Source organism: Bacillus sp. 007/AIA-02/001, from assembly GCF_004634455.1.
GTDB lineage: Bacteria > Bacillota > Bacilli > Bacillales > Bacillaceae_G > Bacillus_A > Bacillus_A cereus.
The window spans coordinates 115,343-173,013 of sequence record NZ_SEIY01000010.1 but is presented as its reverse complement, the minus strand read 5'-3'; the positions used below and the strand labels follow the sequence as shown (position 1 = coordinate 173,013).

Below are 57,671 nucleotides of genomic sequence, written 5' to 3'. Positions count from 1 at the left end.
ATTCCAACACCTGCATTATCTAAATTAGAAGCGATCCCGATTAAAAAAATTGAAAATAAGCCTACCGTACTCATAAATAGTCACCCCTTTTTCTCACTTTTCAATGCATATTATGAAAATGTTGAGCAACTGTGCCTGTCTGTTTCATATACTTGTAATAAATGCTCAATATTTTTTCAACACTAAAAAAGGAGTGCCTACACTATGGCTAATGAAAACCCGAATGATCGGCTTGGCAAATTAATAAAAAAACTTTTAAAAGAACGCGCCTTATCTATGCGCCAACTAGGAATACTTACAAATATTGATCCTGCAACAGTCTCAAGAATTATTAATGGTAAACAACCACCAAAACAAAAACATCTACAAAAATTTGCAGAATGTCTTCAAGTTCCACCCCAATTGTTATTTGATGAAATGTACCCTGATTCTCCTCACATTAATAAAGAAAAAACAGATATGTACACATCTCTTGATACCATTCAGCAAACGCTGCAATCCTCTAACTTATTCGATTTCGATTACACTACAACTCGCGTAAAACAAGAACTCGAAAATTACGAACGCTATGCCCAGACAACAGAAGGCGAAAAACGTATTCATGACAGTTTCGCAAGCAAATTAGAGCAAATTGATAGTGCTGGTCCTTTTATTGAACAATTAACAGATATGTATCAACAATTTTGCAATGAAACCATTTCAAAAGAAGAACGTGCAGTTCTTGGAAGCGCATTACTGTATTTCATTTTATCGACAGATATTATTCCCGACTATCTCTTTCCAATTGGCTATTTAGATGATGCGATCGCCGTTGAATTAGCAAAAGAGAAATTACTTGAAATAAAACGAAAGACATAGCAAAATAAAGAACTATTTCAGTTGTTTATTTTCACCTCTGAAATAGTTCACTAAAAAATCGTACAAGTATACATACTCGTACGATTTTACTATACAAATCTATTTTTTCGTGTGGCACCATTCATATATAAATGCTGTTATTACTTTTGTAAATTCAATTAACTGTTCAATTTCAACTTTCTCATTTACAGAATGTGCTTCTTCTAATGTACCTGGTCCATATATAATCGCTGGATTATGAAACTCACTAAACCAACCGCCATCAGTTACCGTTGCAGACATATCTAAAATTGCATTTTTTGATAAAATAGACTCGTGTACTGAGCTAAGTTTTTTTACAGCTGCATGTTCCCTATCTACTTCTAATGAAGGGAAAATTTCACCACGATCTACAATCATTGATTCTCCGCCCCACTTAAATTGTGGCGGATTTTCACTTAACCATGGATCGGCAGCTGCTACCTTTCCAATATATTCTTCAATTTCTTTTATTATTTGTTCATGTGTTTCGTTCGGATAGAAGTGCACTGTTATCCATAACTGGCACTCATCCGCAATAAACGCCGCATGCCTTCCCCCCTCAATAACAGCTGGATTAATTGTTGTTGTTCCAGATGGATAGCCTTCATATGTTTTCATGACTGCCCAGTGACGCTCTAATTCTTGTAAGCTCTGCACAATTTTCATCATTTTTTCAATCGCACTCGCTCCAAATAAACGTCCTCCAGCATGGATCATTTGTCTGCGCGTTGCATCATGAAACGTTTGCGGACTTTTCACTGTAATCCATCCAGTAATGACACCACCTTGCCCTTGCATATGCAAATCACTCGTATCCACTACGACTGCAAAATCAGCATCGTAACCTCGCCTGCAGCATTGAAGTGTTCCTGCCTCTCCAACTTCTTCCCCTATTACTGATTGAAAGATTAAATCTCCAGGTAATTCAATACCAGCTTCTTGTAAAAGTTGAATGGCAAATAGCGCTCCAGCCAGCCCACCTTTCATATCTGCTGCGCCACGTCCAACTAACCAGCCATCTTTTATAAATGGATCAAATGGATCTGTTTCCCACGCCTCATCTGCTGACACTTCAGCTACATCCATATGCCCATTAATAATAAGACTTTTATATGAGTCACTTTTTATTCCTTTTTTTACCCCAACAACGTTCGGATCATTCGGATATACATCCCATTTATTAATACTAAAATTTCGTTTTCTTAAAAACTCTGCAACAAATTCTTGCGCTTCATTTGTATTTCTCGCTGGCGGTGCTGGTGTTTCAAAACGAATTAATGTTTTTGTAAGTTCTAACAATTCCTCTTTCCTTGAATCTATTTGTTTTAACAACTGCGAAATTTCTCGATTCATCGCTAATTCCCCTTTGCATACATAGTATGTTTCCAGCTTTATTTTCACAAAAAAAGAGACTGTTTACAATTTTACAGTCTCCTAATTGATCACTATTATAAACTCTCTACTTCCGTTGTATTTGTCTTTTCAATATGCTCTACATTACTTCCCTTATTTCTTGTAGCACGATAAAACAGTAAACAAACAATCATAAATGGAATACCACAATACAATGCCATTCTTTGTTCTGGAATAAAGGCCATGCCAACGATTACTGTTACATTTAATACTAACGCAAGCAGTGGTACGAATGGATACAGCGGTGTTTTAAATTTCAGGTCTTTGACATCCCCGCCCTGCTTTATGTATGACCTTCTAGCTAATAAGTTAGATAGAGCAATAGATGCCCAAACTAGTATCGCTCCAAATCCAGCGATAGAAAGCAGCCATAAATAAACTGTATCTTCCGCATAAATACCTGATAATAATGAGAGACAACCTACAATTGTGCTTACAATCAATGCATAAATAGGAACACCGTTTTTAGATAACTTACCAAAAATCGGACTAATCATTCCTTGATTAGACATAGACCATAGCATACGAGAAGTTGCATATAATCCTGAATTCGCAACGGATAGAACTGCTGTAATAATAACGAAATTTATAATATCAGCTGCATAAGGAATACCAATTTTATCAAATACAACTACAAATGGACTTTCTATTACTCCTGCTTGCTGCCAAGGGAATAGTCCAGCAAGAATAAAAATAGATAGTACAAAGAAAACAAGTATACGCCAAACTGTATTGTTAATTGCCTTCGGGATCGTTTTCTCTGGATTTTCACTCTCACCTGCTGCAATACCAACTAGTTCTGTTCCTTGGAAAGAAAAATTAACTGCAATCATCGTAATTAAAATGGCTGATAATCCATTCGGAAACAGTCCCCCGTAATCAGTAAAGCTAGAGAACATCGGTGCTGGTTCATTTCCTTTCATATCTAGAAAACCAAACATTGCCGCCCCGCCTAAAATAATAAATGCAATAATTGTAATTACTTTAATACTTGCAAACCAAAATTCCACTTCCGCAAAACTTCTTGAAGATAACGCATTAATAGCAAAGAGCAGTACCGCGAACACTACACACCAAATCCATGACGGTACATCAGGAAACCAACGTTTCATCAAAATACTAACTGCAATTAATTCAATACCTATCGTAGCAGACCAGTTTAACCACGACATCCATCCCACTACATAACCTGCTGCAGGGGAAATATGCTTTGTCGCATACGTTTGATAAGACCCTGCGTCAGGCATCGCAACAGCTAATTCTCCAAGACAGAGCATCGTTAAATACATTACAAATCCACCGACAAGATACGCTACAATTGCTCCTCCAGGTCCAGCCTCATGAATCGTATAACCTGACCCTAAAAAAAGTCCTGTACCAATAACTCCACCGAGTGCAATCATAAATATGTGCCTACTTTTCAATTCTCTTTTTAATCCTTGGTTTTGATCCATCATATAAATCCCCCCTTTTCACTTTGCCAACCCATTTAATGTAAGCGTTTTTAAAAGTATTCAGTGTAAAAATAATGATTTAAAAGAGCAAAAATACACGTCACTTACATTAATCACTGCCTGTTACTAAAAGGTCATCCCTTACTGTTATTAATAATTTTTGATCAGCAATAGCTTGTCCTTCTACTACTTCTAATGATTCAATATAACCACTGATCCCTATCTTAATTTCTACTTTCTGTTTATCTATTGTTTCAATTAATGCTAATTTCTCCCACTCGTATACGTAAGAACTTTCCGTCACAAATAACTTCTCTACTTTTCCATAACAAGGACTATACACACCTTCTATAACTGTCTTCACTTTATAAATTCCTCCCTCTTATTAATTGACACCAAAACGTTGTATATCCTGTAAAAAGTCATATTCTCCCCTCTAGAGATTTCGAATATTATTTATGCAAAATACGTACCAAGTCTCTAATTCATGTATTAAATGAGAGTTTCATACAAAAAAATGTGCACAACCGCAAAATTTTTCGATCATTTAAAAAGTTTTAAACGAAAAATAGCAAAAATTTTTTGCGATTTTATAAGAATTTTAATAAAATTATAAAAAGTCAGTCTTCATAGGGTAAAATGAGGAGAAGATGTTACATGCATACAGAAGAAATTAATTTCAAACAAATTATTGAAATGAATATGCTATATGAAACTTTACTCAATGAACTCGATATCGGGATTCATATTATTAATGAGGAAAGTAAAACGATTGTCTATAACCGCAAAATGATGGAAATTGAATCAATGGATCGCTTAGATGTATTATATAAAAGTCCTTTAGAAATATTTGCATTTGAAGAAAATAAAAATAGTACTCTTATAGAGGCATTAAAATTTGGAAAAACAAAGAAAAATATAAAACAAACGTATTTTAACAATAAAGGACAAGAAATTACAACGATTAACGATACTTTCCCTATAATAGAAAATGGAAAAATTAAAGGCGCTATTGAAATATCAAAAGAAATTAGTAACTTAAAACAAACGATAAAAATAAGTCCTTCTCGAAAACAAAGCACTAAATTTACCTTTGATCACATAATTGGTGATTCTGAAGCCATTCAATCAATCATTACAGAAGGAAAAAGAGTAATTCGTACATCTTCCTCCATACTTCTCGTAGGGGAAACAGGCACTGGTAAAGAACTATTTGCACAAAGCATCCATAATGAAAGTCAGCGTTCAACCAAACCCTTTATTTCACAAAACTGTGCCGCTATACCTGATACCTTAATGGAAAGCCTACTATTTGGCACAAATCGAGGTGCCTTTACAGGAGCAATAGATAAATCAGGCTTATTCGAAGAAGCGAACGGAGGAACTTTGTTATTAGATGAAATCAACTCATTAAGTCCAGCACTTCAAGCGAAGTTACTGCGAGCTATACAAGAAAAAACAATACGAAGAATCGGAGGCACACACGAAAAAGAAATTGACGTTCGTATTATAGCAACTATCAATGAAGATCCTTTCGAAGCCATCGCACATAATCGATTAAGAGAAGACTTATATTATCGATTAAGCGTCGTTACTTTATGTCTTCCGCCTTTACGTGAAAGAAAAGAAGATATTCCAGATCTTGTTCAGCACTTTATTGAAAAATATAATACTCAATTTGGGCTCAATGTAACCGATGTAGATGTAAATGTAAGAGAATTTTTCTATGCATACGATTGGCCTGGAAACGTACGGGAGTTGGAACATATAATTGAAGGTTCCATGAACTTGATAGAAGATGAAACCATCATTACAGCGTTTCATATGCCTACTCGCTTTCGTGAACGAATAAAAACAGAATTCAATATGCAACATGCACTAACTAATCACAATACTGATGCACCTAAAACTTTAAAACACACAATAGAAAAAATGGAAAAGAACTACATTAACCAAATTCTTAAAGAACATCATGGCAACATCTCACAAGCTGCAAAATTTTTAGGATTAAGTAGGCAAAACTTACAATATCGAATTAAAAAACTGCATTTACACATATGAAATAAACATGTCTCCAAGTGCAAAAAATAACTTGGAAAAATATGTTATAACAAAAATATAACATGCTAGAAAGGGCTATATATATGAGTAATGATAAAAAATTAAAGTTATTACACTACTTATACCTTCTCCCTGCTGTTCTATGTATAATGTTATTCATTAATGGTGATATGAGTAGCTTTCCTTATGCAAAGCTATTAGGAACAATTAGCGGCTCCTTTGCAGCTATTATGCTTGCTGCTTTTTGGAATTTGAAGCTACGTATAAAAAACGAGAAATCTTCGTAATACTAAAAAAATCGAGCTACTTAGCCCGATTTTTTTATTTGCCATTAAAACTCAACATTCTCTAAATACAACCCACTTGCCTCAGCAAGACAATTAATTTGATTGCGCTGCTTTTCCTCTAAAATGTTTGGAATTGCTTCAGCGTCTAATTGTCCTAATCCAACTTCAATTAATGCCCCGACAATTTTTCTTACCATATTATGAAGGAAGCCGTTACCACTTACTCTAATTTGTACAAACCCTGCCTCTTCCATCACATCAAGTGTATATACTTCTCGAACCATAGATTTTTTCTTTGATTTCGCATTTGAAAAAGCAGTAAAGTCATGTGAACCAACTAAATGTTTCGCAGCTGCTTTCATGCTTTTCACATTTAATTTTTTATTCACATGCATGCTGTATTTACGCATAAATGGATTTGTATGCTCTTCATTCCAAATTTTATACAGATATGTTTTTGCTTTAGAATTGTAACGAGCATGGAAACGATCATGTACTTCTTCCACATTCGTAATGCTAATATCATTAGGTAAATATTGATTTAAATATTTTTTCACTTTATGTTCCACTAACTTCTCATCACTTTGAAAGTTAGCAACTTGATTCAAAGCATGTACACCAGCGTCTGTTCTACTACAACCGATAATTTCAATTTCTTTTCCGACCATTTCAGATATGACACTTTCGATTTTTCCTTGAATTGTATTATCGTTATTACCGAGACGTTGCCATCCTTTAAAACGTGCGCCATCGTACTGAATTGTTAATTTATAATTATGCATAATATTCTCCTTCATAGAAAATATTCCCTCATACCATGAGGGAATATTAATAAACTTTACTTTCTAACAAGCTTCACTACATTTTCTACGTGAGCTGTATGCGGGAACATATCAACTGGTTGCACATACTCCACTTCATAGCTCTTCATTAATGCTTGTACATCACGTGCTAATGAAGAAGGATTACAAGACACGTACACAACTTGTTTCGGCTTCACTTTTAAAATTGTTTCCAGTAATTTATCATCGCAACCTGTACGTGGTGGGTCGACAACAATTACATCTGGACGCCATCCTTCTTTTACCCATTTCGGTAACCATTGTTCAGCTTTACCTGCTTCATATTTCGTATTTGTAAATCCGTGACGCTTTGCATTTTTTCTTGCATCTGCAATCGCTTCTGGAATTACATCCATACCACGTACTTCCGCTGCATCATTTGCAAGCCAAAGACCGATTGTACCAACGCCACAATACGCATCTACAATTTTCTCATCGCCTGTTAACGCAGCGGCTTTTTTTGCTTCATTATATAAAACAACGGTTTGCTCTGGATTCAACTGGAAGAACGCACGTGCTGATAATTCAAATGATAAATCACCAAGTGTTTCTTGAATTACTTCTTTTCCAGCTAATTTAAATGTTTTGTCGCCAAAAATAACAGATGTTTTACGCCAGTTTACATTTTGCATAATTGATTTAACCGCTGGCATCTGTTTTTGTACTTCTGCAATAAATTGTTCTTTATTTGGTAATTCTTCTTTTGTTGTAATAAGTGTAACTTGTACTTCACCTGTTTGAACTGCAGTACGTGTTACAATTGTGCGTACTAAACCTTTTTGTTTTTTCTCATTGTAAATAGAAACATTTAATTTTTCTAAAATACGTCTTACAACTTTTGTCGCTTCATTCGTTGCTTTATGTTGAATCATACAGTGAGCGATATCAATTAACTGATGTGAGTTTTGTTTATATAGCCCTGTAATAACCTTTTCGTCTTTACGCCCCACTTGTAATTGACTCTTATTACGATAATGCCATGGATTTTCCATGCCAAGCGTTGGACGAATTTTCTCTTCCATACTATTTTTCATGTACTTCTCAAATGCTTGTACAACGATATCACGCTTTTGATTCAATTGTTCTTTATAATCTAAATGTTGCAGCTGACAACCGCCACACTCCTCATATACTGGACACGGTGCTTTCACACGATGCGGTGAAGCTTTACGAACTTTTTTCACTTTCGCTTCAGCGAAGCCACGCTGAATTTTCGTTGTTTCTGCAACAACTTCTTCTCCTGGTAATGCCCCTGGAATGAAAACAACTTGTCTCTTAAAATAACCAACGCCTTCTCCGTTAATCCCAAGACGTTTAATTGTCACAGGAAACGTTTGACCAACTTCCAACTTACTCTCATGTTGCTTTTGTATCATTATTACACCTCTACTCTATACTTTTCCATAAATATAACGCTGCATAACTGCAGTATGGTTCACACTCTTGTTTCAATTTTTCTAAAAATGCATCATCAGGTTTATCATCTAATTGAAATATACCTTGCACTGCACGCTGAATCCCAATGTCCGCTTTCGGGAACATATTTTTCCGTCCAAGCCCAAACATTAAAAAGTTTTGCACTGTCCATGCACCAATTCCCCTAATTGGCAACAATTGTGCTGAAATGTCTTCTTCCGTCCCATTTTCTATACTCGCTAAATTTAATGTACCACTGACAATACTTCGACCTAATCCTACTATATATTCAGCCTTTCGCTGACTAAACTTCTGCTCTCTCAATTCTTCTATTGAAATATTTGCTACTATTTCCGGAGTGGGGAAAAAGAATACACCGTTCTTCTCTGTTCCATACCGTTTCACAAATTGTTCTGTTAACACAGTAGCAAATTTCAAATTTATTTGTTGGTGAATGATACAGCGAAGCAGACAAGCAAAATAATCAAATTCTAAAATAATTGGAGTATGAGCATATGTTTCAAATAGTGGACGTAATGATGTGTTTAAAAAATGATTTTGTATATCTTGAAACGGTTCATTCCAATGAAAAATGGCTCTCATTCGTTTCATGACTTTCTCTGGATCTCCTGTCTGACTAGAAATCCAAAACTGTGGATTTTGAACAGTACCAATCCCTTGTAAGCGAACAACAACCTGTTCCTCGTCTATACAAAGCGGGATATAAATAACTTTCTCATCTAATTGAATGACGTTAAGAGGATCAAAAGATAAACGTTTTAATACTTCTTCAAAATGATACGGATACTCTAACGTAACATGCTCGCTCCACATACGTTTCCCCATCCTTTTTACACATCATTATAGCATGAGAAAACCGTAAGCATACATGCTTACGGTTGATTGCCTTTTACTAAGTCATCTAGACTTTTAAAATGATACCCTTTCTCGCGCAAATCATCAATGATTTTTGCAAGTGCTTCTGCATTATCTTTTGATATTGCATGAAGTAATAAAATAGATCCTGGATGAATCATCGTCATAACATTATTATGCGCATATTGCCATCCTCTTTGCTGATCCACTTTCCAATCCAAAAATGCAAGTGACCAAAATACATTATAATAGCCCATTTCTTTCGTAAGAGCTAACGTTCTTTCACTAAATACACCGCGCGGAGGACGTACATATTTCACTTCTTTTTGCCCAGTTACTTTTTTAATTTCTTCCGTTACACTCGTTAATTCTTCACGAAGTTTCTCATCATTTACCGCTGTAAAATCAGGATGACTCCAAGAATGGTTTCCAATAATGTGTCCCTCATCCTTCATTCTTAACAATAAATCTTTTTGTGTTTTAATGTAATGTCCCGTTACAAAGAAAGTTGCTGGTACTTTTTTCTCTTTTAATACATCTAATATTTTCCCTGTGTATCCATTCTCATATCCATTATCAAATGTTAAATAAATATCTTTTTTCTTCGTATCTCCTAAATAAAACCCGCCATTTTTTTGTAGTAAATCTGTATATAACTTTCCTGCATCTGGTACTGTTTCATTTTTAGGACGCGGGATTCCCCAGTTATGTGGAGTATTTGTATAAGCCAGTGCTGAAACTGGAACAAGTGCCATCATAATTGAAAAAATGAGACCGATATATAACCATTTATATTTCATAAATAGTCTCCTTTCCATATATAATCGTACTTGTAGTTTCTGTTGCAACGCATTCTTTCATGCTGAACATGTTTTTCTATATATACCAAAAAAATGCATCTCGAATCATTCGAGATGCATTTTTTATTTACTTAAATACTGGCTCTTTAAAGCTAGCTAATTTTTCAAGTGATGTTTTATCAACATCTGCATGTAAGCTATTACCATGAGAGTCCATCGTTACAACTGCTTTAAACCCGTCGATACGTAAATGCCACATTGCTTCTGGAATACCAAATTGTAAGAAATCAACATCTTTCACTTCTTTAATACATTCAGCATAATATTGCGCTGCACCACCGATTGCGTTTAAATATACACCGCCATGTTCTTCTAAAGCCGCTAATGTTTTCGCACCCATACCGCCTTTTCCAATGACAGCGCGAATACCGAATTTCTTCATAATATCGCCTTGGTACGGTTCTTCACGAATACTTGTCGTTGGACCTGCCGCTTTAATTTGCCAATTGTCATTGTCATCTTTCACAACAACTGGACCACAGTGGTAAATAATTTGTCCATTTAAATCTACTGGACAATCATTATCCATTAAATGCTTATGGATTGCGTCACGACCTGTATACATCATGCCATTAATTGTTACAACATCACCAACGCGAAGTTCACGAATTTGCTCTTCTGTAATTGGTGCTTCTAATACAATCTCACGTTGCTCTGTTTTTTCTTGTACTTCATGCTGAAGTGTATCTTCCCCTTCTTGATATAGCCAATCCATAATGTCTCCTGTTTCAGGATGAATTTTCACACCAAGGCGACGATATGCCCAGCAATTATACGCAACAGATACATAGAAACTAGCTGGCAAACGATTATAGACGCCAATTTTACAACCAAGTAAAGTTGTTTCTCCGCCAAATCCCATCGTACCAATGCCAAGCTTGTTCGCATTTTCTAATACGTACTCTTCAAGATGTTGTAACTCTGGTACTGGATTGACATCATCTAATGTACGGAATAATTGATTTTTTGCTAATTCATAACCTGATGTGCGGTCTCCCCCGATACCAACACCAATTACACCAGCGCTACATCCTTGCCCTTGTGCTTGATATACTGCATGAAGAAGGCATTTACGAATCCCTTCTAAATCACGGCCAGCTCGTCCAAGTCCTTCTAGTTCACACGGTAAGCTATATTGAATATTTTTATTCTCACAGCCACCACCTTTTAGGATTAAACGTGCATCAATATAATCTTTTTCCCATTGTTCAAACTTAATCACCGGCGTACCTGGTCCTAAATTATTTCCACTATTATCTCCAAAAAGAGAATCAACAGAATTGGGACGAAGTTTACCATCTTTTGTCGCCCGCTCAAGCGCATTATAGATAGCTTCCTTCAACTTTAATTGATTCACACCAACTGGTGTATAAATTTTAAACGTTGGCATCCCTGTATCTTGGCAAATCGGCGAGATGTTATCATCAGCCATTTTAATATTATTTGTAATTGTGCCAAGTGCCATCGCAGAACGAGTCCCTGCATTTTCTCGCTCTTTCGCTTGTTGAATCGCACGACGAACATCTTTCGGTAAGTTCGTTGACGTTTCAACAATTAGTTGATACATGCTTTCTTGAAGCTTTTCCATTGTTACTTCCCCCTCAATTGTGAACGCTACCAAAACGTTATGAGCTGAAAATTCAATTGTTATGCTCTTTAGCTATTTATTTCACGCTATTAGAGCATAAATGAAATTTTTCACAACTTGATTATACCTCTTTTTCTATCGTCCTTCTATTACCCGAACAGAAAAAGGCTACCAAATTGGAATTGGTAGCCTTTTTAATATATTATTCGTCTTTTTTAAATTGCTCACATTTTAATTCTAATTCATCTAACATTGCAAGAAGACGATCTACATCTTCTAATTCTACTTCTTCGGGTTCAATTGTATCAATTACTTCAATGAACATATTTAAACGTTCTTTTAAATATACTAATTGTGTATCTTTATCTTGAATTGCTTTTCCCATGAAGGCACTCTCCTTTTAATTCGAGTTGCTTTTATTATACCGCAAAAACGATTGCTATGGGCATGAAATTTCATCAATTTTGTCACAGTCATCCACTATAATGTAAGCCCTCTCTCTTTTCATGCTAAAAAGTTTCACTTTATAAAAAGCACATATTCTTCTATTATAGAGAATGGACAAATTGTTATTTCAATAGTCAAAGGAGTATTTCATATGACGATATCACAAAAAATGAAGCCGATTACTCCTTCTTACGATCCATGGGAAGCGTATATGGACCTTGAAGAGTACGGCAAACTACTATTAACAAATGTTGAATTTACAACGACGACGTTATGCAATATGCGCTGTGAGCATTGCGCTGTTGGTTACACGTTACAGCCGAAAGACCCAAATCCGCTTCCGATGGATCTTTTATTAAAACGATTAGATGAGATTCCTCATTTACGTTCTTTAAGTATTACTGGCGGAGAACCTATGCTTTCAAAAAAATCCGTCGACAACTATGTAACACCACTCTTAAAATATGCCCATGAACGAGGCGTTCGCACTCAAATCAACTCTAACTTAACTATAGATTTAGCACGTTACGAACAGATTATTCCTTATTTAGACGTATTGCATATCTCTCATAACTGGGGAACAATTGATGACTTCGTTGAAGGCGGATTTGCAATGATGGAGCGTAAGCCTACTTACGAACAACGTGCAAAATTATTCGAAAGAATGATTACAAATAGTAAGGCTCTATCAGATGCAGGTGTACTTGTATCTGCCGAAACAATGTTAAACAAAAGAACTCTACCACATATTGAACATATTCACCGCCAAATCGTCGAAGAGATGGGCTGTAAACGTCATGAAGTTCATCCAATGTATCCAAGTGACTTCGCGAGTAATCTAGAGATTTTAACAAAAGCTGAAATTCGTGATGCGATTGAGCATTTACTAGAAATTCGCGATGAAAATGTATGGATGTTATTTGGAACTTTACCTTTCTATGCTTGTAGCGATGACGAGCGAGACATTGCCACATTTAAAAAGTTACAAGAGAGCAAAAATGTAACTGTTCGTAACGATCCAGATGGTCGTTCACGCTTAAATGTAAATATTTTTGATGGCAATATTATCGTTACTGATTTTGGTGATGTTCCACTTCTAGGAAACATACAAACAAACACATTACAAGAAGCGTATGAAAAATGGAGCGCTTCAAAAACTGCAAAATCATTAAGCTGTCACTGTCCTGCAGTAAAATGTCTTGGACCAAATGTTCTTGTAAAAAACAGCTACTATCCGACAGAAGATTTCTTATCAAAAACAGCAAACATTACATTATAAAAAAACGTCAGCTTATAAGCTGACGTTTTTTCATGTTATTGCGAGTGGGAGGAAGAAATGAATTTAAAATACAAATGATCATGAATTGGAATAGCAGCTCCAATTCCTTGAGAAGTAATATTTTTCACAACAAGTCTTTTTTGATTTCCCTTTAATACAAGATACACTTCTCCAAATGTTACTTTTCCTTTTTCATTTACTGCTGGTGTATAAGCGTATAAATATCCGAGTTGACTCGGACTAATATTATACACACGCTCATGTCCAGTACCATAACCAATGGTCGTTTTAAACGAAAGGGGTAATTGTACTTTTTCAAGTGCTTTGAGAAGCATCATTTTTTTCACATCTGCAGCATCTTTCATATCTGCTGTTAAATCGCCTTCAACCGTCTTTTGTGTTTCTTGCTTATAGCGAAGTGGATATAAACGGTCTCCTCCGCGATTATCATACACATTTCGATTCACTTGTTTATATTCCCAATTAATCGATGTGTCTACTGATTCATAATGTAAAGCCCATTGACCCAAATAAATTTTTGCCCGATACCCTACTGCAAGCGGCGCATTTGAAATTGTCGTTTCATTAAACATCCGAATTAAGTCTGGATTTTCAATTTTAATATTAGCCGTTTTCAATAGCTCTTGAGCAAATTTACTTGGTTGTAAACGTGGCAAATCTTGCGCATCATTTGGAAATGTATTGTCTTTTGAAATATTTAAAACAGATGAAGGCATTTTTGTTCCTACTGTTGTCTTTGCAAAACTCATGTTAGGAAATAATAAAATAAACGAGACCATAGTTGAAAGACATATGCTGTATACTCGTTTCACCTGTCTGGCTCCTTCCTATGTAGGTATATATACTACTTCGTTTATTGTTTTCTCTGAGCGCAATTGTTATGCCTATTTTTCATAATAAATAAAAACCAATTCCCATAATGACATACGCCGCTAGTAAAGTGCCACCTTCAAACCAGTTTGTATCTCCATCATTGGAAATCGCAATCGTTAAGAAAACGGCTGTAATCATAGACACAAGTTCTGGTATGGTAAATACTAAAGGCATCCTTTGCGCGAAGAACATAGATAGCAATACTAATACAGGAGCAACAAACATGGCGATTTGTAATGTAGAGCCTATTGCAATTTCGACTGCAATATTTACTTTATTTTTATAAGCCATAATAATTGCAGACGCATGTTCCGCTGCATTCCCAACAATTGCAACGATAATAACCCCTATAAATAACTCTGACCAACCAAATGACTTTGCAACAGTTTCAAAAGTATGTACGAGTGCCTCTGACACATAAGCTACTGCCAGTGTTGCTATCGCTAAAATAAGGAGCGCCTTCCCTTTTGACCACTCTGGCTCTTCTTCATGCGCTACTTCGTCACTTTTATGTTGATATACACCACGGTGCGTAACTAACTTAAATAGTAATGCAGCAAGGTACATGATGATCATAATAATAGAAACACCTATACTTAATTGATACGTCTTGCCAGCGTCCATCTTCATTGAAAAGATCTCTGGAATAACAAAGGCCACAACAACAGCAAATATTAATAAAGCTGAATTATGCCTTGCATCATATACATTAAAACTTTGTCTTTTGTATTTAAGACCTCCAACAAAGAAAGATAACCCTCCTACCAATAATAAATTTCCAAGTACAGAACCGGTTAAAGAAGCTAACACCACTTCAATTAACCCTGCTTGAAGTGCAAAAATTGAAATGATAAGTTCAACAGCATTACCGAAAGTAGCATTTAATAATCCGCCTATTCTAGGACCAGAAACAATTGCTAGACTCTCTGTTGCTCTCCCCATAAAACCAGCTAATGCGATAATCGTAATACAATACACAGCGAACATAATTGTTTCTGGCCAATGAAGTGTTTTTCCAAGTACAGATAGTGGTACACCTATAAGCGCTACTATAAGAAATATTTTATTAAACATGCTTTTCATCCTTCCATCGTATGTATTTCTCCTCAATATTATTATTATTCTTCTCCTAACTTGTCCGATTTCATCACAATTACGTTTAAAAAATCGGATTGAAGAAAACAGTATGAAAGATATTTAAATTATCTTGTTTAAACAGACAGAATTATAAATTGTGAAAAGGGGTTAAAATTATGCACTTAAAAGAAAAAATCGCAACTATTATTCAAGGTCAACGTACTGGTGTATTATCTACAGTACGAAATGAGAAACCTCATAGCGCCTTTATGATGTTTTTCCATGAAGATTTTGTACTATATGTTGCAACAGATCGACAATCAAAAAAGATAACAGATATTGAACAAAATCCTAATGTCCATGTACTACTCGGACGAGAAGGAAAAAAATTAGATGAAGATTATATTGAAGTTGAAGGGTTAGCTTCAATCGAGGAAGACTCAACATTAAAAAACAAGTTTTGGAATAATAGCTTAAAACGTTGGTTACTCGGTCCTGAAGACCCTAATTACGTATTGATCAAAATCAATCCCGACACAATTTATTACATTGATGGTGCGGGTACGACGGAGCCTGAGTTTTTACGACTATAAAATAAAACAAGCCCCCCTTAGGTGGGCTTGTTTTGTCGAAAAGTTCTTTTAAAAAAAATAATAAAATAGGTGGAACTTTCCAAAGATTCTGTTATATAATAGCAGTAACTTAAATAAACTGTATTAAAACAGATTGAGAGGAGAAATAAAATTGATGAAGAGAGAAGAACGCAAAAATATGATTGAGTTTATTGAAAAGAAAAAAGGGATTGAGCGTGACGAATTATTGTTTATGACAGACGATGAAGTAGAACATATTTATAATGTAACGTACTTTTTATATGAGGAAATTGCAGAGTAGTATAATAATCCCCACCTTATTAAAAATATAAGGTGGGGATTATTTCGTTATTTAGCCCACTATTTACAGGCAGTAAAACTCCCACCTTAAAATTCAGGTGGAGCAAGAAGTTAAGTTGAAGTCGCGCTTTCTATAAAGCTCAATTGCTTCAACTTTATACATGAGAATCATTTTCATGTATAATACTGTAAGATTGGAGGAATTTTACTATGAGTTCGTGGCTCTTATTTGCACTATTATCAGCAATTGCTGCTGCCCTTGTATCTATTTTTGGAAAGTTTGGTTTAGACGGCATCGATGCAAACGTTGCAACAACAATTCGATCTATTATTATGGCATTATTTATGATAGGCGTTATTATCATACAAGGTAAATTTCAAAATATCGGCGACGTACTGCTAAATAAAAAAGCACTGCTATTTATCACATTAAGTGGGGTTGCAGGTGCTTCGTCATGGCTATTTTATTTTCTTGCCCTCAAAACAGGAAAGGTTTCACAAGTAGCTCCTGTCGATAAATTAAGCGTCGTATTTTCTATCATTCTCGCTATGATTATCCTCGGTGAAAAGTTAAACTTTATGACCGGTGTTGGTGTAGTCTTTATTACAGCTGGTGTATTATTTATTGCTTTCAGCTAAAAAAACCGCTATTAGCGGTTTTTCTTTTTCTTTATGTACAACCATACAACACATGTAACAACTGCTGAAATTAATAAAATCCATATTCCATAATGATGTAAACTATACTCAACGAAGCGCCACTTCTCGCCTAACTTCCAGCCAAGCCCAATAAAAACACTTATCCAAATGAGCGCACCACCGTAAGCGTACAAACAAAAACGCCAAAGTGTCAAATTTGATACCCCAGCAAAATATGCCGTTAAATGACGTACTCCCGGTATAAAATAACCAATCATTAAAAGAAATGGCCCATATTTTTCAAATAAAATATGTGTTTTTTCAATGTGATGTTCTTTAATTCTAATTTTCGGCCCATATTTCTTTAAAACAGGGAGCCCAAGTTTTAAACCTAATATGTAGCTTAACGTGATCCCTAACATCGCACCAGCCATCCCACTTAAAAAAGCAGCAGTTCCTGACATAACTCCTTTTGAAACATTATAACCAACAAAGGTCAATAAAAACTCGTCTGGTATCGGTAATCCGACAATACCACCAGCCAAAGCTATAACAATTCCAAAATAGCCATAATGCGCGATTAACTCGCCAATATGTTGTTCCATTCGGAAGACACATCCTATGCACGATCGTTATTCCACATTGTACCCTTTCTATCTTTAAGGCAAACATGGTATACATATTCACTATACATTGTTTTTATAATGAACTCTACTTCTATTCTTTCCTTTAACAGAGATAAAGTGAAACTTTAATCAGTGGGAGTTTTGTTCATCCTCTACTAATTATTAACCTATGCCAATCTTGCTTCTACAGACATCCCGACTCCCACATAACTTACTTACATTCAACAATTTTGAGATTAGATTCTTACTGCCCGCAAATAACCCGATAAAAAATAAAAATTCATATGCGTGTTTTTTTGTTACAATAAAGGAAAGTTACTTTTCGCAACGGTTTAACTCTCAAGAAAAATGATATATCTAGCAAAAACATAGTTTGGTCTATATAATGCAACTTCTACCTATTAAAAGAACATACACCCTTTTACATACGACATCATTTTTCTAAATTATACAGGGGGAACGAACATGACCATTGAAAATCAATTTATTCAAAAAGTTTACTATAAAACATTTTTAACAGAAGAAACTTCTACTCCTGCATCGGAAGTACTCGGTGAAGCATATATAAATGAATCTAAAAATGAATTCTCCAACATTTCTAATATTCGATTTGCTCAAGGTGAATTTTATTATCAAAATAAAGATTTTGAAGCAGCTATATTTAAATGGGAAAAAGTAAATAATGCTCTTGCACTTTGGGCGACAAAAAATATTGCAGATGCTTATTTTGAACTAGGATTCTTACAAAAGGCAGAAGAAATTTATCAATCTATTCAAACGGAAGATACAACTCTTACGATGGAGGTTTCCTTACAACTTCTTTCTCTTTATATCGAACAAGATCGTTTAGGACTCGCTTTTAAGACGATTAGTGAAGCTGTTGCATTCCAACCGGATTATCCAAATATTACTGCAATTGCACGTTCTTTCTATGAAAAACAAGAAGATTGGAACAACGCTATCGAACTAGCTGTTCAAGAAGGTATTCGAACACAATCTTTACACTGGTTTGATACGTTAATAAATTACATAAACAAAGGATTTACAAAAAATATTAAGCCTGAATATTTCTATGAGTCTTTAAAAGCTCTATATGCTGTTGATCAAGCTCAATTTAAAGAGCTTGTTATTGCTCTTTGGAATAGCTATCAACATGAATCCTTATACCTTCCTTGGATTCAAAGTATTAATCATTTATTCTTGCATATTGAAACAGACAATAATGACGATTGGAATGAAATTTCTACTCGCTATCAAGAAACATACTTTGCATTAATTACCGGAAATCATTTTATGCATGAATTAAACGGACTTGTACCAAATTTATTAACAAATTGGTTTAGTTTAACGAAAGCAAAAGATTCTCTAGTTGTCTCTGCAGCAGTGTTAGCATGGAATGAAGTCTCACCTACAACTTTAGAATCATTACTCGTAAAAAGTGCTGGATCCTTACTTTCTAATACATCAGCTGAAGCAGATGTAAATATGGAAACAGTTTCTCATTTATTCGAAACAATCGCTGTATGGGCTGAGAAAAATGATGTAGATTTAAGTCATCAATTTACGCTACTAGTCCATGAACTATGTGATTTAAATGTCACACCACTACTAATAGCTGGAACTAGTGACCATGATAAAACATCATTTGTTAATTCAATATTGGGAGAGAACATCTTAACTGAAACTTTAACAACTCCTATTCTATTTAAAGACGCTAGTCAAACTGAAATAACAGAATTTACCGAGTTAGATATACGAAATATCCCTAACCTTGATGAATTCCATCAAATAACGACTACATCTGCTCAGTCAGAACTTGAGAAAAAATGTATAGAAATTAAGCTACCAAGTAGGTTTTTAAGAAAAAATAAGTTTACATTTCTTCTTACACCATCCATTCAAGAGCAATTGGATAAAAACAATGCATACTTTGAATACTTACAAGCAGCAGATAGTCTTGTTTACGTATTAAATTCTTCTTCACCATTGCATAGTAAAGAAATTGATACATTAATTTATTTACGTGAACAAGTACCAAACTTACAAATTCACTTCGTATTACACACAAATAATACGACTACTAATGAAAAACTAATTAGTAAACTTAAAGTACATTTTCCAGATGCACAATTCTTCCCATACTCTCCTTCGCAAGAGAGTAGCCAGCAACTTGGAGATGTAACAGAATCTATTCTCTCTAATCTTGCAAAACGCGATATAGAAAAAGAACGTATAGAAAAGCTAATATGGTTTACACAAAAGACAATTGCTTATCTCATAAATGAACGTGTGGAATTAGAAAATACATTAGTAAAATCCGTACGCTGGAATAAACACATCTCAGTGAAACTTACTGGATTTATTAATAACCTTACTGCTCTTGAAAAAGATAAAATTCGCTCTATTACCGAATCCTATCTTTTAACGAAAGAAGAAATTACACGAGATATACATTCTCAAATTCCTGAATTATTACAGAGTTGCTCTGATCTTGTTCAAGAAGATAGTGATTTCAAACTAGTTCATGAAGAATTAAATGCTGCAATGAATGAACGTGTTCAAAAGCATGTACAACAGGTACTTCTTCCTAAATTTACTGGGTCTATTCAAGAATGGATTGAAACAGCACATAATGAATTTATTCAAGCTCAAGCTTATTTAGATGAAATGAGTGAAACGTTTAATAAATTATATAAAGAAGAACGTATGAAACTTCCTTGCGATTTCAAATTATTAGATGATTGGAATCGAGATGTTGCACGAATGACAAATCGAATTACAGTAACGAACATCAATATTTTATTACGCTTTACACCGACACAGTTTTTCTTAAAAAGTGCCGGAAAATTATTTGGTAATATGCAAAAAAACCAATCTATGCTCGCCAACAAATATAAACAATATATTGAAACAGAAGACTATACAGAAATTGCTCACACAATTTCCAAACAATTCTTCCTTCAATTTGAAGTATTTGAAGGTGCATTAGAACGTGATATCATGATGTTCTTCAAAGATCCACTTAATATATTGAAACAAAATGTAGATGCAGCTCAACTTGAGATACAGGAAGACGAGCAAACATTAGCGACGCTAAGAAGCAATCCAGAAACATATCATGATCCTTTGGCGTTATTTAAACTACAATTACTACAACATAAATTTGTTTTAAGTACTACAAAGAAACATGAAGATATCTTTGTATCAAACGAATCTCCTACTGTTTAACAAAAAAACCAAGCAAACTAAAATTTGCTTGGTTTTTTTACTTTATTATTTTCATATGTTCAAACGGATAATAAATGCCTGCTAACTTTCCTAACACATCTTCTCTATCAATAAAACCTAAACCATTTCTACTATCTTTACTTATTAAGCGATTATCTCCCATAACAAAAATCTTATTTTTAGGAACTGTAATCGGTCCAAAGTCCTCTGTTAAATTCATAAGTTTTTTTTCTGCTTGTTTTTTATTACTATCCAAATACTCTTCATCTTTCACTTCAGAATTTACATATAATTGATCATTTCTCATCTCAATTATATCTCCAGGCAATCCAATCACTCTTTTGACATAAAAATTATCTGTTTTCACAACAATAATATCTTCTCTCCCATAGCTTTCAAATTGTTTTGCTAACTTATTAACAATCACCTTATCTCCATCTTGCAACGTTGGCCTCATAGATGCTCCTTTTACAGTCGTCGGAAAAAACACAAAAAATTTCGCCAAAAACACCAATAAACATGCAATTGCAATAGTTCCAAAGAATTCACGCCAACGTTTTTTCTTTTGCATCATTTCACCAACTCATCATCTTTTTACTTTTATTATAAATAATACGACCGATGATTTTCTACAAAATTCTGAATTATAAAATTACAATATTAGAAATTTTAAAATAAAAATACTGATCAAATTAACAAGCAAAAAAGATACTCTCAAAATAGTCTATCCACTATTTTGAGAGTATCTTTTTATAATCCCACATATATAATACACATTTGAGCAGCTACATATGTAAACCAAATCCAAAGTGGCTCATACTTCAATTTACGCCCTCCGATATCTGTCACGCCAATAATGAAATCAGAAATTACAAACAGTAAGCCACCAAACGCTGGTATCCACCATATCCCTGTATTTTCATAATATAAGGCGAATGCAAAGCAAGCCATTCCTCCAACCCACAATCCGTAAATTAGAGCTCCTATCGTAAACAACTTATCCTGTTTATCATTTCGGATAAAGAAGAACCATCCTACAATTAGAAAGAGCCCATATACGAGTAAGCCAATCCAAAAACCATTCCATGAAATTCCTGTTTGCAAAAATGCTTTTACATAAAAACAATGAGCAACAGCGAAAGTAACCATCCCTCCAATTAATCGATGACCAATTGGAATCAGCCCAGCCATAAACAAATCTCCCACAGTTGATAAAGTCATACCAAGTGCAACCCACGTACTATACTCTACAGATGGATCTTGTAACCATATGCAAATTGCACTACCTGTTAAAGAAAAACTAAGAATAAGACGAATTGCTAAAGGTAACGGCATATTATCTTTCGTTCTTTTTGTCTGCCCCATTGCATAAATTGCACCAATAAAAAAAAGAAATATTTGCCCAATTAACACCACGTAAAGTAGATTCATAATATTTTCTCCTCAATAAATGCTTTTTGTATCTTTTTTCGTTACACTTAGTCTATTATCCTTTTTCTATAAAAAAAGAAGAACAGTACTGTTCTTCCATTGTAATCGCTTTTCTGCTCTCTATGCTACTTGTTTTTCTTGCTCCATTTTTTGCTTAGCTGGTGTCCTATTTACCACAATGATTCCCGCGGCTACACATGCTAAACCGAGTAGCACAAATGAATGAATTGCTTCACCTAAAATCATGCTCGATAATAACACACCAAATACGGGTATAAAGAACATATACATAGATACTTTTCCAACCTTGTTATACTTCATAATTGTATTCCAAATGCAAAAACCAGCTGCAGATAAGAAAGATAAATAAATTAGCATAAGTAGTGCATGTAGACTAAATGTAAATGGCATGACTCCAACTTGTAAAGCCCCTATACATAATAATCCTGTAGAACCAAAAATCATTTGGTATGCTGTCATATAACCAATATCTAATGTTTTACTACCTTCTTTTGCTAATATGTTTCCATATGAATACAGCATTGCTGCACTAAGAAGTAATAAGCTTCCGATCCCAAAATGAAATGATAAGCTACCATCACTCGGCACATTTACTAAAATGACGCCACAAAAACCAATAGATACCCCAATTAATTTTCGCATATTGAGAGCATCATCTTTATATAAAAAATGGGCGAGTAAAATTTGAAAGAATGATGATGTTCCTGAAATGATAGCTCCTTCAATTCCTGAACTATAACTCATTCCAATGTAAAAACAGATATATTGAAGAAACGTTTGGAATAAACCAATTTGTATTAACTGTTTCCCTGTTCCTTTTTTGAAGCTCATATCTTTTCCTAACACTTTAAAGAATAATAAGAGCATGACTCCAGATAAAAAGAAACGATAACCGGCAAATAATATTTGCTCTCCAACTTCTTGTGGTTGAATTCCAAGTTCAACATAACTTAATTTAATAAAAGGAAATGCGCTTCCCCATAAAAAAGTTGCTACTATTGCAGCAATAAATACGCCAATCGGATGGGTAAAAATTTTCTCTGTCTTCACTTGTTGTCTTCCTTTCCGATCTTTTTATGAACAATATTCATATATACCAGAGGAGTTGCGAAAACACAAGTTTTCCGTTTATACTTGAAACAAAACCGTACCATCTCATAAAAACATATGATATACTATAGAATAATTACAACATAAGAACTATTAAAAACAGATTCAACAGAAATGCTGCTATCCATTATGGATGGCAGCTTTCGTCGTTTTATAGGGGTTTCGATTTTGATTATTTTTCTCAATAAGAATGCGGAAGGAGCGGGTAGTAATGAACTCAGAAGTAAAAACGTTACAGTCAAAAGAAACAATTTCTCATCCCTCTTTATGGGACACATTAAAAAAACATTATGAACTTGTATTTGCAGTAGCATCTGGTATTTTTATTTTAGTTGGCTGGTTATTCACAAAGAACGATGTAATGAATGTAAGTATTACTTGCTATATCCTTGCTTATTTAGTTGGTGGATATGCAAAAGCGAAAGAAGGCATTGAAGATACGATTGAAGAAAAAGAGCTAAATGTTGAAATGCTAATGCTCTTTGCAGCTATTGGTGCTGCAATTATTGGCTACTGGGCAGAAGGGGCTATCTTAATCTTTATCTTTGCGCTCAGCGGTGCTATGGAATCTTATACATTAAGTAAGAGCCAAAAAGAAATTTCCGCTCTTCTTGACTTACAACCCGAAGAAGCATTACGCATTTCCAACGGAACGGAGGAACGTGTTCCTGTTGGAGAGTTACAAATTAACGACATTATTTTAATTAAACCAGGTGAACGTGTTCCCGCTGACGGTACGATTCATAACGGTGAAACAAATATTGATGAAGCAGCAATCACGGGAGAACCTATTCCAAATGAGAAAAGACATGGCGATGAAGTATTTGCAGGTACTGTAAATTTACGTGGTGCTATCGAAGTTAAAATTACGAAGCCAAGCGATCAAACATTATTCCAAAAAATTATCCGTCTCGTCCAAAGTGCACAAAGTGAAAAATCACCATCACAACTATTCATCGAAAAGTTTGAAGGAACATACGTAAAAGGTGTACTACTCGTTGTTGCGCTTATGATGTTCGTTCCTCATTTCTTACTTGACTGGAGCTGGAATGAAACGTTTTATCGCGCTATGATCTTACTTGTAGTCGCATCTCCTTGTGCACTCGTTGCTGCCATTACACCAGCAACGTTATCTGCAATTTCTAACGGAGCAAGAAATGGAATTCTCTTTAAAGGTGGCATACATTTAGAACGCCTCGCTTCAGTAAAAGCAATCGCCTTTGATAAAACAGGAACATTAACAGAAGGAAAACCTACCGTAACAGATGTATATGTTCGAGAAAATATGACAGAAAAAGAAGTACTTTCTATTACAGCATCCATTGAAAGTCACTCTACACATCCTTTGGCTGCATCTATTGTTAAATATGCACAACATGCGTACGACATTACATTAAAAAAACCTGAAAAGGTTGAAGATGTAACTGGTTTTGGGCTAAAAGGAATATTCGAAAACAACGCTTATAAAATAGGTAAAGCTGATTTTATCGGTGAAGAAACAAAAACATTTCATAATGGTATTTCTGCCTCACTTGAAAAGGAAGGTAAAACTGTCGTTTATATTAGTGATGAGGGAGGCATTCTTGGACTTATCGCTTTAAAAGATACGCTTCGCCAAGAAACAATAGCTGCTATTCGTGAATTACAAAGCATTGGTGTCGAAGCAATTATGATTACTGGAGATAATGAAGAAACGGCAAAAGCAATTGCCTCTGAAAGTAATATAAAGGAATATTACGCATCATGTTTACCAGAAACAAAAGTTGAAACGATTAAAAAGTTAAAAGAAAAATACGGTACAGTAGCAATGGTCGGAGACGGTATAAATGATGCACCTGCACTAGCTACTGCTAGCATTGGTGTCGCAATGGGAGAAGGAACAGATGTAGCTTTAGAAACTGCGGATGTTGTACTGATGAAGAACGAACTATCTCGTCTTTCCCAAGCAATTCGTTTATCAAAACGAATGAACCGTATTGTGAAGCAAAACGTAATCTTTTCGCTAGCCGTTATTGCCATGCTAATTTGTTCAAACTTCTTGCAATTTTTAGCTCTTCCATTCGGTGTTATTGGCCATGAAGGAAGTACGATTCTTGTCATTTTGAATGGCTTACGATTATTAAAAGGCAGCAAATAAAACGGGTCCCTCATAGAGGACCCGTTTTTTTTAATGATAGCTATTATGACCGTTCGCACTGCTACTCGTTTTATGCTTTGGATGCGAACTGCTCTTTTGTTTATTATTACTTTTATTATTATGGTTCTTTTTATTATTACTCATGAAATATCCCCCCTGTTCCTTTTTATTATGGAACAAGAGCTCATTATTCATTACGGGAATTATTGTCACCGGTTCTATAATGGTGGAGTAAACCATTAATTTCACCGCCAAGTAAAATTACCCATCCAGTTAAGTAAAACCATAACATTAAAATAATGATACCACCGAGACCACCATATGTATTGGCGTAATTCGCAAACTTATCTACATAATAAGCAAATGAGTACGATACCACAATCCATCCTACAGTAGCAAATAACGCCCCTGAAATAACTTCTCTTCTTTTTAACTTTCGATCTGGGGCAAATGTATATAAGAAACTAAACAAAGCAAATAGCACGAAGAAACTCGCTACTAATCGTGTAATGCTCCACACGAAAGAAAAACTATCTGATAAACCGAGTGCTTTAAACACTGCTGCTCCAATAACTTGTCCGAATACCGGAACAATTAACGCAAAGACAATCATAAAAATAATAGCTAATGTAAACACAATTGATAACGCTCTTGTTGTAATAAAAGAACGTGTTTCCTTCACGTCATAAGCGCGGTTAAAAGCATTCATAACCGCATTAACACCATTTGAGGCAAACCATAACATGGATAATAAACCAAATGATAATAAACCACCATTTTGCTGGTTTACAACTTTATCTACATTTACCTCAATTAAGTTCATTGCATCATCTGGTACATAAACCTCTAATAAACTAAGCACATCCTCTGTTTGAATGGGAATAAATCCAAGAAGCGTAATTAAGAAAACGAGCCCAGGAAAAATTGCAAGCAAGAAGAAATAAGCGAGCTGTGCTGCCAAGCCCGCTACATCATCGCGCATCGTCCGGTCATATAAATCTTTACCAAACGAATAAGTACGATTTCTTCTCACCTTTTCTAAAATTTTTCTCATATATGTTTAAACGCTTTTCTTCTCTTCTTTATCTTGCTTTAACTCAATGTACGCTTCAGTTTTTTTTTCCACTGCATTTGAGTCTTTCATAAATAATTCACGCGCTTCTTTCATACCACCATCTTCAGCAACTACTGGCTCTTCTTCTGCTTTCAGCTCATCTACCTTTGGAGATACAGCTTGAATTTCAATCGTTTCTGGCTTTTCTTCTGGCTCAACTTTTTTCTTACTAAAAATTTCTTTCGTTTCTTTTAACGTCTCTACAACAGATGGCGTTAATTTTTTAATTTCTGCTACTTTCGCTTTTACCACATTGAAATCAGCAAGTTCGCGTCCTTTATCTGTAACAGTTTGCACTTTTTCTTTGATCTTTGCATTTTCACCAATTTCAATCATCTTTGTTTTTGCTTTTTCTGCTGTATTTTTTACTTTTTCACGGTTTTCTTTCTTTAACATGGATACAGCTACACCTGCCGCTACACCAATCGCAATGTTTCGAGCAATATTATTTTTCTTTGCCATATTCCTTCACCCTTTCATTTCTTATGTTAGAAAGTATTTCTTTCTAAGCTTCCTCATATTCCTTGTTCATTTCGAATGAAAGCTAATAGCTTTGCACACCCTTCTGTTACAAGGTCATATACTTCTTGGAAATTCCCTGTATAGTAAGGGTCAGGAACGTCTGTCCAGCCACCGTCTGGAACAAAGTCGGACAGCCTACCAATATAGCCTCCAGTTTTACCTAAACTTTTTAAATCTGCTATATTCTTGTTGTCCATGGCAATAATATAATCAAACTTTGTTAAGTCTTCTTTTTCTACTTGCCTTGCTTTAATTCCTTCAAAAGTGACTGCATTTTCTTTTAAAATTTTTTGTGTTCCTTTATGTGGCGGATGGCCAACATGCCAATCTCCAGTTCCTGCAGAATCAATGACAATTTTCTCTTCAAGTCCCTCTTTTACGACAAGATTTCGAAAAATCGCTTCTGCCATCGGAGAACGGCAAATGTTCCCAAGACAAACAAACAATACTTGAACCATACTTTTGTTTCTTCCCTTCTTGGTGCATTTCTTGGTGCATTTCTTTATATATACTTATAGTATAAACAACCAATTATTAAATATAAAGGAAATCCCTACTAATTTAATGGGATTGAAAAGATTCATTAACGAAAATGATAAAAAATGTTAAGATAGCCTTATGTTATTTTAAAGGGGGACACTTCGGTGGATTTATCCGTAAAGTCAGAAGAAAACGTTGAATATATGGTCGAAGCTATTAAAGAAAAATTACGTATGGTTAATGCTGGAGCGATGAGAGCTGCTAGTTTTAACGAAGAAATGTACGAAGATTTACGTGACATTTATAATCATGTTATGAAACGTGAAACATTCAGCATTAGTGAAATGCAAGCTATTACAGAAGAATTAGGTACATTAATTAAAAAGTAAAAAAGCCTCTCTTATATGAGGCTCTTTTTTATTTCCAACAAATTCATGACAACTCTTCTCTTTCCCTCAACCAACTGTAAAATATTGTACAATAGAAGTAGAACCTCACCTTAGATTTTTCTCCATACATACTACTCACAAATAATAGCAACACTACCATTGCTAACTGTTTTTACTGGAGGTGCTTACTTATGAGCAATTGGTACAGTAAGACGAAAGATCAAACATTAATTGACCTAGAAACAAACGAACAACACGGTTTAACAGATGAAATTGTAAGTGAACGTTTAAAGCAATACGGTTCTAATGAATTAGCTACAAAACAAAAACGCACTTTATGGCAGCGTATTTTCGCCCAAATTAATGACGTCCTCGTATATGTCCTTATTATTGCTGCCCTTATTTCTGCCTTTGTAGGTGAATGGGCGGATGCCAGTATTATCGCGCTTGTTGTAGTTTTAAATGCTGTTATCGGTGTTGTCCAAGAATCTAAAGCAGAACAAGCTTTAGAGGCACTAAAAAAGATGGCAACACCTAAAGCTATCGTCAAGAGACATGGTGAACTAAAAGAAATTCCATCTGAACACGTCGTTCCAGGGGATATCGTTATGCTCGATGCCGGACGATATATCCCATGCGATTTACGCCTTATTGAAACCGCAAATTTAAAAGTTGAAGAATCTGCTCTAACTGGTGAATCTGTCCCTGTTGATAAAGATGCAATCTACCACCCTTCCATGCAAAGTGATGAACAAGTACCACTCGGCGATCAAAAAAACATGGCCTTTATGTCTACTCTTGTAACATACGGAAGAGGCGTCGGTGTTGCTGTTGAAACTGGAATGAACTCACAAATTGGTAAGATTGCTACCCTTTTACATGAAGCAGACGATGATATGACACCACTTCAAAAAAGCTTAGCACAAGTCGGAAAATATTTAGGCTTTGTCGCTGTAGCTATTTGTATCATTATGTTCCTCATCGGTTTTTTACAAGGCCGGGATACGTTAGAAATGTTTATGACTGCTATTAGTTTAGCCGTTGCAGCTATTCCAGAAGGCTTGCCAGCTATCGTTTCCATCGTTCTTGCAATTGGTGTGCAACGTATGATTAAACAAAACGTTATCATTCGCAAACTACCAGCTGTTGAGGCCCTCGGTTCTGTCACAATTATTTGTTCAGATAAAACAGGTACGTTAACGCAAAATAAAATGACCGTTACTCACTTTTATAGTGATAACACATACGATCGCTTAGAAAGTTTAAATGTAAATAATGATGTGCAACGTCTATTGTTAGAAAATATGGTGCTATGTAATGATGCGTCTTATAATAAAGAATCACAAACGGGAGACCCGACTGAAATTGCACTTCTCGTTGCTGGAACCACTTTTAACATGCAAAAAGATTATTTAGAAAAAATACATGAACGTGTTAACGAAGTACCTTTCGATTCAGATCGTAAAATGATGTCAACCGTGCATACATACGATGAAAGCTACTATAGCATGACGAAAGGCGCTATTGATAAGCTCTTACCTCGATGTACCCATATTTTTAAAAACGGCAAAATCGAGATTTTAACTGATTCTGATAAAAATCAAATATTAGAAGCTGCCGGATCAATGTCTCAAGAAGCTTTAAGAGTACTTTCATTCGCATTTAAACAATACGATTCAAACGATGTGGATATAAATCATCTTGAAGAAAACCTCATCTTTATTGGTCTTGTCGGTATGATTGATCCACCGCGAACTGAAGTGAAAGATTCAATTAAAGAATGTAAAAAAGCCGGTATTCGCACAGTTATGATTACTGGTGACCATAAAGATACCGCCTTTGCAATTGCCAAAGAACTTGGTATTGCTGAAGAAATATCTGAAATTATGATCGGAACTGAATTAGATAACATTTCAGATACAGAGCTAGCAAGCAAAATTAATCATTTAAATGTATTCGCCAGAGTCTCTCCAGAACATAAAGTAAAAATTGTAAAGGCATTGCGTGCAAAGGGAAATATCGTTTCTATGACTGGTGATGGTGTCAATGACGCTCCATCTTTAAAGCAAGCGGATGTTGGCGTAGCGATGGGCATTACAGGAACAGACGTTGCAAAAGGGGCAGCAGATGTCGTGTTAACAGATGATAATTTCTCATCTATTGTGAAAGCCGTTGAAGAAGGTAGAAATATTTATCGTAACATAAAAAAATCAATTCTCTTCCTACTCTCTTGTAACTTCGGAGAAATTATCACTTTATTTTTAGCCATTTTACTCGGCTGGGCAACACCACTACGACCTATTCACATTTTGTGGGTAAATTTAATTACAGATACCCTGCCTGCATTATCACTTGGGGTTGATCCTGAAGATCCTGATGTGATGAAGGAAAAACCACGACATGCGAAAGAAAGCTTATTTAGTGGTAGCGTTCCTTTCCTTATTTTCAATGGGATTGTCATTGGGCTTTTGACGCTAATAGCCTTTATCGCCGGAGCAAAGTTCTATACTGGAGATACACATTTATTCCCTCTTTTCCCAGAGCAAATTGATGAGGATGCTCTATTACACGCTCAAACGATGGCATTTGTCGTTCTTAGTTTTTCTCAGCTCGTTCATTCATTTAACTTGCGTTCAAGAACGAAATCCATTTTTTCAATTGGGATCTTTACAAATAAATATTTAGTCTTCTCTCTTCTTATCGGTATTTTAATGCAAGTTTGTATCATCTCTATCCCACCTCTTGCAAATATATTCGGTGTGCATGCATTAACGATGCGAGATTGGGGATTTGTTCTCTTATTAAGTATCATTCCACTTGTTGTGAATGAGATTATTAAATTAGTGAAGAGAAACTAAAAGGCAATGAGGACTCTTCCTCATTGCCTTTTCATTTACCCTTGTAATTCTTTTTTAATGTTTTCAGTTAATGTAGCCATACGTTTGCGGCTTTCTTCACGCTCACGTTTATTTTGTTCTTCAATTTGTTGTGTTTCTTGCATACCTCTTGAAATAATGTTCCAAGTTTCCTCAAGTGTTTCCATCTTAATACTAGAAGAACCTGATAATCTCGCTACTTCTACACTTTGCGTTGCGATATTCTGTGCATTTTTCTTAAGTAATTCATTTGTACGGCGATCCAGTTCAGCCATAGAATCTGCAACAAGCTTTTGACGCTTCGCATTTACCGCTTGAATGATACCATTTTTAAAGATAGGAATCGTTGTAATAAATGCTGTATTAATTTTACCAATTAATTTATTATTACCACGTTGAATCATACGAATTTGTGGTGCTGTAAGTAGCGCAACCATACGCGCTTTTTCTAAATCATCAATACGTTGCTCTAAAATTTCAACCGAGTTTTTAAGCGACTCTAATTCAATACCTGCTAATTGATCATTATTACGCACACGCTCTTCATACATCGGAACTAACTCTGTATTTAAACGCTCTAATAACATTTCTCCTGCTACTACGTACTTCTCTAAGTCTAAATAATATTTTAAGTTTTGCTCATACAAGCCATCTAACGTACCAATTGATTTTTTCATCTCATCTTGGTACTTCGTAATTTCCACATACACTTTATCAATTTCACGGCCCATCGTTTGATACTTGCTAAAGATTTGTTCAATCATTTTATCCGCTTTTTTGAACATACGTGAGAAGAAACCACTTTTCTCTTCCGCAAAGTCTTTGCTATCAAATCTGTCCATAATTTTACCAAGCTGTTTTAATAATTCACCAGAATCTTCTATCTTTGATAATGACATTGTATGTAAAATTTGATCAGCAAAACGTGAAATTTCCATAGAAGGTTCTTTTCCAAGTTCAATTAATTCTAATTGATCTTTAATATCTACCGCATTATAAATACGTTGTACATCCGCATCTTGTCTAAGTTGCAAGCGAACATCTTGTGCTGTTTGCTCATTTAATTCTGTTTTCGGATCTAGTACGACTGGGTTATTCATATGGTATTCTCCCTTTCCTTATAAAAATGGACGAAATAGTCCTTTTATTGTTTGTGATAAATTTTTATAGGCTGATGAACCATGAAACTCAAGATCGAAATTAACCTCTTCAAGCCAATGGGAATCAAATGCCCCCGCTTCAATATACGGTTCAATATCGTTTCTTCCCGTTGGATTGAAATGGAATACATCTACTCCAATTTGATTTAAAAATAGTAATAAAACAGCATCAGAACGAGTTAACTCTCCACTCTTCTCATTATTAAATATAACAATTTTCGGCACATCTTGTGAATAATCAAATTTCTCAAGCTGTTCTAAAATATTCGGTGGTATTTGAGAAAGTTGCGCGAAAACATATAGCGCTACATCTTGTTTTGTCTCTTTCGCAATTGGTTTGCACATTTCACTTTCACACGTATGGATAATCGCTTCTGCAATCCCATGTTGTAAACCTTCCGGTAAACGCTTATGCGGCCACCAATGGCTATTCATAATTAGATCCGGATGTAATTTCCCAGCTCGGTCTAATGCATCTCGATAATGATATTGGAAGTTTGCTTTTTGCTCTTTCGTAAATGGGAATGTATTAACTAGTATACTGTTATCAAATGATGTAACAGCCTTTAATCGTTGAAAATACTCTTTATCATTCTTTGAAACGCCTGATATTTTCGCAAATAAAGAAGGGATATAAATATGTTTATTTTCAACAAAGAATGTCGGGCGTACAAACGCCTTTTCTTTCGTAATTAAAAAGAGCTCATCATATGTTGTTTTTAGTGTACGAGCTACAGGCGTATAGGAACGGAATTGCCACGGCTTGTACAGCAGTGAATTATCGTGGTGAAGTACTTGCTCAATTTCTTTTGAAGCTTGATACGCTACTGTTGCCACACGCTCGCGGCGGCGATCTGGAAATGGTTCAAGAGAAATACGGCCTGGATGAGACACAATAAAGGTCCTTCCCTCTTCATCAACATTCTCAAATCCATCTTTTCCTTCTGGGTGATAATAAAGCACATCACAACCGAGCATAATAAGAAAGTATAAGAAATATATACGGCTTTCCTGTGCATCACCATACCAAACGATACGCGGCATCTGTTTCTTATAATTAATCGTAGAAAACCACTTCGCTACATAATTTTCGCTTAGTTTAATTATGTCGATTAAGAAACGACGGAAGCCTTCTGTCTTTAACGACTGATTATGTTGTTTCTCATATAATTTCAATAGTGAAATAAACGTCGTATGTATGTAATGCTGTAAATCAGGATTGTCTACTTTCGGTAAAAGTTGTTTCCCAGATAAGTGTGCAACTAACCTATTTACTGTCAGACCATTTGGTGCTTCTTGATGTAATCCGAACACTTCTTGAATATGACGAAGCTTTTCCGAATCAATCACTTTGTTTAAATTTTGTTCGTGTAAAACTTCGATTCCTTTCGCTTCACTATAATCAAACAGTTCATTAAAATATTCATCTACATCATTAGGAACGCCAAGGATTCGACATGCTATATAACTAAATTTCATCTCATTCTCTGTCAGTTCATATTGTGGACGTTTTTCTAAAAGCGTTTCAAATTGCTTTAAATCTGATTCATCTTTTAATGCATATGGTTGAAGTGTAAAACGTGAAAACACAACAGTTCACCTCCAAAAACAGTTACGTTTTTTCTAAGTCCTTCTTCTATTATAAACTATTTTTTGTTATAAAAAATGGGCGCTCGCAAAACGAGCAAACCCATTTCAATTATTTATTATCTTCTTTAGTAGCTGCAACTTCTTCTTTAGCTTGTCCAGAATTCTTCATGTAGTGAATTATAAATGTTGCTCCAAATGCTACAACTAAAATAATAAAGAATAGTGTATGACTAATCTCAATCTCGATTAAAGACAGTAACATTTTCGATGCAATAATTAAGATTAAAATGTATGCTGTCGTTTCAAGCTCTGGAATACGCTCTAATAATTTCAAGAATACACCGGCAATACCACGCATCATTAAAATACCTAGCATTCCGCCTAATAATAAAATCCAAACTTCATTAGATACACCAAATGCAGCAAGTACACTATCTACAGAGAATGCGATATCCATTAATTCGACCATGGCAACTGTTCCCCAGAAGACACCGAACATTCTGAAGAAAATACTGTTTTGGTTCATACCATGAGCTTCCTCTTCTTCACCTGCACCTTTACGCTTATCAATAAAGTATTTTACTGATAACCAAGCAAGGTAAAGTGCACCAAGAAGTTTTACCCACCATAATTTAATCAAGAACATTCCGATTCCAATTGCAATAAAGCGGAATATATAAGCTCCAATAAGTCCATAGAATAATGCTTTTTTACGTTTCTCTTCAGGAAGGTGTTTTACCATTACCGCTAACACAAGTGCGTTATCAGCAGATAACAACCCTTCAAGTACAACAAGTGTACCAATTAATCCCCAAGATACTGGATCTTGCAACACTTTAATCCACATGTCCAAGTCGAAAAACTGAGCATACGTATCAAGGATTCCTTGCAAAATACTCATCTTACCTTTATCCCCTATTCTTTGCTAGATTTATAGAAAGGTCAAAAAAAGGAAACGAATATCGTTTCCTTTCTATGCATCCAAGCCATACGCTCTTACAAGCGCACCTAAACCACCTTGGAATCCACTTCCTACTGCATTAAACTTCCACTGTCCATTATGACGGTATAATTCACAAAAGACAACTGCTGTTTCGATAGAGAAGTCTTCCCCTAAATCAAAACGAAGAACTTCTTCGTTCGTCTCTTCATTCGCTAAACGAACGAATGCGTTTCCTACTTGTCCAAAGTTTTGATTACGGCCTTCCGCATCATAAATTGTAACTGTAATAGCAATTTTATGAACGTCTGCTGGAACCTTTTTCAAATCTACAACAAGTTGCTCATCGTCGCCTTCGCCTTCACCTGTTCTGTTATCGCCAGTATGTAAAACTGATCCACAAGGAGACTTTAAATTATTATAGAAGATAAAATCAGTTTCCTTCGTACATTTCCCGTTCGCATCTAATAAAAAAGCAGATGCATCTAAATCGAAATCGTCTCCGCCATCATAAGATTTAATATCCCATCCAAGACCAATTACTGCTTTTGTTAAACCAGGACTCGTCTTACCTAAATCAATCTTCTGTCCTTTTTGTAACTGAATAGCCATTTATATTCACCTCTATATTTTTATCTTTAAAAATATACCCATCAGTAAACATGCATTTCACCAATGGATATATAAATTGAATCTATTACTCTACATCTAAACCAAAGTTATTACATAGAGACGCTAACCCACCTTGGAATCCACTTCCGATTGCATTGAACTTCCAATCACCTGCATGGCGGTATAATTCACCTACTACTACCGCTGTTTCAATAGAGAAATCTTCTCCTAAATCGTAACGAATTAACTCTGCATTCTTTTCTTCATCGAGAATACGTACGAATGAGTTAGAAACTTGACCAAAGTTTTGGCTGCGGCCTTCTCCATCATAAATTGTAATTGTGAAACAAATACGTTCGATGTGAGCAGGAACATTTTTTAAATCGATTTTAATCGCTTCATCATCGCCTTCGCCTTCACCAGTTCGGTTATCTCCTAAATGCTCTACAGCACCATTCGCACCTTTGGGATTATTATAGAAAACGAAATCTTCTGCTCCTGAAACTTTACCGTTCGCACCTACTAAAAAGATACTAACATCTAAATCGAAATCAGCTTGTCCATCATAACGATTTGTATCCCAGCCAAGCCCTACAAGTACCTTTGATAAACCTGGATTTGTTTTTGTTAAATCTACCTTTTGTCCCTTTTTTAAAGAAATAGATGCCATTTAAAAATTCCTCCTTAGTTTATCCTATTGATAACGTGATACAATCTCACTTAAGTTTTTATCTTGCGTGCCTTCTCCAACTGCTGAAAACTTCCACTCATTTTCGTAGCGATACATTTCTCCTGCAATTAAAGTTGTTTTACTAGCATAGTTTTCTGATAAATTATAACGTGCTAATTCCTCACCTGTATGAGGATTTTGAATACGAATATAAGCGTTACGAATCATACCAAAGTCTTGACGTCTGTTTACACAGTCATAAATATTTACAACGAATACTAAACGGTTAATACGACTTGGGACTTTATGTAATTCTACAAAGATTGTTTCATCGTCACCTTCGCCTTCACCTGTTAAATTATCTCCTGAATGAATAATACTACCACAAGTAGAAAGTTTGTTTCCGAAGTAAACTAAATCATTTTTGTTTAAAAAACGATCTCCTTCTAACATAACAACAGATGCATCACAATCTATATTTGGTTTACTTCCAAATAATGAAGACAGAAATCCACCTGATTGCCCAATTGGATCCCAGCCTAAGCCAACCTGTAGTTTTGCTACTTTTGGTTGTCCTTTCGTTAAATCGATCTTTTGACCTTTTTCTAAAATAATAGGCATGAAGTTTCTCCCTTTCTACAAAGCATTTTCCATATCGGAAAATATTGTATTCTTCTCTTATATTGTAGCATTATTTACCTATTGATAAAAAGGATAAATTCTCAGTTATATGAAAACATTCATATAATTTACTTATGATGATGTAATAAGTGGTAAATAGCACCAATCATTCCTGCACAATTACCGTTTTGTGCAAGTTCAATCTCACAATTATTATAAATCTCTTGATTTAAGTATTTACTGACCTCTTCTTTTACTTCTTTTAAAAACTCATTTCCTCTATCGGTAATTCCTCCCCCAATAATAATTGTTTCTGGATTAAAAATATAAGCAAGATTACTAATTCCGATTGCCAAATGTTTAAAGAAAATCCCAACTGCTTGAGCAACTTCTCTATCTCCTTTATCATACAACTCAAAAATTGTTCTCCCATTCCACTCGCCTTTGCCTTTATATTTTCTTACAAGCCGAATTAATCCTGAAATCGAAGCAACCTCTTCAAATGTTTTTCCTTCTATTAGCATATTCCCCCATTCACCAGCACTAAATGAATGTCCTCGGTACAATTCTCCATCTATAAAAATTGCTCCCCCAACTCCTGTTCCAATGGTGAGCATAATAAAGTTCTCTTTCTCTCTTACACTACCATTCCACTTTTCTCCAAACGCTGCACAATTCACATCATTGTCAATCGATACTGGAACTTTTAATATCTCTTGCAATCTATCAATAATAGGAATAGTACTATATCCTGGAATATGATCCGCGCCTCCCGTCACAATTCCCTTATTAATATCAACAATTCCCGCAGTGCTAATACCAATTCCGGCAATAGTATGTTCATTCATTAATTTTTTTGATAAAAGAATGAGTTTTTGAATAATTTGTTCTCCGCCTAAGTGAATTTCTGTTGCAACTGTTTTACGCTTTAATACTCTCCCTGCTTCTGAAATAATGCCATACTTAATTTGCGTACCGCCAATATCAAACGCTATATACTCTTTCATCTACTGCCACTTCCTCTACCGTTATGAATGTAAATTCTCCACCTCTATTATTTGTAGGAAATCTACATTAACTCTTTTCTGCTTTGACAAATATACCACCTTTTTCTATATATAGTTTTTTTTGCATAAAACTCTTTTTCCTAAGAAATATTACAAAGGGATGTATTTTAGATGGAACATTCATTTCTTAGGAGGAAAACCATGACGAAAATCTTCATTTTAGCATCAACACTCTCTCTATCTTTTTTTAGCGGTTTAAATATCGGTAATGCTGCAACTGAAAACTTCCAACCATTAACAAACGCTATTGTACAAAATAGCGATCATTTTGCAGAAGGAAACTCAAAGGATAATAATAAACCTCCAGGAAATAACGGTTCTCAGGACGATAGTGGTTCCGGTGGCAGCGGCTCTGGTGAAAACGGTTCTGGTGAAAACGGTTCTGGTGGCGATGGCTCTGGCGGTAACGGTTCTGATGGCAGTGGCTCTGGCGGCAATGGTTCCGGCGATAACGGTTCTGGTGGCAACGGTTCTAGCGGTAGTGGTTCTGGTGGCGATGGCGGCAACGGTTCCGGCGGTAATGGTTCCGGTGGCAGTGGTTCTGGCGGTAACGGTTCTGGTGGCAACGGTTCTAGCGGCAGTGGTTCTGGCGGCTCTGGCGGCAACGGTTCCGGCGGTAATGGTTCCGGTGGCAGTGGTTCTGGTGGCAATGACTCTGGTGGCAGTGGTTCCGGCGATAACGGTTCTGGTGGCGATGGCTCTGGTAGCAACGGCTCTGGTGGCAGCGGTTCTGGCGGTAACGGTTCTGGTGGTAACCGTTCTGGTAGCAACGGCTCTGGTGGCAGCGGTTCTGGCGGTAACGGTTCTGGTGGTAACCGTTCTGGTGGCGATGGTTCTGGTGGCAGTGGCTCACACGGCGGTAATGGCTCTCAAGGTGGCAATCGTGTTAAAGGCGATAGCAATTCTCAGGAGGGCAACGGTTCTCAAGGGGGTAATGTAAAAGATAATACGAAAAAACAAGGTGATAAATTACCGAATACCGCAACGCATTACCCTATATCTATTTTAATGGGTCTTTCAACATTCCTAATTGGTATGTTACTGTTTATTCGTCGTAAAAACGTAAAATAAGAGCAACATACTTCCATCTAAAGAATACATGAAATACTTTATAAAACTAAAAAGGACTTTGGATTGCATTTTATTATGCAGCCCAAAGTCCTTTTTATCACCTATCAGAAAAAGTATTAATACGCTTTTCCCCAATACACCATTTGTTTAGCTTCTTTACCACAACAAATGCATTCTTCAGCTAAATGCTCTTGCTCAAAAGGCATACAACGTGAAGATACTCCAACTTCTTCTTTTAGTTTTTCTTCACAAGCTAATTCCCCGCACCACATTGCCTTAATAAAGCCTTGCTTTTCGTCAGCTATTTTTTTCATCTCTTCGAAATTTGTCGCAACATACGTATTCTCATCGCGAAATGCTTTTGCTTTATCAAATAAAGCAATATGAATTTCTTCAAGTAATGCTGGAATACGTTCTTCTAATTGATCCATTGGTACAAACTCTTTTTCCTTCGTGTCTCTTCTTACAAGTACAACTTGATTCTTTTCAATATCTTTAGGGCCAACTTCTAATCGAATTGGAATCCCCTTCATTTCATACTCATTAAATTTCCAGCCTGGTGTTTTATTACTAGCATCTATTTTTACTCGTGCAACCTTTTGAATATGTCCTTGTAACTCTGTTGCTTTTGCTAAAACTCCTTCTTTATGCTGAGCAATCGGTACAATAACAACTTGCACTGGAGCGACTTTTGGTGGCATTACAAGTCCATTATTATCACTATGAACCATTATTAGCCCGCCTATCATTCTTGTTGATACACCCCAAGATGTTTGGTGCACATATTGCCACTTACCGTTACGATCTAAAAACTTAATATCAAATGCTTCAGAGAAATTCGTTCCAAAGTTATGAGAGGTTCCTGTTTGAAGCGCTTTTCCATCATGCATTAAACTTTCAATTGTATAAGTTGCCTTTGCTCCAGCAAACTTCTCCTTTTCTGTTTTTTGCCCTTTAATAACTGGTATCGCTAAATAATCCTCACAAAAAGAAGCATATAAGTTTAAAATATTTAATGTTTCAGTCTGCGATTCTTCTGCCGTTTCATGGATTGTATGACCCTCTTGCCATAAAAATTCAGTCGTACGAAGGAATGGCCTAGTTGTCTTCTCCCAACGAACTACTGAACACCACTGATTATATAACTTTGGCAAATCATTATAGGATTGCACAATTTTTGAAAAGTGCTCACAGAACAAAGTTTCAGATGTAGGACGTACACAAAGTCTTTCCGCTAACTTTTCATCTCCACCATGCGTAACCCATGCTACTTCAGGAGCAAATCCTTCAACATGATCCTTCTCTTTTTGCAATAAACTCTCTGGGATAAACATTGGCATATATACATTTTCATGGCCAGTTCCTTTTAACTTCTCATCCATCACCTTCTGCATATTCTCCCATAAGGCATAACCATACGGACGTAAAATCATGCACCCTTTTACACTTGAATAATCAACAAGTTCGGCTTTTTTTACAATATCGGTATACCACTGCGCAAAGTCCTCTTCCATCTTCGTAATGGCTTGCACTTGTTCTTTTGCCATAGTCAGTCTTCCTCCTTCTAGAAAATACAAAAAAGCCCGCGTCCCTAAATAGGGACCGAGCTTTGCCGGCGTTACCACCCTGATTCATGCACAAAAATTGCGCATGCTCTCTTTTTGATAACGGGAAATTCCCGCTGCATATGCAGAACTCAAAGGCAGGTTCCATATTGCCTTTTTAAGAATCTTTCAGCCTGACGGATTCTCTCTCTGCTAAAAAGGTTGAACATGTACTAGTCCTTTTTCATCGTTATAACGAAATAAATTTGTTGATTATCATAATACAAATTCTTTTTTAAAACAATAGCTAATTTTCTTATTTTTATATATCCTTTTCATTTTTTGCAGTTTTATACGTAGCTTTTCCGCGTAATTTTCACAAGTTGATGTGCAATCATACCGATAAGTGTACCAAGTAGGACAAAGAAACCAATAAATCCATATCCCATTCCTTCCCACCCACCAATAACCATCATTGTAACGGGAAAGGACGCTAAGCAAAGAAGTATTAAACTAAGTGCAAATATAATATCAAACTGTTTGTCTGGAAACCGTTTCTTTAGTAAATATGAAATAGCAAATACAAGGATAATCGTGATTCCGCCAATGATGTAAAAAATACCAAATCCATCTAACCAATCCATAGTGTTCCCTCCCTCCATAGATTCCCTTATACTTAATTATATGTTTAATTTTTCTGAAAATAAATAATAAACTTTCACCTAAAAATATATATTTATTACTAGGTGTTAATAGTAATATATAATAATAGGTTTTATATAATCAGGAGGGAACTTTATGGATAAAGCATTAACAAACCACGTCATCATTTTATCATTCGACTGTTTATCAGCTTTAGATTTTCCTATACTACAAAAACTACCTCATTTCCAATCTCTAATAAAAAAGGGCACGGTTGTCGAAAAAGTAGAACCAATTTATCCTTCTGTAACATATCCAAGCCACTCAACAATCGTAACTGGTAATTACCCTAACAAGCACGGTGTTGTTAGCAATACGTTACTTCAACCAGGGCGTGAATCACCTGATTGGCATTGGTACCGAAAATCAATAAAAGGAACAACATTGTATGATGAAGCGCGCAAAGCAAATTTAACGACAGCTGCCCTTCTATGGCCTGTTACTGGAAGAGCGAACATCGATTACAATTTACCAGAAATTTTCCCCAATAGACCTTGGCAAAATCAAGTGTTAGTTTCCTTATTTAGCGGTAGCCCACTATACCAATTAGATTTAAATCGTCGTTTCGGCCATATAAGAAATGGTTTATCACAACCAGAGCTGGATGATTTCGTCCTCGCCTCTGCTGTGCATACAATCCAGACGAAAAAGCCTAATGTCATGTTCGTACATTTCACCGATCTAGACACACAAAGACACTATCACGGCTTTGAATCTAACGAAACAACAGCTGCTATCCAGAGACACGACGAACGTCTAGGGAAAATTATTCAAGCACTAAAAGAAAGTAACCTATACGAAGAAAGTACAATTATTGCCCTTGGTGATCATAGCGCTTTAAGTGAAAACAAATCCATCCAATTAAATGTGCTATTCCATCAAAGAGGACTTATATCTCTTAATAAAAAAGGAAAATTAGTAGACTGGAAAGCCTATTGCCAAAGTTGCGACGGCTCTGCCTATGTATATGTAAAGGACAAAAATGATACGGATACAATCCGGGAGGTACAACTACTCCTTGAAGAACTACTTCAAAATAAACAAAACGGAATTGAATTTATACTTCATGATGAAGCTGCCAAAGACTGCGGTGCAGACGGTAATTGTTTATTCATGTTAGAAGCACGAGAAGGGTATTATTTCACTGAAAACTATACAGGAGATTTTATAAAAGAAATTACTGAAAAAGATGTTACGCCTAGTAAAAAATATACATTTGGTACGCATGGATACTCTCCAACAAAACCTAACTATGAAACAATTTTTATCGCTGCTGGGAAAGGAATAAAAAGTGGCTTTACCGTCCCGTATATGAGACTTATTGATGAAGGTCCAACTATCGCTAGACTACTCGGTTTACACTTAGGTGAAACAGACGGAGCAATTGTAGAGGATTTACTCCAATTGTAAAGAACTGTGTATATATGTAAAAGTTATGTAAAATTCATCACTGTTTCTCTTTTTATAATTTTTATTTTTGTACACTGTTAGTAAAACAAATTTAAGGGGGAACATTATATGAAAAAAATGTCCAGACAAGAAAAAAGCTGGATATTATACGATTGGGCGAACTCTGTATACTCGCTCGTCATTACAACTGCATTATTTCCAATTTACTTTAAAGCAGCTGCAAAAGAAGCTGGACTATCTGGGGCAACTTCAACAGCATATTGGGGATATGCAAACTCATTCGCAACACTTTTAATTTCTATACTTGCTCCTATTCTTGGCACAGTTGCTGATTATAAAGGATTTAAAAAACGTTTTTTCACATTCTTCTTTGGACTCGGTATCGTATTTACAAGTATGTTAGCAGTCGTTCCAACCTCTCAGTGGTACTTATTGCTAGGGTGCTATATGCTCGCCTTAATCGGCTTTGCTGGAGCAAACATTTTCTATGATGCATTTTTAGTAGACGTCACTTCTGAAGATAGAATGGACCGAATTTCTACAAGAGGATTTGCATTAGGTTATATCGGGAGTACAATTCCTTTTATCGGTTGTATCGCTCTTATTATTCTTTCTCAAAAAGGAACTATTCCCTTATCGGTCGGCATTGCTAGTCAAATTTCCTTTGCAATAACAGCTCTTTGGTGGGGGTTATTTACAATTCCAATGCTAAAAAACGTAGAGCAAACACACTATATTGAGCGTCATCCAAGACCTATTAGAATGAGCTTCAAACGTCTTGCTGATACTTTTAAAAATATTAAAGAATATAAAACTGTATTTATGTTTCTAATCGCTTACTTTTTCTATATTGACGGAGTCGATACAATTATTACTATGTCTACCGCTTACGGAACCGATCTCGGTATTAGTGCAACGAATCTATTAATCATATTATTTGTAACACAAATTGTCGCTTGTCCATTTGCTTTACTATACGGAAAATTATCTGAAACATTTACTGGCAAAAAAATGCTATATGTCGGTATCATTATTTATATCATTATTTGCACATATGCTTATTTTTTAAAAACGACACTTGATTTTTGGATTTTAGCAATGTTAGTTGCTACATCTCAAGGTGGTATTCAAGCACTAAGTCGTTCATACTTTGCAAAACTAGTACCAAAAGAATCTGCTAATGAATTCTTCGGATTTTATAATATATTTGGGAAGTTTGCCGCAATTATGGGTCCGGTATTAGTCGGTGTTACAACGCAATTAACAGGAAAAACAAACGCTGGTGTTCTTAGTATTATTGTTCTATTTATTATCGGAGGATTCTTACTAACTAGAGTTCCAGAAAATAATACATCCGTTACACCACCTAGTCCAAAGACTAAAACGCTATAAGAAAAGATCCTCTTCTCATAAGAAGAGGATCTTTTTTATTTTTAAAGGTGCGCCTTATAATGAACGACTCTACCGCTTGTACAAAAATAATTTATCAACAGTTGTTCCTAATACTTCAGCTAAACGGAACGCTAACGCTAAGCTTGGATCATATTTATTATTCTCAATTGCATTTATCGTTTGTCTAGAAACCTTACATTTATCAGCTAATGCGCCTTGTGAAATATTATTTTCAGTGCGTAATTCATAGATTTGATTTTTCACACCATTGCTCCTAACCTGTAAAATCGTTTTTACAACATCAGTATATAATTGGCTCATATAGTTGTCAAAAGTTCCTCAAAGAAAAAAGGAGCAATATTGCTCCCTTACAATAGTTATTTTGAAGCTAATGAATTTGTTAGTGCCTCTTTGTTAGCGATATCTTCTTTCTTTATTTGCATACGTACAACTGGCCCTATCGCTAATAAAATAAGTGCCATCGCTATACAAAACACAGTAACTAGTGAAGTTAGTTCCTTTAATCCTCCAGCTAATGAAGTTCCAATTAGCATTGCCCCCATAAACAGTGGTAAAATCGTTCCATTTACTCTTCCAACCATATTTTCTGGTACAAGTTGAATCATAAGCGTACCGACAACAATATTAACACAAGCTAAACAAATACCTGTTCCAAATCTCATGAAACTAGTAATCCAAAATGATGTAGATAGCCCTTCTACTAAAAATGAAAGGGCTAATATACCCATACCGAATACAAACATCTTTTTCGGATTCACTTTTGAAGCGAAAACTGCAGCAACAATACCACCGAGTAACATACCTATTCCGTCAGCTGCCGCTAAATATTGAACAGCTTCTTTTTCCATACCTAAACGTTCAATTACAAGGAATACTTCTAATGGATTCGTTAATCCAACAGCTAAACCCATAATTGTAAAAGTGATCGTAATCATACGTAAATTTTTCGTATGAAGAACATACTTCCAACCTTCTTTTATATCATTTTTTAATGAGTCTCTCGCCACCTGCTCTTTTTCAACCCATTTTGGTAAGAATGAAAGGGCGATAGCAGATAACAAAAATAAAATGATTAAGCTATATAGTGATGTAAATAAACCAAGTTGTGTATACACAAGCGATCCCACCACTGGTCCAAAAATCAGAAATAATGACTGTAATGTTTGGTTAAATGCAATCGCATTTGCTACCTCTCCTTCTTTTACATAGCGCTTAAATATACGCGAAGATGAGGGCTGAGAAAACTGACCTACAATCGCGGAAATGAGTGTTGCAAAAAATATAGCCTGCCAATAATCCAGCTTTAACAACAAGACAATTCCTATAATAGACAGTACACTTAATACATCTCCAGCGACCATTGTTCTTTTCGGATTCCAGCGATCAGCTAGCGCACCACCGATAAACGAGAAAATAAAAATAGGTGCATATTCCATAACTGATAACAACGAAACAGAAACTGGATCATTATTCGTTCGCTCCATTATAAAATACAAAAGAGCCATATTTCTGATCCAAATTGCAAATTGTTGTAAAATATCAGACGCCATAACGAGCATAAATGCTCGGTTTTTAAATAAAGCGTTCATTTTCATTCCCCTTTCATAAACCGACCGTTCGGTCTAATTTATTTTGTAAGAAAAGCAACTGACCTATTATTCAGCTGCCATTCCTTTTAACAATACATCTATTGCCTTTTTATAAATACGTTTCAGCTCTTTATAATCTAATTCGTAGTAAAGCACTCCAAGTCCTGATAATAATCCGTTTACAATATACATAAGATCACGAGTATTATCTTCACGGAACTCTCCAGACTGTATACCTACTTCAATTAATTTCTCAAACATAACATATAATTCTCTAGTTAAAGCTAACAGTTCATCCAGAATCTCTTTACTTACAACTTGGCTCATAGAGAATTCCTCTATTGCATTTGAAATTGGTTGCTGTATGTCCTCTACATGATATTCCGCGAGACCATATAGTTTTTCAGTACTAGTGCTATACAACTTCTCTTTTTCATTCCATTTTTCAATCCAATCATACGTATGCTGTTTCACTACAAATAAAAATAATTCTTCTTTACTTTTAAAGTGATAATAAATACTTCCTTTACTTCGCTCTGTAATTTCACAAATCTCTTCCATAGATGTAGCTGCGTAGCCCTTCTGTGAAAATAGACTTTCTGCTTTATATGCAATTTCTTTCTTTATCTCTTCTGCGCTTCTTCTCATATTCACACCTCTTTAAACCGACCGTTCAGTCTAATAATAACAAATCAAAAACCTCTATCGCAAGAGGCTATATTCCTTATTTAAGAAAACGTACTTTCAAACCAAGTTCGAATCATATGTATGGTTCCAAATTTAAATGCTAATTTAACAAGAAATACGCCTCCTGCAGCTAATAAAAATAACACTACTTTCCCCTTATTTTTCACTTTCGGTTCCCTTTTCATTTCCATTCCCCTTAGTATGTTAAAAATATTAAACAAACGTTTGTTTAACTGTGTTTATGCATATGTAAGCCGACTAATCAAACGTTTGTTTAAAAAGAAATACGCCTATATAAGGCGCATTTTTATCAATCACCACCGCCACCACAGCTTCCTCCGCTATCTCCCCCAAAAGATCCTCCACAATCATGTGAGCCGCCATCATGCGAGCTATCATTATCAGATCCAGCAAAGAAAAATAATGGTGATGAGCTGTTAGATGAATTATGAATGTTATTTTGTTTTGTAAGATTTACCTTCTTTTTGTTCGATCGAACTGCTGTTACGATTGTTCCAACTACAACAAATAATAGTATGACAATAATAAATTCCATTTAAAAGCCTCCCTTATTCCTCGAATAATTGAATGGTTCTCTCTAAATTTTCAAGTGAAATGAAGCGTGATTCACGAAGAATTTCTTTTCCATTATGAAATAATAAAATTGTTGGCCCTGTAAATACTCCATATCGCCCCGCAATCTCCTGCATGTCTTGTAGTAATATCTCTATTTTCTCTACGTAATCATAATTCTCTAATACGCAATTTACTTTTCTTAGCATAACATCACAAACACCACAATTTTCCGTTTTAATAAACAGAAGTACCAATTGTTGTTCTTCGATATAGGTCGCTAATTCTTCTATCGTTTTAAATGTAGTCATCTTATCCCTCTTAGCGTAATTTACGAAATACTTTGTCTTGATACATACGAAAAGCTGAACTATCTTTAACCTTTCTCTTTTCCATTACCTGCTGAAAACGAAGCGTTTTTGCTGTTAACTCTTCTCGTAATCTCTTTCTCTCTTCTTCATCATAACAGCAAGCAATTAGATCCTCTATTTTTAATATATCTTTTTGTAGTTCCATTTCTGGTGGAATCATTCCCGCATTTTTTAAAATTTTATAACTCATTCTAAGTTCTGGAGGTACCATTGAAAGATCTTCTAATTGTAGTGGTTTTCCTTTTCCCGGAAGATAATCAAGATCACCATTCCGTATTGCTTGTCGAATTTTTTCTTCAGCAATGTTCAAAAACACATCCACACCATTCCCTCCTTTACATATTTTTACTATTATTTTACATGATATTTCCTTATCTTTCTACGTCTTTAATAATTGGCTCCATACAATTTTTTCTCAAATTTATTTATAATAAGCTTTTTCCTCCCATACCAATCTTTCGTTTTCATATATAGTTTGTATTCAAGCCTTTTTGTATTGAGAAAGTCTTTTTTAACTTAATAAAGCGTTTACACTAAATCTTACATTTGTTACGATTTAATCACCCCCAGCTCCCTTGTATAGACTTCGTGATGTCTGATCATTTTATCTAGACGTTTCACACGTCTAGATTCATTTTGATTTATTGGCGTATGCCTTTAAATATATCTTTTATTTTGAAAGGAGAAATGGCTATGAGGTCTCAAAAATTCACACTGCTATTACTATCCCTACTACTTTTCTTACCTCTTTTTCTCACAAATTTTATTACTCCAAATCTCGCATTAGCAGATTCACCAAAGCAAAGTCAAAAAATTGTTGGGTACTTTCCTTCGTGGGGCGTTTACGGACGTAATTATCAAGTTGCTGACATTGATGCATCAAAACTTACTCACCTTAACTATGCTTTCGCGGATATTTGTTGGAATGGAAAACATGGAAACCCTTCTACTCATCCTGATAATCCAAATAAACAAACGTGGAACTGTAAAGAATCTGGTGTACCATTGCAAAATAAAGAGGTTCCTAATGGTACTCTTGTACTCGGTGAACCATGGGCTGATGTTACCAAATCGTATCCTGGCTCAGGGACAACTTGGGAAGATTGCGATAAATATGCCCGTTGCGGAAATTTCGGGGAACTAAAACGATTAAAAGCTAAATATCCTCACTTAAAAACAATTATTTCCGTTGGTGGCTGGACTTGGTCTAACCGCTTTTCTGATATGGCCGCTGATGAAAAAACAAGAAAAGTATTTGCTGAATCTACAGTAGCTTTTCTTCGCGCATATGGGTTTGATGGCGTAGATTTAGACTGGGAATATCCGGGCGTTGAAACGATTCCTGGTGGTAGTTATCGTCCTGAAGATAAACAAAATTTCACTCTCCTTCTTCAAGACGTCCGAAATGCTTTGAATAAAGCAGGTGCTGAAGATGGCAAACAATATTTACTAACAATCGCTTCAGGTGCAAGTCAACGCTACGCTGATCATACAGAACTAAAGAAAATTTCTCAAATACTCGATTGGATTAATATTATGACATATGATTTCCACGGCGGATGGGAAGCTACTTCTAATCATAATGCAGCTCTATATAAGGATCCAAATGACCCAGCAGCAAATACGAATTTTTACGTAGATGGTGCTATAAATGTTTATACAAATGAAGGTGTTCCAGTCGATAAACTAGTATTAGGCGTACCCTTTTACGGACGTGGCTGGAAAAGTTGTGGCAAAGAAAATAACGGACAATATCAACCTTGCAAACCAGGTAGTGATGGGAAACTTGCTTCTAAAGGTACTTGGGATGATTACTCTACCGGTGACACAGGTGTGTATGATTACGGTGATTTAGCAGCCAATTACGTTAATAAAAATGGTTTTGTACGCTACTGGAATGACACAGCTAAAGTACCTTACTTATATAATGCAACTACAGGCACATTTATTAGCTACGATGACAATGAATCTATGAAATACAAAACAGACTATATAAAGACGAAAGGTTTAAGTGGAGCAATGTTTTGGGAACTAAGCGGAGATTGCCGTACAAGTCCAAAATATAGTTGCAGTGGTCCAAAATTACTTGATACGCTAGTAAAAGAATTACTTGGTGGACCTATTAGTCAAAAAGATACTGAGCCACCAACGAATGTTAAAAACATTGTAGTTACGAATAAAAATTCAAACTCAGTTCAATTAAACTGGACTGTATCTACTGATAACGTAGGAGTTACGGAATATGAAATTACTGCTGGAGAAGAGAAATGGAGTACAACAACAAATAGCATTACAATTAAAAACTTAAAACCTAATACGGAATACAAATTTTCGGTAATTGCCAAAGATGCTGCTGGAAATAAATCACAACCTACCGCTCTTACTGTCAAAACGGATGAAGCTAATACGACACCTCCTGATGGAAATGGTACTGCTACATTTTCAGTCACTTCGAATTGGGGCAGCGGTTATAACTTCTCGATTATAATCAAAAATAATGGAACGACTCCTATTAAAAATTGGAAATTAGAATTTGATTATAGCGGCAATTTAACACAAGTTTGGGATTCTAAAATTAGTAGTAAAACAAATAATCATTATGTAATTACGAACGCAGGATGGAATGGTGAAATTCCTCCTGGTGGATCTATTACAATTGGCGGTGCAGGAACAGGTAATCCTGCCGAACTTTTAAATGCCGTCATTAGCGAAAACTAGACGTAATATCCATTAATTACTTCAATAAAGTTTGAATTTAGGTTTGAGCAATACCTCCTAAATTCAAACTTTTAATTTTATGAAAAATCAAAAATATCACAATAACCTATTATAATTATATTTAATTTCTAATATGAAGTTTATATGAAGTTCATTTGAATTTTACATGAATTTCCTTTAATTTCTATTGTCTTCCTATAATATCCATATTATCCTTTACATAAAGGAATTATTTTTATTCCATTTTGAACTATCTATATATATAAAGAAAGATAGTCACCTGTTAGGGAAAGGCTTTCGTATTATAAATATAACAAAAGAAAAAGCACGCTTATAAGCGCACCATAAGAGTGCTTCTTCATACAATTCTCATGTAAGAGTTCTCGAAAATCATGTTAATCACAAAGAAAAGGCATTAGCTCATAAAAGCTAATGCCTTTTCTTTATTCATATTGTTGAGTATTCCATTCTTCTATATTTCATAATTTTGTTATCTACGATTCATAGAAAGAAGGTTCATGTGAGACAATTAAAACCGTTCCTTTGTATTGTTGTAACGCTTCCTGTAAAGCCATCTTAGTTTCTACATCCAAATGATTAGTCCGTTCGTCTAAAATTAAAACATCAGCTTTTTCTATTTTTTCATATAAGGAGCTAACACACTTAAAATCTCTTCTTTATCCTTTTTTAATTCGAGTGATGTTAACATATCCATCGTTCTCGGCCTAGGTAATTTCACTTGTACCTCGCCAACTATTGACGCTGGTCTTTGAGATAAAATAAATACGCGATCTGAAAGCAAGATTGCCTCATCTAAGTCATGTGTAACCATAACGATTGTTTGCTTCTCTTGATGCCAAGAGTTTAAAAGCCAGCTATGTACTTCCATTTTTGTAAATGCATCTAATTTACCAAAAGGCTCATCAAGCAGCATAATTGGCTTTTCACATAAATATGTGCGCAGAAAACTAATTCTTTGACGCATACCACCAGACAATTCATCTGGATAATGGTTTGCATATTCATCTAGTTCGAACTGCTTTAATGCTTCCATTCCTTCTGTCAGCCTTTGTTTTTTCGGCTTTCCTTCAATTTCTAACGGAAGAACGATATTTTGCAAAGCTGATCGCCACGGTAGTAATAAATCTTGTTGTGGCATATAACTAACAACATCTTGCTCTTGTACTTGCTTATCGTTATACGTTACGTTCCCGCTTGTTGGTTTTTCAACATTTGCAATCATGTTTAATAATGTGCTTTTCCCGCAACCACTCGGTCCTACAAAGGAAACAAACTCTCCCTCTTGTATAGAGGCACTAATATTCTCTAATACATTCTTTCCGTCGAAAGATTTCACTATATTTTTTATTTGTAATCCGCTCATTTTTCACTTGGAAGGAATTCATTTGTAAAAGCATCTTTTACATCGATTTTCTTTTTAATAACTTTGTTGTCATATAAGAAATTCATGTAATTCGTCCAAATTTCTTCCTTCTGTACTCCCCATGCTTTAGCATCATCTTGATACTTCGTACTTAACCATTTTTGGCTTTCTTGAACTAAATCTTTATTCACATCTGGAACAGCTTTAATTAAAATATCAGCAGCCTCTTTCGGTTCCTTAATTGCAAAATTATAACCTTCTGTCGTTGCACTCATAAACTTTTTCACAAAGTCTTTATCTTGCTTCGTATGTTTTTCACTCGTAATAATAACAGGACTATAGAAATCAAGCGCTGGATCTAAGTCCTTCACCATAATCGCATTTAACTCTTTTCCTTGACGCTTCGCTTCAATACCATCCCAACCGTAATAAATCCATTCGAAATCTGCATCACGGCCAATTGATTTAAAGAAATCTGTTTGTCCTAAGATGATTTTTTCAACTTTATTAAAATCAGCTTGATGTTTATCCATAATCGTCTTTAATGTCGCTTCTTCTGCTGGTCCTCCCCAGCCGCCGTAACGTTTACCTTCAAAATCTTTCGGTGACGTCATATTGTCTTTCTTAAGCGATGCAAACGCTGAAGTGTTATGCTGAATAATCGCTCCTACAGATACAACAGGAATTCCTTCTACACGAGCTAACGTTACATTTTCTTGTGCACTTATTGCGAAGTCTGCTTTTCCTGATGCTATCATTTGCTCTGCTGTTACATTGTCACCTGGTTGAATAATTTCTACATCTAATCCTTGCTTTTTGTAATAATCTTTCGTTTTCGCTACATACAAGCCAGTATGATTCGTATTTGGAAACCAATCTAATACTACTTTTACTTTTTGATCTTTACTTGCACTTTCTTCTTTCTTCGCCGGATTACATCCAGCCACACCTACCGCTACTAAGGCAGCTAACATAACTTTCAAACCTTTTTTCATTTTCTGCCGTCCTTTCTATATATCCATGGTGCTGTTATTCTTGCCATAAACTCTACGATAAAATACAGGCATAATGTCACCATAACGATGATTGCTGCAACACCAAATACTCGGGCAGTCAAAAAGGATTTTGTAGCCCTCGTAAGCATAACGCCTAATCCTTCACTTGCACCGAGCCATTCTCCGATAATTGCCCCCATTACGCTATATGTAACTGCAATTTTTAAACCTGAGAAAAAGTATGGGAGCACTGCTGGAAATTTTACCTTCTGGTAAACTTGCCATTTCGTCGCCTTCATTGTTTGTAACAGTTTCAGCATATTTTTATCTACTGTTTGAAAACCTTCTAAAATACTAAGCGCAATTGGGAAGAAACAAACGAGTATTACGACCATTACTTTCGGCAACATCCCATATCCAAACCAAATAATAAATAGCGGTGCAAGTACAACAATTGGAATTGTTTGCGAAATAACGAGCAATGGATTTATTAAAATACGAAATAACGGTATAACATCCATAATAATTGCGATGCTCGTCCCCAATAAAATTGCAAAGAATAGTCCAATTATAACTTCCTGCAGTGTTTGCATCGTATTTGGTAATAGTAAATCTTTCATCCCAATTAATTCTTGAACAATGGCAGAAGGCTTTGGTAAAATCCACGGTTCGATTTTAAATAATGAAACAGATCCTTCCCATATCGCAATGAGAAGGATAAGCCAAATAGTTGTAATAAGTTTAGATTGCTTCTGGTTTTGCATATTCATCACGGTACTTCCAAACCTTTTCATCTATCGTTACACCAGTGCTTGGACGATAATGGATTTTAATAGAAGTAATCACTTCTTCTGCTCCAGCATCGACGCAAGCTTGTTGCGCACGTTTAACGACATCAAGAAGTACATCTAATTCTCCTTCCAAAGTTGTTTCCATTGCCCCTACTTCATAACGAACTCCCGATTGTTGCACAACTTCAATTGCTTTATCGACAACAGAATATACATCTTTCGTTTTCGCTTGTGGTACTACTGAAAATGACATTGTAACTTGTTGTGACATAATAAAATCCCCCTTATAAAATTAAATTTCAAAAATAAGAAAAGGCTTTCCTACTGCGTAGGAAAGCCTTGTATGCAAGTTATTACAGAATAACATATGCTACATCACTTTAAGTAACTCCCTACGCTGGCATTATCCAGATCAGGTTGAGGGTCGATGTTTACTTACATCCTCTCAGCCAATTGGCTCCCCGGTCCTTAATTCGTTTTCATTGTAGCATGATTTATTTTATTGAACAAACAAAAGCATGCATAATCATTTCATTATTTTTGGAAAATAACCAACTTTTTCACCATGAGCTAATAACTGCTGTATAAATTCTTTATTAATTGCTGGTACTATCAATTCTTTTTTCTTAATCCATTCATTCGTTCTACGTGTACCCATTACAATTTCAGATTGCTGTGCTCCATCTCCTGCAACTTGAGAAGCAATTAACTCTGCTATTACTTCATTTCCCTTAGCTAATGCAAGTCCGGTATTTACATATTCTGAAAGTGGAACCATTTCAAGATTGTATCCACACTCTCCAATTAGCTGTATAAATTGTTCAAACTCAATTTGATGTGGATGACAAATATGTAACGTCTCTCCTACAATTTGCGCATCTTGTAAATACGATACAATTGATTTACTAGCAAAATCAATTGGTGTGAAATCAACTTTCCACTTCACATTTGGTGCTTTCCCAATTAATAGCATTGTTTTAATAAGACGATAAAATGCGTTTCCTTCAATATTTTGTTGGAACGAACCTGTTTCTGAATGACATGCTAAATTACCTGCACGATAAATATTTCCGCGCAAACCATTTTTCATTGCTTCACGAACAATGTTTTCCGCTTGTAGTTTACTATTTGAATATACATTCTCTAAGTCTACACTGTAATTAAAATCACCAGTTTTCATGTATGTATCCCATTGATCTACCGCTAATTCTAACGGGATACCAATTGTAGAAATAAAATGGAATGTAGCACCTTTCTCCGCTAATGCTAGCATACGGCTAGTTCCTTGGACATTTATATTTTCAAATTGTTTTACATCTCCAAAATGTCTTACATCTGCACCGCAATGAATTATCGTATCCATCTTAGAACTGATGAACATAAATTCTTCTTCGCTCATCCCAAGATACTCTTCTCCCAGATCACCAGCTACGGCCTGTATACGCTGTAACCATTCTTCACATATATCATTAAAGTAGCCTGTTAATGTATCTATAATTCTTTGCTGCACATCTTTGGTTGGTCTTACTAAACAATAAATAGTAGCAGATGTATCTCTCAACAATTCATATAATATGTGTGATCCTAAATAACCAGTAGCTCCTGTTAAAAAGACATTTGAAATCTGGGTTTCTTCCAAAACGTTTGCATACGTGATAGTATCTGGCTCGTGAATCACTTTATATTCACGAAATACTTCTTCTTTCTCTACTTTTACTTCTCGCTCAATTCGAGCTAATCCATATATCGTTCTTTCTTTAAAGAAATCTTGAATTGTTAAATGTGAGAAATCTTCTTTTAACAATGTTAAGACTCGTAATACTTTTAATGAATGTCCACCAATTGTAAAGAAATCATCATGCACTCCAACTTTTGAAATTCCTAATACTTCCGCCCAGGCGTTCGCTATTTGTTTTTCTGCTTTATTAGAAGGTGCAACATATTCTTGTAGCCGAACCGGTTCATACTTTTCTTCTAACTGAGCTAACTTCTTAACATCAATCTTTTTATTAGGTGTAAGTGGTAATTCATTAATATAAATTAGTTTAGATGGCACCATATAATCTGGTAATTGCTCTTGTAACTGATAAACTAATTCTGGTATTTCTTTTTTATTTAAAGTTGTATAGAACGCGATTAAATATTGGCTACCTTCCTTACTCTTCTTAGCAAAAACAGCATTTTCTTTTATATTATGATTTTGAGAAATTTTACTTTGGATTTCTCCTAGTTCAATACGATGTCCTCTAATTTTTACTTGATCATCTTTCCGATGTAAAAACTCTATATTTCCATCCTCTAGCAACTTAACGATATCACCTGTTTTATATATATTAACTATAGGATTAAAAGGGTTCGGAATAAAAGCTTCAATTGTTTTATTAGGCTTATTAAAATACCCTTTTGCTAATCCCACTGAATCTATATATAATTCACCAGGTACACCAATTGGACAAAGATTCATATTCTCATCCAAAATCATAACTTGATAATTAGCACATGGTTTACCAATGGGAATACTCGCAACATCCTCATTTAACTGACTAGGTATTTTATAGGTTGTCGTCACTACAGTACATTCTGTCGGTCCGTATACATTATAAATTTCAACATTTGTACCTATTCTTTCTCTCCACAATTTAATAACCTCTACAGGTAACATTTCACCACCAATCGCAATTCTTTTTAGGGAAGCTAGCTTATATATATCTTCTTCTGCTAAATAAGTTGCTACTTGTCGAACAAAAATTGTTGCTAATGCCAAGATTGAAGTTGCTTTCACTTTATAGATTGCATTTGCAAATGCCTCTACAGACAATCGCTCTTCCTCTAATAGTACATACAAGTTTCCTCCGCAGAATAAAGAAGCAAATGACTCCCATACAGAAGCATCGAAACTAAAGGAAGGAAATTGAGCAAATACATCCTCTTCTGTCAATTCATATTGCTTTTTCATCCAAGTGTACAGATTAACAACGCCTCTATGTGCTAACATCGTTCCCTTTGGATTCCCTGTTGAACCCGATGTATAAATCATATAAGCTACATCATCACAATGAATAGACAACTTTACATCTATATCTTCATAAGTTTCACTATCATACAATGAAACTGTTTGAACCCCATCACATGTTATAGGCGTCTCTTTCATCAATATAACTTTCGCTTGGCTATCTTGAATAATGTACTGTATTCTACTTTCCGGATAATCTGGATCAATCGGAACATACGCTGCACCAGCTTTTAATATAGCTACCATACTTACTACTGTGTCTATGCTACGTTTCATAAATATTCCAACATAGTCTCCTAATTGGACGCCGTTTTTAATTAACATATGAGCTATTTGATTACTTTTTTTATTTAGCTCCTCATAAGTTAAAGTACCTTCCCTTGAAGATAAAGCTATACGATTTGGAAATTGAGTAACAGTATTATAGAACATATCGACGATACTTTTCTCAGGATATACTGCTGTCGTATCATTCACTTGACTATAAAGTGCCATCTCGGCCTCTGTAATAATATTAAAATGTTTTATATACTTATTAGTATTTTGTGATATATCAACTAAAACACCTTGTATTTGTTGTGCATAACGAGTAATCGTTGTCTCTTTCCAATTAACACTATTAAATATTATTTCTACACTTTGCATATTTTTACTAAATACAAATTGTAATGTATTCGTGTCTTTTAGCTCATAATATGTTTCACCAATAATAATAGGTGACATTTCATATAATGTATTACCGTTTTGAAACTCTTCTATTTCTTCCTCATTCATTTCTTTAATTTGCTCCAGTTGCTCTTCAATTTGTAAATTTAAACTTTCATAGGAGAGAAAATTAGAAACTTCAATAGTAATTGGAAATAAATTTCCTCTTACATGATAAAGCACGACAATATGTTTTTCTTTAGAAATATGATATAACCACGTTGCAGTCGCTCCTATTAAATCTACAATGTGAGTCAAATTTGAAAACAGTTCCGTTTTCCTTTTTATCCTAAGTTCTGTTCCTTGCACATCTTTAGGTATTTTAATACTTCCTTCTACTTTTCCTAAAAATTCTTTTACCATCTCATTATAAGAAATTGCTAATTTCATATTTATGTAAATTCCTCTCTTAAATATAATAAAGGTGTGAAAATTCACACCTTTTTCATCCCTTATTAAAGGGCAGATTCGTTCAATTCATAATCAGTAGCGGAGATACCCCCTTGATTAGAATTGAACTTTCTCCTTATTCGCTTTTAAACTCACCAATAAGCTCTTGTAATTCCTGAGAAAGCCAACTTAAAGAAGTCGCTAATTCTGCAATATCTTGTACTGATATTTCTTGCTCTTTCATGCTTTCTTCAACATTACTACTGCTGTTGGCATAAGTATTTGCAATATGTGATAATTCATTTACGACTTGAACAATATTCTGGCTATTTTGTAAAATGTCACTCGAATTACCGGAAACAGCTTTTACTTGATCTGTAACAGATTGCGCTGATTTTGAGATTTTTTCAAAGAAATCTCCACTACTTTGAACAAGCGAAATTCCAGTTTCTACTTCTTTTGAACCTTTTTGCATGGAAACTACAGCATCTTCTGTCTCAGCTTGTGTTTCACCAATCAATTTCGCTATATCTTTTGCAGACGCTTCCGTTTGTTCTGCTAATTTTCGTACTTCATCAGCAACAACTGCAAACCCTCTTCCAGCTGCTCCAGCACGTGAAGCCTCAATAGAAGCATTTAAAGCTAATAAATTTGTTTGATTTGAAATACCTGTAATTACAGTTACGATATCACTAATTTCTTTTGACCTTGTTTCTAACGAATAAATGATGGAAGATAAATCTTGTACTGCATTTTGGATTAAACTCATTTGATTAATAATTTGTCCAATCACTTCATTACCTTCAATTGAATGTT

Annotated in this window: 56 protein-coding genes, 1 riboswitch and 1 other annotated feature (2 of these 58 running past the window's edge); of the genes, 15 read left to right on the top strand and 41 right to left on the bottom strand. The window is 35.2% G+C overall.

The genetic code is table 11. The annotated features are described in order from the left end of the window. Positions 1–74 carry the beginning of a sporulation membrane protein YtaF gene (gene ytaF / locus ES895_RS19405; protein ID WP_135238571.1) on the bottom strand. Its footprint begins 538 nt before the window's first position, so the window shows 74 of its 612 coding nt (coding positions 1–74); it begins with the start codon at positions 72–74; its stop codon lies beyond the left edge, outside the window. Between the two features lie 130 nt (positions 75–204). Here ytaF and ES895_RS19400 point away from each other — a divergent pair, with 130 nt between their 5' ends. Beyond that, a complete protein-coding gene (locus ES895_RS19400; RefSeq protein ID WP_001262772.1) occupies positions 205–858 on the top strand; it encodes a DUF1232 domain-containing protein in 654 nt (217 codons plus the stop codon). Positions 859–957: 99 nt separating this feature from the next. On the opposite strand, the gene ES895_RS19395 is transcribed toward ES895_RS19400, so the two are convergent. The 3 genes from ES895_RS19395 to ES895_RS19385 form a co-directional block, all read right to left on the bottom strand. Further along, positions 958–2,232 (bottom strand): acetylornithine deacetylase, encoded by a 1,275-nt coding sequence (locus tag ES895_RS19395; RefSeq protein WP_135238570.1) that lies wholly within the window; start codon positions 2,230–2,232, stop codon positions 958–960. A gap of 95 nt (positions 2,233–2,327) precedes the next feature. Then, a complete protein-coding gene (locus ES895_RS19390) occupies positions 2,328–3,749 on the bottom strand; it encodes an amino acid permease (protein ID WP_000969250.1) in 1,422 nt (473 codons plus the stop codon). A 106-nt stretch (positions 3,750–3,855) separates the two neighbouring features. Then, the gene (locus ES895_RS19385) at positions 3,856–4,110 is read right to left on the bottom strand and encodes a biotin/lipoyl attachment domain-containing protein (protein ID WP_000859489.1); all 255 of its coding nucleotides are present in this window, start codon (positions 4,108–4,110) and stop codon (positions 3,856–3,858) included. A 293-nt stretch (positions 4,111–4,403) separates the two neighbouring features. On the opposite strand from ES895_RS19385, the gene ES895_RS19380 reads away from it, so the two are divergent. Beyond that, the gene (locus ES895_RS19380; protein WP_000556689.1) at positions 4,404–5,807 is read left to right on the top strand and encodes a sigma-54 interaction domain-containing protein; all 1,404 of its coding nucleotides are present in this window, start codon (positions 4,404–4,406) and stop codon (positions 5,805–5,807) included. Between the two features lie 83 nt (positions 5,808–5,890). Next, entirely contained in the window at positions 5,891–6,094 is a 204-nt protein-coding gene (locus tag ES895_RS19375; RefSeq protein ID WP_000063854.1) for a hypothetical protein, read from the top strand. Between the two features lie 44 nt (positions 6,095–6,138). Here ES895_RS19375 and truA read toward each other — a convergent pair whose 3' ends face one another. The 6 genes from truA to ES895_RS19345 all read right to left on the bottom strand — a co-directional run bounded on the left by truA (position 6,139) and on the right by ES895_RS19345 (position 12,061). Continuing rightward, complete coding sequence (gene truA / locus ES895_RS19370; RefSeq protein ID WP_000553118.1) at positions 6,139–6,876, bottom strand: tRNA pseudouridine(38-40) synthase TruA; 738 nt, start codon at positions 6,874–6,876, stop codon at positions 6,139–6,141. A 56-nt stretch (positions 6,877–6,932) separates the two neighbouring features. Continuing rightward, positions 6,933–8,312 (bottom strand): 23S rRNA (uracil(1939)-C(5))-methyltransferase RlmD, encoded by a 1,380-nt coding sequence (gene rlmD, locus ES895_RS19365; protein WP_000615200.1) that lies wholly within the window; start codon positions 8,310–8,312, stop codon positions 6,933–6,935. A 10-nt stretch (positions 8,313–8,322) separates the two neighbouring features. Then, positions 8,323–9,186, bottom strand: a complete 864-nt coding sequence (locus tag ES895_RS19360; RefSeq protein WP_000269418.1) for a DNA-3-methyladenine glycosylase family protein — start codon at positions 9,184–9,186, stop codon at positions 8,323–8,325. Positions 9,187–9,245: 59 nt separating this feature from the next. Next, the gene (gene pdaA / locus ES895_RS19355) at positions 9,246–10,028 is read right to left on the bottom strand and encodes a delta-lactam-biosynthetic de-N-acetylase (protein WP_000875956.1); all 783 of its coding nucleotides are present in this window, start codon (positions 10,026–10,028) and stop codon (positions 9,246–9,248) included. Between the two features lie 127 nt (positions 10,029–10,155). Then, the gene (gene fumA / locus ES895_RS19350; RefSeq protein WP_000413520.1) at positions 10,156–11,676 is read right to left on the bottom strand and encodes a class I fumarate hydratase; all 1,521 of its coding nucleotides are present in this window, start codon (positions 11,674–11,676) and stop codon (positions 10,156–10,158) included. A gap of 202 nt (positions 11,677–11,878) precedes the next feature. Next, complete coding sequence (locus ES895_RS19345) at positions 11,879–12,061, bottom strand: SE1561 family protein (protein ID WP_000513558.1); 183 nt, start codon at positions 12,059–12,061, stop codon at positions 11,879–11,881. A 213-nt stretch (positions 12,062–12,274) separates the two neighbouring features. Between ES895_RS19345 and yfkAB the strand changes: the two genes are divergently transcribed. After that, positions 12,275–13,402 carry a radical SAM/CxCxxxxC motif protein YfkAB gene (gene yfkAB / locus ES895_RS19340; protein WP_000156023.1) on the top strand — a complete coding sequence of 376 codons (1,128 nt, stop codon included), beginning with the start codon at positions 12,275–12,277 and terminating at the stop codon, positions 13,400–13,402. Positions 13,403–13,437: 35 nt separating this feature from the next. On the opposite strand, the gene ES895_RS19335 is transcribed toward yfkAB, so the two are convergent. Continuing rightward, positions 13,438–14,235, bottom strand: a complete 798-nt coding sequence (locus tag ES895_RS19335; RefSeq protein ID WP_002102695.1) for a YfkD famly protein — start codon at positions 14,233–14,235, stop codon at positions 13,438–13,440. A gap of 79 nt (positions 14,236–14,314) precedes the next feature. Further along, the gene (gene cax, locus ES895_RS19330; RefSeq protein ID WP_000482133.1) at positions 14,315–15,370 is read right to left on the bottom strand and encodes a calcium/proton exchanger; all 1,056 of its coding nucleotides are present in this window, start codon (positions 15,368–15,370) and stop codon (positions 14,315–14,317) included. Between the two features lie 179 nt (positions 15,371–15,549). On the opposite strand from cax, the gene ES895_RS19325 reads away from it, so the two are divergent. The 3 genes from ES895_RS19325 to ES895_RS19315 all read left to right on the top strand — a co-directional run bounded on the left by ES895_RS19325 (position 15,550) and on the right by ES895_RS19315 (position 16,905). Continuing rightward, positions 15,550–15,966 (top strand): pyridoxamine 5'-phosphate oxidase family protein, encoded by a 417-nt coding sequence (locus ES895_RS19325; protein WP_000550220.1) that lies wholly within the window; start codon positions 15,550–15,552, stop codon positions 15,964–15,966. 154 nt (positions 15,967–16,120) lie between these two features. Further along, positions 16,121–16,267 (top strand): BH0509 family protein, encoded by a 147-nt coding sequence (locus ES895_RS19320; protein ID WP_000817786.1) that lies wholly within the window; start codon positions 16,121–16,123, stop codon positions 16,265–16,267. A 209-nt stretch (positions 16,268–16,476) separates the two neighbouring features. After that, positions 16,477–16,905, top strand: a complete 429-nt coding sequence (locus ES895_RS19315) for an EamA family transporter (RefSeq protein ID WP_000100296.1) — start codon at positions 16,477–16,479, stop codon at positions 16,903–16,905. Between the two features lie 11 nt (positions 16,906–16,916). On the opposite strand, the gene ES895_RS19310 is transcribed toward ES895_RS19315, so the two are convergent. Next, positions 16,917–17,510: a DedA family protein gene (locus ES895_RS19310; RefSeq protein WP_000434878.1), complete on the bottom strand. Its 594-nt coding sequence runs from the start codon at positions 17,508–17,510 to the stop codon at positions 16,917–16,919. Between the two features lie 486 nt (positions 17,511–17,996). Between ES895_RS19310 and ES895_RS19305 the strand changes: the two genes are divergently transcribed. Further along, positions 17,997–20,759, top strand: coding sequence for a tetratricopeptide repeat protein (locus ES895_RS19305; protein WP_135238569.1), 2,763 nt, complete (start codon positions 17,997–17,999; stop codon positions 20,757–20,759). 37 nt (positions 20,760–20,796) lie between these two features. Here ES895_RS19305 and lepB read toward each other — a convergent pair whose 3' ends face one another. From lepB to ES895_RS19290, 3 genes are all read right to left on the bottom strand, one after another. Next, positions 20,797–21,333, bottom strand: coding sequence for a signal peptidase I (gene lepB, locus ES895_RS19300; RefSeq protein WP_000983302.1), 537 nt, complete (start codon positions 21,331–21,333; stop codon positions 20,797–20,799). Between the two features lie 176 nt (positions 21,334–21,509). Beyond that, positions 21,510–22,190, bottom strand: a complete 681-nt coding sequence (locus tag ES895_RS19295) for a lysoplasmalogenase (RefSeq protein ID WP_001051073.1) — start codon at positions 22,188–22,190, stop codon at positions 21,510–21,512. Positions 22,191–22,310: 120 nt separating this feature from the next. Next, a complete protein-coding gene (locus ES895_RS19290; protein ID WP_000845729.1) occupies positions 22,311–23,261 on the bottom strand; it encodes a DMT family transporter in 951 nt (316 codons plus the stop codon). Positions 23,262–23,532: 271 nt separating this feature from the next. Between ES895_RS19290 and ES895_RS19285 the strand changes: the two genes are divergently transcribed. Then, entirely contained in the window at positions 23,533–25,458 is a 1,926-nt protein-coding gene (locus tag ES895_RS19285) for a heavy metal translocating P-type ATPase (RefSeq protein ID WP_135238568.1), read from the top strand. Between the two features lie 187 nt (positions 25,459–25,645). Here ES895_RS19285 and ES895_RS19280 read toward each other — a convergent pair whose 3' ends face one another. Genes ES895_RS19280 through ES895_RS19270 form a run of 3 tightly spaced genes read right to left on the bottom strand, consistent with a single transcriptional unit; the run spans position 25,646 to position 27,552 of the window. Next, positions 25,646–26,512: a YihY/virulence factor BrkB family protein gene (locus ES895_RS19280; protein WP_001226536.1), complete on the bottom strand. Its 867-nt coding sequence runs from the start codon at positions 26,510–26,512 to the stop codon at positions 25,646–25,648. A gap of 6 nt (positions 26,513–26,518) precedes the next feature. After that, positions 26,519–27,034 (bottom strand): DUF4075 domain-containing protein, encoded by a 516-nt coding sequence (locus ES895_RS19275; RefSeq protein ID WP_001085388.1) that lies wholly within the window; start codon positions 27,032–27,034, stop codon positions 26,519–26,521. 53 nt (positions 27,035–27,087) lie between these two features. Then, the gene (locus tag ES895_RS19270; protein WP_000250916.1) at positions 27,088–27,552 is read right to left on the bottom strand and encodes a low molecular weight protein-tyrosine-phosphatase; all 465 of its coding nucleotides are present in this window, start codon (positions 27,550–27,552) and stop codon (positions 27,088–27,090) included. Between the two features lie 186 nt (positions 27,553–27,738). Between ES895_RS19270 and ES895_RS19265 the strand changes: the two genes are divergently transcribed. Continuing rightward, the gene (locus ES895_RS19265; protein WP_000366199.1) at positions 27,739–27,963 is read left to right on the top strand and encodes a DUF1128 domain-containing protein; all 225 of its coding nucleotides are present in this window, start codon (positions 27,739–27,741) and stop codon (positions 27,961–27,963) included. Between the two features lie 191 nt (positions 27,964–28,154). After that, a complete protein-coding gene (locus tag ES895_RS19260) occupies positions 28,155–30,821 on the top strand; it encodes a cation-translocating P-type ATPase (RefSeq protein ID WP_097814220.1) in 2,667 nt (888 codons plus the stop codon). Positions 30,822–30,856: 35 nt separating this feature from the next. On the opposite strand, the gene ES895_RS19255 is transcribed toward ES895_RS19260, so the two are convergent. The 7 genes from ES895_RS19255 to ES895_RS19225 all read right to left on the bottom strand — a co-directional run bounded on the left by ES895_RS19255 (position 30,857) and on the right by ES895_RS19225 (position 37,439). Then, positions 30,857–31,939, bottom strand: a complete 1,083-nt coding sequence (locus ES895_RS19255; RefSeq protein WP_001064409.1) for a toxic anion resistance protein — start codon at positions 31,937–31,939, stop codon at positions 30,857–30,859. Between the two features lie 18 nt (positions 31,940–31,957). After that, entirely contained in the window at positions 31,958–33,589 is a 1,632-nt protein-coding gene (locus tag ES895_RS19250) for a YceG family protein (protein WP_000492864.1), read from the bottom strand. Between the two features lie 109 nt (positions 33,590–33,698). Beyond that, positions 33,699–34,490: a TerC family protein gene (locus ES895_RS19245; RefSeq protein ID WP_000025688.1), complete on the bottom strand. Its 792-nt coding sequence runs from the start codon at positions 34,488–34,490 to the stop codon at positions 33,699–33,701. A gap of 72 nt (positions 34,491–34,562) precedes the next feature. Beyond that, positions 34,563–35,141, bottom strand: a complete 579-nt coding sequence (locus ES895_RS19240) for a TerD family protein (protein WP_001007532.1) — start codon at positions 35,139–35,141, stop codon at positions 34,563–34,565. 85 nt (positions 35,142–35,226) lie between these two features. After that, positions 35,227–35,811 (bottom strand): TerD family protein, encoded by a 585-nt coding sequence (locus ES895_RS19235; protein ID WP_000146720.1) that lies wholly within the window; start codon positions 35,809–35,811, stop codon positions 35,227–35,229. Between the two features lie 24 nt (positions 35,812–35,835). Continuing rightward, the gene (locus ES895_RS19230; RefSeq protein ID WP_001121578.1) at positions 35,836–36,432 is read right to left on the bottom strand and encodes a TerD family protein; all 597 of its coding nucleotides are present in this window, start codon (positions 36,430–36,432) and stop codon (positions 35,836–35,838) included. A 128-nt stretch (positions 36,433–36,560) separates the two neighbouring features. Beyond that, positions 36,561–37,439 carry an ROK family protein gene (locus ES895_RS19225; protein ID WP_000666107.1) on the bottom strand — a complete coding sequence of 293 codons (879 nt, stop codon included), beginning with the start codon at positions 37,437–37,439 and terminating at the stop codon, positions 36,561–36,563. A gap of 201 nt (positions 37,440–37,640) precedes the next feature. Here ES895_RS19225 and ES895_RS19220 point away from each other — a divergent pair, with 201 nt between their 5' ends. Continuing rightward, positions 37,641–38,570, top strand: coding sequence for an LPXTG cell wall anchor domain-containing protein (locus tag ES895_RS19220; protein WP_135238567.1), 930 nt, complete (start codon positions 37,641–37,643; stop codon positions 38,568–38,570). Positions 38,571–38,686: 116 nt separating this feature from the next. Here the strand turns inward: ES895_RS19220 and proS are convergent, their stop codons facing one another. After that, positions 38,687–40,117: a proline--tRNA ligase gene (gene proS / locus ES895_RS19215; protein ID WP_065704939.1), complete on the bottom strand. Its 1,431-nt coding sequence runs from the start codon at positions 40,115–40,117 to the stop codon at positions 38,687–38,689. 47 nt (positions 40,118–40,164) lie between these two features. Beyond that, positions 40,165–40,371, bottom strand: a binding site (T-box leader). A 93-nt stretch (positions 40,372–40,464) separates the two neighbouring features. Further along, positions 40,465–40,758 (bottom strand): YesK-like family protein, encoded by a 294-nt coding sequence (locus tag ES895_RS19210; protein WP_000383853.1) that lies wholly within the window; start codon positions 40,756–40,758, stop codon positions 40,465–40,467. Positions 40,759–40,912: 154 nt separating this feature from the next. Here ES895_RS19210 and ES895_RS19205 point away from each other — a divergent pair, with 154 nt between their 5' ends. Further along, positions 40,913–42,226 (top strand): alkaline phosphatase family protein, encoded by a 1,314-nt coding sequence (locus ES895_RS19205; RefSeq protein ID WP_000356418.1) that lies wholly within the window; start codon positions 40,913–40,915, stop codon positions 42,224–42,226. A gap of 108 nt (positions 42,227–42,334) precedes the next feature. After that, complete coding sequence (locus ES895_RS19200) at positions 42,335–43,618, top strand: MFS transporter (protein WP_000738812.1); 1,284 nt, start codon at positions 42,335–42,337, stop codon at positions 43,616–43,618. Positions 43,619–43,687: 69 nt separating this feature from the next. Here the strand turns inward: ES895_RS19200 and ES895_RS19195 are convergent, their stop codons facing one another. The 7 genes from ES895_RS19195 to ES895_RS19165 all read right to left on the bottom strand — a co-directional run bounded on the left by ES895_RS19195 (position 43,688) and on the right by ES895_RS19165 (position 47,181). Beyond that, positions 43,688–43,939 carry a helix-turn-helix transcriptional regulator gene (locus ES895_RS19195; RefSeq protein ID WP_135238566.1) on the bottom strand — a complete coding sequence of 84 codons (252 nt, stop codon included), beginning with the start codon at positions 43,937–43,939 and terminating at the stop codon, positions 43,688–43,690. A gap of 56 nt (positions 43,940–43,995) precedes the next feature. After that, complete coding sequence (locus ES895_RS19190; protein ID WP_000992568.1) at positions 43,996–45,228, bottom strand: MFS transporter; 1,233 nt, start codon at positions 45,226–45,228, stop codon at positions 43,996–43,998. 66 nt (positions 45,229–45,294) lie between these two features. Further along, positions 45,295–45,876 (bottom strand): TetR/AcrR family transcriptional regulator, encoded by a 582-nt coding sequence (locus ES895_RS19185; protein ID WP_098204834.1) that lies wholly within the window; start codon positions 45,874–45,876, stop codon positions 45,295–45,297. An 80-nt stretch (positions 45,877–45,956) separates the two neighbouring features. Further along, on the bottom strand, positions 45,957–46,100 hold the full coding sequence (locus ES895_RS19180; protein WP_000817981.1) for a hypothetical protein: 144 nt from the start codon (positions 46,098–46,100) through the stop codon (positions 45,957–45,959). Positions 46,101–46,225: 125 nt separating this feature from the next. Further along, a complete protein-coding gene (locus ES895_RS19175) occupies positions 46,226–46,471 on the bottom strand; it encodes a hypothetical protein (RefSeq protein ID WP_000394369.1) in 246 nt (81 codons plus the stop codon). A 13-nt stretch (positions 46,472–46,484) separates the two neighbouring features. After that, entirely contained in the window at positions 46,485–46,799 is a 315-nt protein-coding gene (locus tag ES895_RS19170; RefSeq protein WP_000206517.1) for a thioredoxin family protein, read from the bottom strand. Between the two features lie 10 nt (positions 46,800–46,809). Continuing rightward, positions 46,810–47,181, bottom strand: a complete 372-nt coding sequence (locus ES895_RS19165; RefSeq protein WP_000382381.1) for a DnaJ family domain-containing protein — start codon at positions 47,179–47,181, stop codon at positions 46,810–46,812. 371 nt (positions 47,182–47,552) lie between these two features. Here ES895_RS19165 and ES895_RS19155 point away from each other — a divergent pair, with 371 nt between their 5' ends. After that, positions 47,553–49,577, top strand: a complete 2,025-nt coding sequence (locus ES895_RS19155; protein WP_001257486.1) for a glycosyl hydrolase family 18 protein — start codon at positions 47,553–47,555, stop codon at positions 49,575–49,577. A 634-nt stretch (positions 49,578–50,211) separates the two neighbouring features. Here the strand turns inward: ES895_RS19155 and ES895_RS19150 are convergent. The 6 genes from ES895_RS19150 to ES895_RS19125 all read right to left on the bottom strand — a co-directional run. Further along, entirely contained in the window at positions 50,212–50,961 is a 750-nt protein-coding gene (locus tag ES895_RS19150; RefSeq protein ID WP_000016085.1) for an ABC transporter ATP-binding protein, read from the bottom strand. Further along, positions 50,958–51,956, bottom strand: coding sequence for an ABC transporter substrate-binding protein (locus ES895_RS19145; RefSeq protein WP_135238565.1), 999 nt, complete (start codon positions 51,954–51,956; stop codon positions 50,958–50,960). The genes ES895_RS19150 and ES895_RS19145 overlap by 4 nt, the downstream gene beginning before the upstream one ends. Beyond that, the gene (locus ES895_RS19140; RefSeq protein WP_001057166.1) at positions 51,953–52,726 is read right to left on the bottom strand and encodes an ABC transporter permease; all 774 of its coding nucleotides are present in this window, start codon (positions 52,724–52,726) and stop codon (positions 51,953–51,955) included. The genes ES895_RS19145 and ES895_RS19140 overlap by 4 nt, the downstream gene beginning before the upstream one ends. Beyond that, on the bottom strand, positions 52,698–53,018 hold the full coding sequence (locus ES895_RS19135; protein ID WP_000082906.1) for an MTH1187 family thiamine-binding protein: 321 nt from the start codon (positions 53,016–53,018) through the stop codon (positions 52,698–52,700). The genes ES895_RS19140 and ES895_RS19135 overlap by 29 nt, the downstream gene beginning before the upstream one ends. 101 nt (positions 53,019–53,119) lie before the next feature. Beyond that, positions 53,120–53,221, bottom strand: a riboswitch (TPP riboswitch). A gap of 52 nt (positions 53,222–53,273) precedes the next feature. After that, on the bottom strand, positions 53,274–56,855 hold the full coding sequence (locus ES895_RS19130) for a non-ribosomal peptide synthetase family protein (RefSeq protein WP_097999054.1): 3,582 nt from the start codon (positions 56,853–56,855) through the stop codon (positions 53,274–53,276). 136 nt (positions 56,856–56,991) lie between these two features. Then, positions 56,992–57,671, bottom strand: the 3' end of a protein-coding gene (locus ES895_RS19125) for a methyl-accepting chemotaxis protein (protein WP_000761081.1). It continues 1,063 nt past the right edge of the window; 680 of the gene's 1,743 nt are visible here — the last part of the coding sequence; the start codon falls outside the window, past its right edge; it ends in the stop codon at positions 56,992–56,994.

Excerpts from the sequence above, each read along its gene's own strand:
- ES895_RS19400 (WP_001262772.1), top strand. The coding sequence starts at position 205 with ATGGCTAATGAAAACCCGAATGATCGGCTTGGCAAATTAATAAAAAAA.
- ES895_RS19395 (WP_135238570.1), bottom strand. The coding sequence starts at position 2,232 with ATGAATCGAGAAATTTCGCAGTTGTTAAAACAAATAGATTCAAGGAAA.
- ES895_RS19390 (WP_000969250.1), bottom strand. The coding sequence starts at position 3,749 with ATGATGGATCAAAACCAAGGATTAAAAAGAGAATTGAAAAGTAGGCAC.
- ES895_RS19380 (WP_000556689.1), top strand. The coding sequence starts at position 4,404 with ATGCATACAGAAGAAATTAATTTCAAACAAATTATTGAAATGAATATG.
- ES895_RS19375 (WP_000063854.1), top strand. The coding sequence starts at position 5,891 with ATGAGTAATGATAAAAAATTAAAGTTATTACACTACTTATACCTTCTC.
- truA (WP_000553118.1), bottom strand. The coding sequence starts at position 6,876 with ATGCATAATTATAAATTAACAATTCAGTACGATGGCGCACGTTTTAAA.
- rlmD (WP_000615200.1), bottom strand. The coding sequence starts at position 8,312 with ATGATACAAAAGCAACATGAGAGTAAGTTGGAAGTTGGTCAAACGTTT.
- ES895_RS19360 (WP_000269418.1), bottom strand. The coding sequence starts at position 9,186 with ATGTGGAGCGAGCATGTTACGTTAGAGTATCCGTATCATTTTGAAGAA.
- pdaA (WP_000875956.1), bottom strand. The coding sequence starts at position 10,028 with ATGAAATATAAATGGTTATATATCGGTCTCATTTTTTCAATTATGATG.
- fumA (WP_000413520.1), bottom strand. The coding sequence starts at position 11,676 with ATGGAAAAGCTTCAAGAAAGCATGTATCAACTAATTGTTGAAACGTCA.
- ES895_RS19345 (WP_000513558.1), bottom strand. The coding sequence starts at position 12,061 with ATGGGAAAAGCAATTCAAGATAAAGATACACAATTAGTATATTTAAAA.
- yfkAB (WP_000156023.1), top strand. The coding sequence starts at position 12,275 with ATGACGATATCACAAAAAATGAAGCCGATTACTCCTTCTTACGATCCA.
- cax (WP_000482133.1), bottom strand. The coding sequence starts at position 15,370 with ATGTTTAATAAAATATTTCTTATAGTAGCGCTTATAGGTGTACCACTA.
- ES895_RS19325 (WP_000550220.1), top strand. The coding sequence starts at position 15,550 with ATGCACTTAAAAGAAAAAATCGCAACTATTATTCAAGGTCAACGTACT.
- ES895_RS19320 (WP_000817786.1), top strand. The coding sequence starts at position 16,121 with ATGAAGAGAGAAGAACGCAAAAATATGATTGAGTTTATTGAAAAGAAA.
- ES895_RS19315 (WP_000100296.1), top strand. The coding sequence starts at position 16,477 with ATGAGTTCGTGGCTCTTATTTGCACTATTATCAGCAATTGCTGCTGCC.
- ES895_RS19310 (WP_000434878.1), bottom strand. The coding sequence starts at position 17,510 with ATGGAACAACATATTGGCGAGTTAATCGCGCATTATGGCTATTTTGGA.
- ES895_RS19305 (WP_135238569.1), top strand. The coding sequence starts at position 17,997 with ATGACCATTGAAAATCAATTTATTCAAAAAGTTTACTATAAAACATTT.
- lepB (WP_000983302.1), bottom strand. The coding sequence starts at position 21,333 with ATGATGCAAAAGAAAAAACGTTGGCGTGAATTCTTTGGAACTATTGCA.
- ES895_RS19295 (WP_001051073.1), bottom strand. The coding sequence starts at position 22,190 with ATGAATCTACTTTACGTGGTGTTAATTGGGCAAATATTTCTTTTTTTT.
- ES895_RS19285 (WP_135238568.1), top strand. The coding sequence starts at position 23,533 with ATGAACTCAGAAGTAAAAACGTTACAGTCAAAAGAAACAATTTCTCAT.
- ES895_RS19280 (WP_001226536.1), bottom strand. The coding sequence starts at position 26,512 with ATGAGAAAAATTTTAGAAAAGGTGAGAAGAAATCGTACTTATTCGTTT.
- ES895_RS19275 (WP_001085388.1), bottom strand. The coding sequence starts at position 27,034 with ATGGCAAAGAAAAATAATATTGCTCGAAACATTGCGATTGGTGTAGCG.
- ES895_RS19270 (WP_000250916.1), bottom strand. The coding sequence starts at position 27,552 with ATGGTTCAAGTATTGTTTGTTTGTCTTGGGAACATTTGCCGTTCTCCG.
- ES895_RS19260 (WP_097814220.1), top strand. The coding sequence starts at position 28,155 with ATGAGCAATTGGTACAGTAAGACGAAAGATCAAACATTAATTGACCTA.
- ES895_RS19255 (WP_001064409.1), bottom strand. The coding sequence starts at position 31,939 with ATGAATAACCCAGTCGTACTAGATCCGAAAACAGAATTAAATGAGCAA.
- ES895_RS19245 (WP_000025688.1), bottom strand. The coding sequence starts at position 34,490 with ATGAGTATTTTGCAAGGAATCCTTGATACGTATGCTCAGTTTTTCGAC.
- ES895_RS19240 (WP_001007532.1), bottom strand. The coding sequence starts at position 35,141 with ATGGCTATTCAGTTACAAAAAGGACAGAAGATTGATTTAGGTAAGACG.
- ES895_RS19235 (WP_000146720.1), bottom strand. The coding sequence starts at position 35,811 with ATGGCATCTATTTCTTTAAAAAAGGGACAAAAGGTAGATTTAACAAAA.
- ES895_RS19230 (WP_001121578.1), bottom strand. The coding sequence starts at position 36,432 with ATGCCTATTATTTTAGAAAAAGGTCAAAAGATCGATTTAACGAAAGGA.
- ES895_RS19225 (WP_000666107.1), bottom strand. The coding sequence starts at position 37,439 with ATGAAAGAGTATATAGCGTTTGATATTGGCGGTACGCAAATTAAGTAT.
- ES895_RS19220 (WP_135238567.1), top strand. The coding sequence starts at position 37,641 with ATGACGAAAATCTTCATTTTAGCATCAACACTCTCTCTATCTTTTTTT.
- proS (WP_065704939.1), bottom strand. The coding sequence starts at position 40,117 with ATGGCAAAAGAACAAGTGCAAGCCATTACGAAGATGGAAGAGGACTTT.
- ES895_RS19210 (WP_000383853.1), bottom strand. The coding sequence starts at position 40,758 with ATGGATTGGTTAGATGGATTTGGTATTTTTTACATCATTGGCGGAATC.
- ES895_RS19205 (WP_000356418.1), top strand. The coding sequence starts at position 40,913 with ATGGATAAAGCATTAACAAACCACGTCATCATTTTATCATTCGACTGT.
- ES895_RS19200 (WP_000738812.1), top strand. The coding sequence starts at position 42,335 with ATGAAAAAAATGTCCAGACAAGAAAAAAGCTGGATATTATACGATTGG.
- ES895_RS19195 (WP_135238566.1), bottom strand. The coding sequence starts at position 43,939 with ATGAGCCAATTATATACTGATGTTGTAAAAACGATTTTACAGGTTAGG.
- ES895_RS19190 (WP_000992568.1), bottom strand. The coding sequence starts at position 45,228 with ATGAACGCTTTATTTAAAAACCGAGCATTTATGCTCGTTATGGCGTCT.
- ES895_RS19185 (WP_098204834.1), bottom strand. The coding sequence starts at position 45,876 with ATGAGAAGAAGCGCAGAAGAGATAAAGAAAGAAATTGCATATAAAGCA.
- ES895_RS19180 (WP_000817981.1), bottom strand. The coding sequence starts at position 46,100 with ATGAAAAGGGAACCGAAAGTGAAAAATAAGGGGAAAGTAGTGTTATTT.
- ES895_RS19175 (WP_000394369.1), bottom strand. The coding sequence starts at position 46,471 with ATGGAATTTATTATTGTCATACTATTATTTGTTGTAGTTGGAACAATC.
- ES895_RS19170 (WP_000206517.1), bottom strand. The coding sequence starts at position 46,799 with ATGACTACATTTAAAACGATAGAAGAATTAGCGACCTATATCGAAGAA.
- ES895_RS19155 (WP_001257486.1), top strand. The coding sequence starts at position 47,553 with ATGAGGTCTCAAAAATTCACACTGCTATTACTATCCCTACTACTTTTC.
- ES895_RS19150 (WP_000016085.1), bottom strand. The coding sequence starts at position 50,961 with ATGAGCGGATTACAAATAAAAAATATAGTGAAATCTTTCGACGGAAAG.
- ES895_RS19145 (WP_135238565.1), bottom strand. The coding sequence starts at position 51,956 with ATGAAAAAAGGTTTGAAAGTTATGTTAGCTGCCTTAGTAGCGGTAGGT.
- ES895_RS19140 (WP_001057166.1), bottom strand. The coding sequence starts at position 52,726 with ATGAATATGCAAAACCAGAAGCAATCTAAACTTATTACAACTATTTGG.
- ES895_RS19135 (WP_000082906.1), bottom strand. The coding sequence starts at position 53,018 with ATGTCACAACAAGTTACAATGTCATTTTCAGTAGTACCACAAGCGAAA.
- ES895_RS19130 (WP_097999054.1), bottom strand. The coding sequence starts at position 56,855 with ATGAAATTAGCAATTTCTTATAATGAGATGGTAAAAGAATTTTTAGGA.